53 protein-coding genes (2 of these 53 running past the window's edge) are annotated in these 56506 nt (G+C 59.3%); 33 read left to right on the top strand and 20 right to left on the bottom strand.

What is annotated here, in order from left to right; translation table 11 throughout:
* A protein-coding gene (gene cysN, locus FMN63_RS14130; RefSeq protein ID WP_162530042.1) for a sulfate adenylyltransferase subunit CysN crosses the window boundary here: on the top strand, positions 1-1752 show its 3' portion. 183 nt of this gene lie to the left of the window's left edge; the window shows 1752 of its 1935 coding nt (coding positions 184-1935); the start codon falls outside the window, past its left edge; it ends in the stop codon at positions 1750-1752.
* Positions 1753-2229: 477 nt separating this feature from the next.
* Positions 2230-3243 carry an NAD-dependent epimerase/dehydratase family protein gene (locus FMN63_RS14125; protein WP_148584596.1) on the top strand — a complete coding sequence of 338 codons (1014 nt, stop codon included), beginning with the start codon at positions 2230-2232 and terminating at the stop codon, positions 3241-3243.
* Positions 3244-3248: 5 nt separating this feature from the next.
* On the opposite strand, the gene FMN63_RS14120 is transcribed toward FMN63_RS14125, so the two are convergent.
* The 3 genes from FMN63_RS14120 to FMN63_RS14110 form a co-directional block, all read right to left on the bottom strand.
* The gene (locus FMN63_RS14120; protein ID WP_148584595.1) at positions 3249-4316 is read right to left on the bottom strand and encodes a Fic family protein; all 1068 of its coding nucleotides are present in this window, start codon (positions 4314-4316) and stop codon (positions 3249-3251) included.
* A 235-nt stretch (positions 4317-4551) separates the two neighbouring features.
* Positions 4552-5025, bottom strand: a complete 474-nt coding sequence (locus tag FMN63_RS14115) for a YbaK/EbsC family protein (protein WP_148584594.1) — start codon at positions 5023-5025, stop codon at positions 4552-4554.
* 567 nt (positions 5026-5592) lie between these two features.
* Complete coding sequence (locus FMN63_RS14110; protein ID WP_148584593.1) at positions 5593-6753, bottom strand: NAD(P)/FAD-dependent oxidoreductase; 1161 nt, start codon at positions 6751-6753, stop codon at positions 5593-5595.
* A 103-nt stretch (positions 6754-6856) separates the two neighbouring features.
* Here FMN63_RS14110 and mnmC2 point away from each other — a divergent pair, with 103 nt between their 5' ends.
* Complete coding sequence (mnmC2, locus tag FMN63_RS14105) at positions 6857-7585, top strand: tRNA (5-methylaminomethyl-2-thiouridine)(34)-methyltransferase MnmC2 (protein WP_148584592.1); 729 nt, start codon at positions 6857-6859, stop codon at positions 7583-7585.
* 19 nt (positions 7586-7604) lie between these two features.
* On the opposite strand, the gene FMN63_RS14100 is transcribed toward mnmC2, so the two are convergent.
* Positions 7605-8474 carry a LysR family transcriptional regulator gene (locus FMN63_RS14100; RefSeq protein WP_148584591.1) on the bottom strand — a complete coding sequence of 290 codons (870 nt, stop codon included), beginning with the start codon at positions 8472-8474 and terminating at the stop codon, positions 7605-7607.
* Positions 8475-8638: 164 nt separating this feature from the next.
* Here FMN63_RS14100 and bla point away from each other — a divergent pair, with 164 nt between their 5' ends.
* The 3 genes from bla to FMN63_RS14085 all read left to right on the top strand — a co-directional run bounded on the left by bla (position 8639) and on the right by FMN63_RS14085 (position 10632).
* Entirely contained in the window at positions 8639-9535 is an 897-nt protein-coding gene (gene bla / locus FMN63_RS14095) for a class A beta-lactamase (RefSeq protein WP_148584590.1), read from the top strand.
* Positions 9536-9619: 84 nt separating this feature from the next.
* Positions 9620-9973 carry a hypothetical protein gene (locus FMN63_RS14090; RefSeq protein ID WP_148584589.1) on the top strand — a complete coding sequence of 118 codons (354 nt, stop codon included), beginning with the start codon at positions 9620-9622 and terminating at the stop codon, positions 9971-9973.
* A 143-nt stretch (positions 9974-10116) separates the two neighbouring features.
* On the top strand, positions 10117-10632 hold the full coding sequence (locus FMN63_RS14085; RefSeq protein ID WP_148584588.1) for an Lcl C-terminal domain-containing protein: 516 nt from the start codon (positions 10117-10119) through the stop codon (positions 10630-10632).
* Positions 10633-10752: 120 nt separating this feature from the next.
* Here the strand turns inward: FMN63_RS14085 and FMN63_RS14080 are convergent, their stop codons facing one another.
* Together FMN63_RS14080 and FMN63_RS14075 are read right to left on the bottom strand one after the other, a co-directional pair.
* Positions 10753-12747, bottom strand: coding sequence for a methyl-accepting chemotaxis protein (locus FMN63_RS14080; RefSeq protein WP_148584587.1), 1995 nt, complete (start codon positions 12745-12747; stop codon positions 10753-10755).
* Positions 12748-13087: 340 nt separating this feature from the next.
* Positions 13088-14047, bottom strand: coding sequence for a 2-hydroxyacid dehydrogenase (locus FMN63_RS14075; RefSeq protein WP_148584586.1), 960 nt, complete (start codon positions 14045-14047; stop codon positions 13088-13090).
* Between the two features lie 650 nt (positions 14048-14697).
* On the opposite strand from FMN63_RS14075, the gene ettA reads away from it, so the two are divergent.
* The 5 genes from ettA (at position 14698) to FMN63_RS14050 (ending at position 21161) form a co-directional block, all read left to right on the top strand.
* Complete coding sequence (ettA, locus tag FMN63_RS14070) at positions 14698-16347, top strand: energy-dependent translational throttle protein EttA (RefSeq protein WP_148584585.1); 1650 nt, start codon at positions 14698-14700, stop codon at positions 16345-16347.
* 140 nt (positions 16348-16487) lie between these two features.
* The gene (locus FMN63_RS14065; protein ID WP_148584584.1) at positions 16488-17450 is read left to right on the top strand and encodes an endonuclease/exonuclease/phosphatase family protein; all 963 of its coding nucleotides are present in this window, start codon (positions 16488-16490) and stop codon (positions 17448-17450) included.
* Between the two features lie 91 nt (positions 17451-17541).
* Positions 17542-19662, top strand: a complete 2121-nt coding sequence (locus FMN63_RS14060) for an FUSC family protein (RefSeq protein ID WP_148584583.1) — start codon at positions 17542-17544, stop codon at positions 19660-19662.
* 132 nt (positions 19663-19794) lie between these two features.
* Positions 19795-20412: an MOSC domain-containing protein gene (locus FMN63_RS14055; protein WP_148584582.1), complete on the top strand. Its 618-nt coding sequence runs from the start codon at positions 19795-19797 to the stop codon at positions 20410-20412.
* A 356-nt stretch (positions 20413-20768) separates the two neighbouring features.
* Positions 20769-21161 carry a RidA family protein gene (locus tag FMN63_RS14050; RefSeq protein WP_148584581.1) on the top strand — a complete coding sequence of 131 codons (393 nt, stop codon included), beginning with the start codon at positions 20769-20771 and terminating at the stop codon, positions 21159-21161.
* 136 nt (positions 21162-21297) lie between these two features.
* Here the strand turns inward: FMN63_RS14050 and FMN63_RS14045 are convergent, their stop codons facing one another.
* A complete protein-coding gene (locus FMN63_RS14045; RefSeq protein WP_148584580.1) occupies positions 21298-21621 on the bottom strand; it encodes a DUF2293 domain-containing protein in 324 nt (107 codons plus the stop codon).
* 94 nt (positions 21622-21715) lie between these two features.
* On the bottom strand, positions 21716-23713 hold the full coding sequence (locus FMN63_RS14040) for a putative bifunctional diguanylate cyclase/phosphodiesterase (protein WP_209001116.1): 1998 nt from the start codon (positions 23711-23713) through the stop codon (positions 21716-21718).
* Positions 23714-24377: 664 nt separating this feature from the next.
* Between FMN63_RS14040 and FMN63_RS14035 the strand changes: the two genes are divergently transcribed.
* The 3 genes from FMN63_RS14035 (at position 24378) to FMN63_RS14025 (ending at position 27922) form a co-directional block, all read left to right on the top strand.
* Positions 24378-25004 carry a helix-turn-helix transcriptional regulator gene (locus tag FMN63_RS14035; RefSeq protein WP_148584578.1) on the top strand — a complete coding sequence of 209 codons (627 nt, stop codon included), beginning with the start codon at positions 24378-24380 and terminating at the stop codon, positions 25002-25004.
* Positions 25005-25037: 33 nt separating this feature from the next.
* Positions 25038-26921, top strand: a complete 1884-nt coding sequence (locus FMN63_RS14030) for an ABC transporter ATP-binding protein (protein WP_148584577.1) — start codon at positions 25038-25040, stop codon at positions 26919-26921.
* A gap of 152 nt (positions 26922-27073) precedes the next feature.
* Entirely contained in the window at positions 27074-27922 is an 849-nt protein-coding gene (locus FMN63_RS14025; protein WP_148584576.1) for a helix-turn-helix domain-containing protein, read from the top strand.
* 136 nt (positions 27923-28058) lie between these two features.
* Here FMN63_RS14025 and FMN63_RS14020 read toward each other — a convergent pair whose 3' ends face one another.
* Positions 28059-29693, bottom strand: a complete 1635-nt coding sequence (locus FMN63_RS14020; RefSeq protein ID WP_148584575.1) for an FMN-binding glutamate synthase family protein — start codon at positions 29691-29693, stop codon at positions 28059-28061.
* 98 nt (positions 29694-29791) lie between these two features.
* A complete protein-coding gene (locus FMN63_RS14015) occupies positions 29792-30163 on the bottom strand; it encodes a VOC family protein (protein WP_148584574.1) in 372 nt (123 codons plus the stop codon).
* A gap of 112 nt (positions 30164-30275) precedes the next feature.
* On the opposite strand from FMN63_RS14015, the gene FMN63_RS14010 reads away from it, so the two are divergent.
* On the top strand, positions 30276-31154 hold the full coding sequence (locus FMN63_RS14010) for a LysR family transcriptional regulator (RefSeq protein WP_148584573.1): 879 nt from the start codon (positions 30276-30278) through the stop codon (positions 31152-31154).
* A 38-nt stretch (positions 31155-31192) separates the two neighbouring features.
* On the opposite strand, the gene FMN63_RS14005 is transcribed toward FMN63_RS14010, so the two are convergent.
* Positions 31193-32506 carry a glycosyltransferase gene (locus FMN63_RS14005; protein ID WP_148584572.1) on the bottom strand — a complete coding sequence of 438 codons (1314 nt, stop codon included), beginning with the start codon at positions 32504-32506 and terminating at the stop codon, positions 31193-31195.
* A 134-nt stretch (positions 32507-32640) separates the two neighbouring features.
* Between FMN63_RS14005 and FMN63_RS14000 the strand changes: the two genes are divergently transcribed.
* Together FMN63_RS14000 and FMN63_RS13995 are read left to right on the top strand one after the other, a co-directional pair.
* On the top strand, positions 32641-33066 hold the full coding sequence (locus FMN63_RS14000) for a secondary thiamine-phosphate synthase enzyme YjbQ (RefSeq protein ID WP_148584571.1): 426 nt from the start codon (positions 32641-32643) through the stop codon (positions 33064-33066).
* Between the two features lie 161 nt (positions 33067-33227).
* Positions 33228-33590, top strand: a complete 363-nt coding sequence (locus tag FMN63_RS13995) for a hypothetical protein (protein ID WP_148584570.1) — start codon at positions 33228-33230, stop codon at positions 33588-33590.
* A 3-nt stretch (positions 33591-33593) separates the two neighbouring features.
* Here the strand turns inward: FMN63_RS13995 and FMN63_RS13990 are convergent, their stop codons facing one another.
* From FMN63_RS13990 to FMN63_RS13975, 4 genes are all read right to left on the bottom strand, one after another.
* Complete coding sequence (locus FMN63_RS13990; RefSeq protein WP_148584569.1) at positions 33594-34346, bottom strand: SDR family NAD(P)-dependent oxidoreductase; 753 nt, start codon at positions 34344-34346, stop codon at positions 33594-33596.
* A gap of 53 nt (positions 34347-34399) precedes the next feature.
* Positions 34400-34840 carry a hypothetical protein gene (locus FMN63_RS13985; protein ID WP_148584568.1) on the bottom strand — a complete coding sequence of 147 codons (441 nt, stop codon included), beginning with the start codon at positions 34838-34840 and terminating at the stop codon, positions 34400-34402.
* A gap of 245 nt (positions 34841-35085) precedes the next feature.
* Entirely contained in the window at positions 35086-36378 is a 1293-nt protein-coding gene (locus tag FMN63_RS13980; RefSeq protein ID WP_209001115.1) for an NADH:flavin oxidoreductase/NADH oxidase family protein, read from the bottom strand.
* On the bottom strand, positions 36309-36644 hold the full coding sequence (locus FMN63_RS13975; protein WP_286192638.1) for an ArsR/SmtB family transcription factor: 336 nt from the start codon (positions 36642-36644) through the stop codon (positions 36309-36311). Before FMN63_RS13975 ends, FMN63_RS13980 begins: the two co-directional genes overlap by 70 nt.
* Before the next feature lie 40 nt (positions 36645-36684).
* Between FMN63_RS13975 and FMN63_RS13970 the strand changes: the two genes are divergently transcribed.
* Entirely contained in the window at positions 36685-36888 is a 204-nt protein-coding gene (locus FMN63_RS13970) for a hypothetical protein (protein WP_148584567.1), read from the top strand.
* A gap of 88 nt (positions 36889-36976) precedes the next feature.
* Here FMN63_RS13970 and FMN63_RS13965 read toward each other — a convergent pair whose 3' ends face one another.
* The 4 genes from FMN63_RS13965 to FMN63_RS13950 all read right to left on the bottom strand — a co-directional run bounded on the left by FMN63_RS13965 (position 36977) and on the right by FMN63_RS13950 (position 40643).
* Complete coding sequence (locus FMN63_RS13965) at positions 36977-37312, bottom strand: MarR family winged helix-turn-helix transcriptional regulator (protein WP_148584566.1); 336 nt, start codon at positions 37310-37312, stop codon at positions 36977-36979.
* 80 nt (positions 37313-37392) lie between these two features.
* Complete coding sequence (locus FMN63_RS13960; protein ID WP_148584565.1) at positions 37393-37818, bottom strand: SRPBCC family protein; 426 nt, start codon at positions 37816-37818, stop codon at positions 37393-37395.
* A 752-nt stretch (positions 37819-38570) separates the two neighbouring features.
* Complete coding sequence (locus FMN63_RS13955; RefSeq protein ID WP_148584564.1) at positions 38571-38825, bottom strand: HP1242/YdcH family protein; 255 nt, start codon at positions 38823-38825, stop codon at positions 38571-38573.
* 180 nt (positions 38826-39005) lie between these two features.
* Positions 39006-40643 carry an EAL domain-containing protein gene (locus tag FMN63_RS13950; protein WP_148584563.1) on the bottom strand — a complete coding sequence of 546 codons (1638 nt, stop codon included), beginning with the start codon at positions 40641-40643 and terminating at the stop codon, positions 39006-39008.
* A gap of 535 nt (positions 40644-41178) precedes the next feature.
* Between FMN63_RS13950 and FMN63_RS13945 the strand changes: the two genes are divergently transcribed.
* Entirely contained in the window at positions 41179-41553 is a 375-nt protein-coding gene (locus FMN63_RS13945) for a VOC family protein (RefSeq protein WP_148584562.1), read from the top strand.
* Between the two features lie 42 nt (positions 41554-41595).
* Entirely contained in the window at positions 41596-42297 is a 702-nt protein-coding gene (locus FMN63_RS13940; RefSeq protein WP_148584561.1) for a helix-turn-helix transcriptional regulator, read from the top strand.
* Positions 42298-42384: 87 nt separating this feature from the next.
* On the opposite strand, the gene FMN63_RS13935 is transcribed toward FMN63_RS13940, so the two are convergent.
* On the bottom strand, positions 42385-43134 hold the full coding sequence (locus FMN63_RS13935; RefSeq protein ID WP_209001114.1) for a DUF1194 domain-containing protein: 750 nt from the start codon (positions 43132-43134) through the stop codon (positions 42385-42387).
* A 280-nt stretch (positions 43135-43414) separates the two neighbouring features.
* On the opposite strand from FMN63_RS13935, the gene FMN63_RS13930 reads away from it, so the two are divergent.
* From FMN63_RS13930 to FMN63_RS13870, 13 genes are all read left to right on the top strand, one after another.
* Entirely contained in the window at positions 43415-44953 is a 1539-nt protein-coding gene (locus FMN63_RS13930) for a glycoside hydrolase family protein (RefSeq protein ID WP_148584560.1), read from the top strand.
* On the top strand, positions 44950-45699 hold the full coding sequence (locus FMN63_RS13925) for an HAD-IIB family hydrolase (RefSeq protein ID WP_148584559.1): 750 nt from the start codon (positions 44950-44952) through the stop codon (positions 45697-45699). Before FMN63_RS13930 ends, FMN63_RS13925 begins: the two co-directional genes overlap by 4 nt.
* Before the next feature lie 113 nt (positions 45700-45812).
* Entirely contained in the window at positions 45813-47108 is a 1296-nt protein-coding gene (locus FMN63_RS13920) for a glycosyltransferase (RefSeq protein ID WP_148584558.1), read from the top strand.
* A gap of 129 nt (positions 47109-47237) precedes the next feature.
* Positions 47238-47492, top strand: coding sequence for a PepSY domain-containing protein (locus tag FMN63_RS13915; protein ID WP_209001113.1), 255 nt, complete (start codon positions 47238-47240; stop codon positions 47490-47492).
* A 79-nt stretch (positions 47493-47571) separates the two neighbouring features.
* The gene (locus FMN63_RS13910; RefSeq protein WP_148584557.1) at positions 47572-48240 is read left to right on the top strand and encodes a response regulator; all 669 of its coding nucleotides are present in this window, start codon (positions 47572-47574) and stop codon (positions 48238-48240) included.
* Positions 48230-49645 carry an ATP-binding protein gene (locus FMN63_RS13905; protein WP_286192637.1) on the top strand — a complete coding sequence of 472 codons (1416 nt, stop codon included), beginning with the start codon at positions 48230-48232 and terminating at the stop codon, positions 49643-49645. The genes FMN63_RS13910 and FMN63_RS13905 overlap by 11 nt, the downstream gene beginning before the upstream one ends.
* A gap of 248 nt (positions 49646-49893) precedes the next feature.
* Complete coding sequence (locus tag FMN63_RS13900; RefSeq protein WP_148584556.1) at positions 49894-50331, top strand: RT0821/Lpp0805 family surface protein; 438 nt, start codon at positions 49894-49896, stop codon at positions 50329-50331.
* Positions 50332-50570: 239 nt separating this feature from the next.
* Complete coding sequence (locus FMN63_RS13895) at positions 50571-51965, top strand: hypothetical protein (protein ID WP_209001112.1); 1395 nt, start codon at positions 50571-50573, stop codon at positions 51963-51965.
* A 156-nt stretch (positions 51966-52121) separates the two neighbouring features.
* On the top strand, positions 52122-53255 hold the full coding sequence (gene ccmI / locus FMN63_RS13890; RefSeq protein WP_148584554.1) for a c-type cytochrome biogenesis protein CcmI: 1134 nt from the start codon (positions 52122-52124) through the stop codon (positions 53253-53255).
* A 62-nt stretch (positions 53256-53317) separates the two neighbouring features.
* Positions 53318-53767, top strand: a complete 450-nt coding sequence (gene ccmE / locus FMN63_RS13885; protein WP_148584553.1) for a cytochrome c maturation protein CcmE — start codon at positions 53318-53320, stop codon at positions 53765-53767.
* A 34-nt stretch (positions 53768-53801) separates the two neighbouring features.
* A complete protein-coding gene (locus FMN63_RS13880; RefSeq protein ID WP_148584552.1) occupies positions 53802-55787 on the top strand; it encodes a heme lyase CcmF/NrfE family subunit in 1986 nt (661 codons plus the stop codon).
* Between the two features lie 4 nt (positions 55788-55791).
* Positions 55792-56277, top strand: a complete 486-nt coding sequence (locus tag FMN63_RS13875) for a cytochrome c-type biogenesis protein (RefSeq protein WP_148584551.1) — start codon at positions 55792-55794, stop codon at positions 56275-56277.
* Positions 56278-56411: 134 nt separating this feature from the next.
* Positions 56412-56506 carry the 5' end (the start) of a bifunctional alpha/beta hydrolase/OsmC family protein gene (locus tag FMN63_RS13870; protein ID WP_148584550.1) on the top strand. 1156 nt of this gene lie beyond the right edge of the window, so only the first 95 of its 1251 coding nucleotides appear in the window; the start codon lies at positions 56412-56414; its stop codon lies beyond the right edge, outside the window.

Below are 56506 nucleotides of genomic sequence, written 5' to 3'. Positions count from 1 at the left end.
GAGCGCGATTCCAGAAAGCACGGCACCGTGGGCGAGGACATCGACCTGGCGTTGCTGGTCGACGGCCTTGAGGCGGAGCGCGAGCAGGGCATCACCATTGATGTCGCCTACCGGTTCTTTGCGACCGAAAAGCGCAAGTTCATCGTTGCTGACACCCCGGGCCACGAGCAATACACCCGCAACATGGCCACCGGCGCTTCCACGGCCGATCTTGCCGTGCTGCTGGTTGATGCGCGCAACGGCCTGATGATCCAGACCCGCCGCCATGCCTTCATTGCGTCGCTGCTGGGCATCCGCCACGTTGTGCTGGCCATCAACAAGATCGACCTTGTCGGCTTTTCCCAGGAACGCTTTGAGGAAATCCGCAAGGAATTCGAAGTCTTTGCCAACGGCTTCGACTTCGAAACCCTGCAGGCCATTCCGATGTCGGCGCGCTATGGCGACAATGTCACCGGCCGCAGTGACAAGATGGAGTGGTACTCCGGCCCGACGCTTCTGGAACATCTGGAAACCGTGCAGGTGGGCGAACACGTGCTGGAAGCGCCGTTCCGCTTTCCGGTGCAGTGGGTCAACCGGCCCAACCTCGATTTCCGCGGCTATTCCGGCACTGTCGCCAGCGGCCAGGTTGCGATTGGCGACGAATTGGTGGTTGCCGGCCCCGCAAAGCAATCCAGGGTGAAGTCGATCATCGGTGCAACTGGCGAAGTCAGCTCGGCCCGGGCCGGCGAGGCAATCACCATTGCGCTGGAAGATGAAATCGACATCTCCCGCGGGGACCTTTTGACCTCCACCGCACATCGTCCGGAGGTGGCCGATCAGTTTGCCGCCCATGTCATCTGGATGTCCGACGAGCCGCTGCTGCCGGGGAGGTCCTATCTTCTGAAGATCGGTACCCGCACGGTGACTGCGACAGTCTCGGAGATCAAACACAAGATCAACGTCAACACCTTCGAGCATGTGGCCGGCAAGACGCTGACGCTGAACGAAATCGCGTTCTGCAATTTCTCGCTGTCCTCGGCGGTGCCGTTCGATCCCTATGAAGCCAACCACACGACCGGCTCCTTCATCCTGATCGACCGGATGAGCAACTCGACGGTTGGTGCAGGCATGGTCTGGTTCGCACTGCGCCGGGCAAGCAACATTCATTGGCAGGCGCTCGATGTCGACAAGGCGGCCCGTTCCGAAAAGCTCGGTCAGAAGCCGGCAATTCTGTGGTTCACGGGTCTGTCCGGCTCCGGCAAATCCACCATCGCCTCGATCGTGGAAAAGAAGCTGCACATTGACGGGCGGCACACCTACACGCTCGACGGTGACAACGTGCGGCACGGGCTGAACAAGGACCTGGGCTTCACCGATGCCGACCGGGTGGAAAACATCCGCCGTGTGGGCGAAGTCGCCAAGCTCTTTGCCGATGCGGGCCTGATCACGCTGGTGTCGTTCATCTCGCCGTTCCGCTCGGAACGTAAGATGGCGCGTGATCTTCTGGAAGACGGCGAGTTCATCGAGGTCTTTGTCGACACGCCCATCGAGGAATGCCGCAAGCGCGATCCGAAGGGCCTTTATGCCAAGGCAGACCGAGGCGAGATCAAGAACTTCACTGGCATCGACAGCCCCTACGAAGCGCCGGAAAACCCGGAACTTCATATCCGCAATGTCGGCCGGGACCCGGAGGAGGTCGCCGAAGAGATCATCGAATATCTGCGTGAGCACGGCTACCTGAACAGCTTTGGCTCCGACGGCGAGGGGATCTGACAAGGCTCCGGATCGGAGCGCGGCAGGGTGAAATGCCGCAGAGGACTGAAAAGAACCACCCGCGCGACAACGGCGCGGGTGGTTTTTCTTTTCCAGACGCTGATTGCGGATACCCGGCAAGGTGAGCGTGGATCTCGCTGATAAGCCCGCACACCCTCAGGCCGGCTGGGCATGTGTCACGCAGCCGCAATGCCTTTGCGATAAGGAAGACGCAGCTGGTGCGTGCCGCTGTGCCCGGTCTCCGAGGCGGTTCCGGCAGACTTCACCATTGCCGGTTCTCACGAAGCCTTTTAATACCTTGGGTGACGAGGGTGTGGACCCGTAAATGAAGATGCTATGGTTTGAGGAGGACCGATCCGGTCAAATCCGAAGGACATGAGAATGGATTCACCACATGTCGTCTTCATTTATGGGGGCACACCCCGACTGTCACGTTCTTGCAAAATGAATTTTTGATCGAAAGGCTTTGGCTAAATCATGAAAACCGTTCTGGTGACCGGCTCTGCCGGGTTTATCGGCTATTTCCTGTGCACCCGACTTCTCAAGGATGGCTTTCGGGTGATCGGCCTCGATGCCATGACGGATTATTACGATGTCCGCCTGAAGGAACGCCGGCAGCAGATGCTGATGCAGAACGAGCATTTCAAGCCGATAAACGACCGGGTTGAGGCGCCGGACCTGTTGATGTCCCTGTTCCGCACCGAGCGGCCGGATTTTGTCATTCATCTGGCAGCGCAGGCAGGCGTCCGCTACTCCATCGAGGCGCCGCGTTCCTACCTGGAAAGCAACATTTGCGGCACCTTCGAACTGCTAGAGGCGGCAAGAGCCTTTCCGCCTGAACACATGCTGCTGGCGTCCACATCGTCCGCCTACGGGGCCAACACCGAAATGCCCTATACGGAGACCGACAAGGCCGACCACCAGATGTCGTTCTATGCGGCGACCAAGAAGGCAACAGAATCGATGGCGCATTCCTATGCCCATCTCTATCACCTGCCAGTGACCATGTTCCGTTTCTTCACCGTCTACGGTCCTTGGGGCCGGCCGGACATGGCTCTGTTCAAGTTCACCAAGGCCATCCTCGAAGGCAAGCCCATCGACGTCTATAACTACGGCGACATGAGAAGGGACTTCACCTATGTGGAAGATCTTGTCGAAGGCATCCGGCTGTTGATGGATGCCGTTCCGGTTCGCCCATCCGAGGGAGAAACTGTACCGGAGGGCGACAGCCTGTCGCCTGTCGCCCCCTGGCGTGTGGTCAATATCGGCAATTCCACCTGCGTCCAGTTGACCGAGTTCATCGAAGCCATTGAAGCGGCCACCGGTAGAACCGCCGAACGCAACCTCATGCCGATCCAGGCCGGTGACGTACCAGCCACCTGGGCCAATGCGGATCTGCTGCAAAGCCTGACAGGCTACCGTCCGAAGACGACGGTGCAGGATGGCGTTGCCAGGTTCGTGACGTGGTATCGTGAGTATTACAGGATCTGAGACCTTCAGGAGCGCATCAAAGACGCTTCGAAGTTATCCAGAAAATCAAAGTGATCGGTGGGGTGGAAATCTGCGGCGTCCAGCGTCGACCGAAGGCCGTGAAGGCGTTGTTCAAAGGCGAATGCCGGCGCCACGAAGGGGTGCCCATGGGCAAGCAGGGTCCCTGCGTAGAGCACGCGCGCGGTTCGGCCATTGCCATCCTTGAACGGATGGGTGGCGATGAAGGCACCCAAAACGAAACACGCCAGATTCAATACCGACGGACCACGCTGCCCGGGAGCGCGTGCCGCGGGTACCTGGGAAAGCAGGGTCTGTGCCTGCGGGAAAACGAAATTGTAGAGAAAATACTGACCCGAAATCGTCCCGGGAAAGGCATGCTCCGGTTCGGCCCAACGAACGGCGGAATTCGGGAAGGTTACGTATGCCTCCGTTCTCAGAACCATGTTGTCTAAGTCTGCCGGAGTGAATCTTGGTGAACCCCGACGGAGGCGCGCCCGAAGGTGTTTCAGCTTTGCCGCCGCCCGGGACGCCATGGAAGGACTCGGTCCGTAATAGGTTTTCTTGCGGATGTAAGTCAAAGTTGCGGCCGTGAACATCTGACGATTGGCCGCGATGTGCCTGATGGCCGTTTCAATGTCCTGCTCGGTGATTGGGCAATGTTGAAGGTCCATGGATCCAGAGACATGTGCCACCCATTTGGCTGCCTTCACTGCATCTGCCATGTTGGCGCTGGCGTGATAGCTTGCCGGCGGCATCTGGTTGTGTGGCTGGGCCAGCTCCCGTTCCAGACAGCGGTTCATCGCCCTGCCAAAGATAGCCATTGTCTGGCGGCGGGCTCGGCTCAGCTTGACTTGTTCCGTCGCTATTCGGGTAGACGTATGCTGGACGATCTTCCGGAGTCGTTTCTGCTTTTCCTCGGCGCTCGCGTAAGTCGATGGCAGAATACCCTCGGCTTTCCAGGCCTCACTCGCGAGATGGTTCGCGTATTTTCCTGTCTTACTAGCGTAGATTGCAAAAGATCGATCTGCATTCAATGCGGCTTTAAATTCACTTTCGGTGATCCTGTGGATCATGCGGTTACTACCTCGTGAGGGCTCTCGAGCCAATGGTCAGGGTGAGACGCGACACCATGAAGGCGTCGGTCGGCGCCGGATCTAGGCGAAGAGCAACTCCTTTCCCTGTGACCGCAAACACAGGGAGCGACCTTTTGTACAACTGATGGTTCTTGGTGGGTTGTGGGGCCGATATCTTTCGCAGGATCGATGAAAACCGGGCTGACCGCCGGTCATTCGGCCATTGTCGGAGGGATCAGGTGGTTGCCGGCGGCTGGCACACGTCCACCCATTCGGCACCGGTGATTTCGGCCATCTGGTCCGGTGCGATCCGCACGGCGGCGTTGGTAGCGCCGGCCGCCGGAATGACCACATCGTATTCCTTCAGCGAGATATCGCAGTAGACGGGCAGCGGCTGGGCGAGGCCGAACGGGCAGACGCCGCCGACCGGGTGTCCAGTAAGGGTTTCCACCTCGTCGAGGCCGAGCATCTTCACTTTGCCGCCAAAGGCCGCCTTTGCCTTCTTGTTGTCCAGCCGGGCATCACCGCGGGCAACCACAAGAAAGATCCTGTCCTTGAGCTGAAACGACAACGTCTTGGCAATCTGACCGGGCTCGACTCCATGCGCCTTGGCGGCAAGGTCGACCGTGGCACTGCTGTCTTCCGTAACGATGACTTCAAGTTCAGGGGCGGCACTGGCAAGGTGATTGCGGACGCTTTCAAGGCTCATGCTACGGAAATTCCTCCTGTCGGATCAAACCGGACCGGCAAGGCGGGAGCGCACGATCTGCGCTGGGCCGGACCACAATTCGTGCATATCAATAATTTCATTGTGCTGTAAATTAATAAAACATTCATGGTATTCTTAAACGGATTTTAACCAATGACGACTTAAGCAGTGCAGTGTGTGGCTACGGTAAGAGGTTTCCCGTTAGCCATTGTTTTTGTTGTTCAAGGATTGCCGAAATGGCGAGAGCCGCCGCAGCCGTTACTGAAGTTGAGTCCTCTGGTATGAAGAGGCGGAAACAGGCTGATATTGCAGCTCGTCGGGACAGGTCTGTGAGTTTGCCATTTCTGGTGGCAAAAAATCTCCTCTTCTGGGGGACGATTCTGCTTAGCCTCTATGGCCTATATGCGGTGGTTGCCGCCATATAGGTTGCCGACGTCAGCTGCTCCTGAAAGAGCGAGGCCGCTACAAGATTGCGGTCATGTCATGTCTGACCCGGCCTGTATTTCATCTCATTTCTGCAATGGACTTGCTTCTGCCGCAGCCGGGACCATGCGTGCGTGCGCTGCTTCAGCTGTCGGCGTCCAGCCTGCCGCTGCCAAAGTGGTGCGCGGGGCGGAATGTGTCCGGCAAGGGCACTGCTGGTTCACGGCCGGTCATGTCGGCCACCAGAGCGTCCGCGATGAGATGAGCAATGCCGAAAGATATCTTGAAGCCCCCGGTTGCCGCGAAGGCGGTTTCGAAACCGGGCAGCTTTCCTGCAAGCGGGTCGCGCCTGTGGTTGCGCGGCCGGATGCCGGCCCAATCCGACAGCACCTGACGTCCCTGCAGTTGCGGGCAGAAGGCGGTGGCACGTTGCAACAGCTCGGCTGACCGCGTCGGTGACGGCTTTGCGTCTTCAAATTCCCGGTCGGATGTGCTGCCGATCGCCACGGTGCCGTCATCGTGCGGTACGACATAAAGCCCGTCACAGTAAATTGCAGGCCGGTCCTCCAGTCCCTTGCCCTCCAGAAGCAGGGCCTGGCCTTTCTCTCCCCGCCCGATCCGCTCTCCGGTCAGCGTCTCGATCAGGTCGAAGGCCGCAAATCCACCCGAAACAACGAATTGCCGAGTCTGAATGGAGGTCTGCCCGTCGGCGAGCACAACGGTTTGCGTTGCATCGTCATAACCGGTGACTTCAACACCTTCCCGCAAGATGCCGTTCTGACGGACAAGGCTGGCAAGGCTGGCGAGGTAGGCCCGGGGCGAGATTCGCGCGGCAAGGGTTTCATAAACGATGCCGAAAGGGGCTGAACTGGCATCAAGCCAGTCTGACCGGCTTCCGGCAGGTTCAACCTCATACGAAAATCCGGTTTCCTGCGGCCGCCAGCGCAGACGGCTTTCTTCCGCACGTTCCAGATGATGCTCCAGCTTGTCGGTTGTCGTCAGCGGCAAAATGCGGCCGAAGCGGCGATAGCCGCAGGAGAGGCCGGTCTGGTTTTCCAGCGTTCGAATTCGCTCTTCCAGACAGAGCAGTGCCTGGAACTGGAATTCCTTCTTGGGGTTCCAGCGTGCCGGCATATGCGGCATCAAGGCGCCCAGCACACCTCCGCTGGACCCGGCGCCAACATGGCTTTTCTCCAGAACCACCACCTTCAAGCCGGCCTCGATGGCCGCCCGGGCAATTGCCAGTCCGAAAATGCCGGCACCGGCGATGGCAACATCGAAAGGTTCGGCGTCGGTCGCTGCCATGGGCGGGGTCCTTTGAGATTGATTGATCCGTTTGGCTCTCTTATGAGAACGCGTTGTAAATGGCAAAGGCTGATGAGGTCGCCTGGAAGGAAAGCTCAAGATCATGTCCATCAAGGCACCGGATCTGGAATGGCTGCAGGGCGACGTGCCCCGGGCCGAAGGCTTCAACGACACGTATTTCTCCAAGGCAGGGGGGCTTGCCGAAACCCGTCATGTCTTCTTGCGTGGCAACGGCCTGCCGGAGCGGTTCGACGTTTGCGAGCGGTTCACCATTGCCGAGTTCGGTTTCGGCACCGGCCTCAATTTCCTCACCACCCTTGCGGCGTGGCAAGAAAGGCCCGACCGGCCGGAACTGACCTTCGTCACGTTCGAGCTATTCCCGATGACTGGCGAGCAACTGGCCCGCGCTCTATCGGCCTTTCCGGAGCTGCAGCCGCTGGCTGACGACCTGCTGAAGGCATGGTCTCCGGAACCAGGCTGGAACGGTCTGAAAATAGCCGGAGCCACCTTGCGGATCGGTATCGGCGATGCGCGGAAGTTGATCGATGAACTGCGCTGCGAAACGACGGGCAAACCGGCAGCAGGTGCGGAGCCGATGATACCGCCCGTCGATGCCTGGTATCTCGATGGTTTCAGCCCTGCACGCAATCCGGAGCTTTGGGAGGCCGATCTTCTGAAAGCCGCAGCGGATCTGACGACCTCCGGCGGAACGCTGGCAACCTACACGGCTGCCGGCTGGGTTCGCCGCAATCTTCAGGCTGCAGGCTTTGAAATCGAGAAGGCAGAAGGGTTCGCCGGCAAACGCGAAATGGTGAAAGGGCGAAAGCCGTAACGACGGCGTCAGGCCTCCGTCACCCGGCAACCGTCTCCTGCATCCACGCGCGGAACTTGCGCATGGCGCTTGTCTCTTCGCGCGACTTCAGCCAAGTCAACCAGTAGCTTCCCGTCAGCACACTCGTTTCGAACGGCTGCACAATGGCGCCGGACAAAAGTTGGCGGCTGAACATCGAAGTTGGCACCAGGGCGGCACCGGCTCCCTGCGCAACGGCTTCGACCATGGCCAGCGAACTGTCGAACATCCAGCCGCGTGCCCGAGGCGGGGGAAGCTGTGCCGCCTGAAACCACATGGCCCATTCGTCGATCCGATACGATCTCAGCAGGGGCTCGTTCACAAGGTCTTCCGGTTCCCGCAACCGCATCGCCGCTTCAGGGGAGCAGATCGGAGAAAGCGGGGCGTCCATCAGCTTTTCCGCATTGGTGGCATGCCAGGCGCCGTCGCCGAAGCGCAGGAAACAGTCGAGGCCGTCCGCCAGAATGTCCGCACGGTTGTTGTTGGTCTTCAGCCGCAGATCAATCTGCGGGTGGGCCTTGGCAAAGCCGGCTAGACGCGGCAACAGCCAGCCGGTTGCGAAGGTCGCAACCGCACCGACGGTCAGCACCTCCCGGTAGTTGCCGTCCTCGAACCGGCTGAGCGCTTCGCTCATCCGCCGGAAAGCATCGGTCAGCACAGGCAAAAGGGCCAGGCCCTCGTCGGTCAGGGCAACACCGCGCGGCAGGCGCTCGAACAGGGACACCTGCAGCACATCTTCCAGGGTCTTTACCTGATGACTGACGGCGGTTTGCGACACCCGCAATTCCAGTCCAGCCCGTGTGAAGCTGCACAGCCGGGCAGAGGCTTCAAAGGCCCTCAGGGCATTAAGCGGCAGTTTGGAGACGTCCATCCGGATTCCAGTATGGCCAAGTTTTATTCATGTCTAACCCCAGTATTCATCATTTGCGTTATATCTGAGGCAGCGGCACTGTTGCGGTGTCCCGAAGACGAATGGTGCGGGGGGCAACACGCCACACCGGATCGGGCCATTTGTATTCATCATTGGAGTTGAAGATGAACCCCTGGATACGCCGCAACGCGTTGACGCTTTCTCTTGCCCTTTTCGCCGGGGTTCCGGCCATAGCCGGATCTGCGCAGGCCGCCGGGTTCGATCCCGCACCCCTTGATAAAACCGTCGCGGATGCGGAAAACCGTCTGTCGGCCCGGATCGGGGTTGCCGTTCTGGACACGGAAACCGGCAAGACCTGGACCCACCGGGCAGACGAGCGATTTCCGCTCAACAGCACCTTCAAGGCCTTTCTGTGCGCCGCGCTTCTGGAAAAGGGCGAGCAGGGGGATCTTCAGCCGGAACACCGCGTGAAGATCCGCAAGGAAGACCTGGTCACCTATTCGCCGGTTACCGAGAAAAAGATCGGCTCCGGCGGCATGACCTATCTGGAACTGTGCGACGCGGCCATTACGATCAGCGACAACGCAGCCGCCAATCTGGTTCTTGAAGCCGTCGGCGGTCCGCAAGGTTTGACGGAGTATCTGCGCAGCATTGGCGACACCATTACCCGGTTGGACCGGGCGGAACCGACCCTCAATGAGGGCCAACCGGGCGATGACCGTGACACCACCACCCCGGCCGCTGCTGTCGCAACCTTGCAAAAACTGGTGCTGGGCGATGCCCTGTCACCCACGGCCAGAACTCGATTGACGGATTGGCTGCTGGACAACCAGGTTGGCAAGGCGACCCTGCGCGCCGGCCTGCCGGAGGAATGGCCGGTGGCGGACAAGACCGGGGCAGGGGGGAACGGCTCTCGCAACAACATCGGTGTCATCTGGCCCGATGACAGGAAGCCCGTGGTGATCGCGGTCTATATCACCCAGACCGCTGCCTCCTTCGATGACCGCAACAGGGCGATAGCCGATATCGCCGCTGCGCTCGCCGACAGTCTCCACGATTGAGTGTGCTCGTTCGGGTGGACGTCGAAATCCACCCGGACACCCTCGCTTCTGGAAACGTCCAGCCCGTTACCGGCGGAGGCTACCTTGTCCATTCCAGGACCCCTGTCTTACCGGCTGCTCGCCTTCGTCGCAGTCGCGGTCATGTCTTCGCTGGCCTTTGCAGCGGAGACGCACGAACAAAAGCGTGCCAGACGATGCGCCTACTACCAGGAGGTCGTTCGGGTGGCGTTCGAAAATGTCAGCCGTTCGCAGATGCGGCCAGGCTTTGTTGCCGAGCACGATGCCTTCATCGCCGGTGGCTGTTTCGCCGGGAAAGCCGTTTGCCCGAAAACACCCGCCGAGTTCGCCTTTGCCGACATCCTGACGATGATGACCGTCAGCGCAAACATGGGCAGCACCTTCACGCCGTTCAGGTGTCCGGCCGGCGGATCAGATTGAGACGGTGAAGTCTGGCCCGGATGCTTCCCGCACCTGAATGAAGACCACAACAGGGCTTTTGCCGATATCGCGAAGGAACGTGCCGCGAGCCTTCCCATTGCCTACCGGCTTCCAATCACATCAAGTCAGTCATAGAGAACCGCATGAAATTCAGCACAATATTCACCCTCATATTTTCGCTTTTCCTGCCCATCACGGCCCGTGCCACCTGTATTGAAACCACCGGTTCCGGTTTCATCCTCAAGGGTCCTGAGGCGACGGACGGGGCACGTGGTCTGACCTGGAAAAGATGTGCGATCGGCATGAGCTGGGACGCGGAAGCGAATACGTGTAGCGGAGAACCGCGCGGGCTCACGCTAGACGAGGCGCTTGCCTACGCCGAGCGGGAAGGGGGCGGCTGGCGCGTACCGACAGGGCCGGAACTGGAAACGCTTTACGCCGAGACCTGCGAAGGTCCGAAGATCGACACCGTCGCCTTTCCCAATATCACCGCGTCCGACTTCGGCGAAGGCGCGACCTTCTGGACTTCAACGGAAGCCATGCCCGGGATGTTCTATTTCTTTGATGTGACGAATGGCTATTTCGACATGCACAGCAAGGGCTACCATCTGTCGGTTTTGCTTGTGAAAGGCAGGCTTCTCGGTCCCGCTGCGAATTGACTGGTCCAGAACATGGCACGGCCGAACATGGTCATTGGAAGGCAGTTCCGAAAAGCAACTGCCCCGGTCCGAACGTTCGGACCGGGGCAGGCATTTTTCATATGAACAAACGCGCAGTTATCAGGCGGCGTTGACCTCGTTGAGGAAGTGTTCGACCACCTGACGCATGGTCGTGGACTGTCCCATGAGAAGCTCGGCAGCCTCGACAACGCTTCCTGCGGCGGCATCCGTTTCGCTGGCACCCTTGGACACGACGACGATGCTGCGGCTCACCTCGTTGGTGCCTTGCGCTGCCTGATCGACGCTGAGGGAGATTTCCGAAGTCGCTGTCGATTGTTCCTCCACTGCGGATGCGATGGAGGAGGCAACGGAGTTCAGTTCAGCGATGATTTTCGCAATGCCCTGAATGCCGCTGACGGCTTCACGCGTCTCGCTTTGGATTGCCGAGATCTTGGCGGAAATTTCCTCGGTCGCCTTGCCGGTCTGGCTTGCAAGCTCTTTCACTTCGGCCGCAACCACCGCAAAACCCTTGCCGGCTTCACCGGCCCGGGCAGCCTCTATGGTGGCGTTCAGGGCGAGAAGGTTGGTCTGCTCGGCAATCGTTGAAATCAAGGCAATGACTTCGCCAATATCTTCCGCGACGGTTGCCAGACCGGCAATCTGCTGATTGGTCTTTTGGGCCTGGGCTTCCGCCTCGCTAGCGATGTTGGCAGAATGGACAACCTGTCCGCTGACCTCACCAATGGTGGCTGAAAGCTCTTCCGTTGCAGCGGCAACTGTCTGAACGTTCACACTGGCTTGTTCCGATGCGCTCGCCACAGTGTTTGCCTGATACGCGGTGTCCTGTGCGGTTGCGGTCATCTGGTTGGCGGTCACCTGCAGGTTCCCCGAGGCCTCCGAAATGGAATTCAGCATGCCGGAGACTTCCTTGTCGAAAGTTTCGACAGCCGTGGCCACCCTGGCAGTCCGCAGCTCGCGCGCTTCCTGTTCCGTCTTCTGCTCCGCCTCCAGGCGTTGACGGTCCAGAACGCCGTCAAGGAAGCCGGCGATGGATTGGGCCACTTTCCCGATTTCATCCGAACGTTTCGCTTCTTCAAACGCAATGTCCGTGTTTCCGGCAGCCAGTTCCCTTGCGTCCGCGACGAGGCGCAGCAGCGGCTTGACGATGGCTCTGGAAATGAGTGTCGCAAACGCGATTGCGAGCAACAGGGCAACGGCGGCGACAATGGCGACGTGAACAACCGCCGAATCAGCGCTGTCAATTGTCGCCAGACCAAGAGCCGTGGCGTCGGCGCTGGCGCTATCCTTCATCAGGCGCGCATTTTCCGAGGCGTTCGCACCGGCAGTCAGCAGGACATCGTTTCGCAACTGGTTTCGTTCCAGAATGATGTCGCGAACACGCAGCGCATAGGTCTGATACTCGTTCATCAAGGGAGTCGTCTCTGCCAGAAGCTGCATCCGGGCAGGGCTTTCGATGCTGCGTTCCAGAGACAGAAGCTCGCCGGAGACGGATTCGAACTCATTTTGCAGGCGGTCAATTTCGACAACAGCATTGGTGTCGAGGAACTTGAGCATATCGATCCGGGCACGCAGAAAACTTTCCTGAACCCTGGCTGCAAGAAACGCCGTCTGGTAGTTGCCATCCGCTGCTGCCGATGCCCCCAGCTTTTCAAGGTTTTTGATCGCTTGTGGACCAATGACGCTCAGCTTGTCTTTTACAAGCTCATCTCGTTCGCCATAGAGAACGGCAACTTTTTCGAGAACAGATTTGAAGGTTGCTGTATTCGCTTCAATTTGCTTCAGAAACTCGACGCGAGCCGGATTGTGGATCTCAGCTTCTGCATTGCGGAGGCCAGTCTCTGTTTTTTCAAGATAGCGAGTGACCTGTTCGAGAGCCTCGGGCTTTCGCGTGCGCAGGTAGTCTCCGGTCCCGGCGAGGATCGTCGCAACATCAGCATTCAATTCAGCTGCGATCAAGGCATCGCCATTCATGTCATCCAGACCGGCAACAGCGACGCTGACATTCTTCAGGCTGAAGATGGACCAGGCGCCCAACCCGAGGAGGACAATGGCGACGGCGCCAAATCCTAACGATATTCTAAGTAGTACAGACATTTCAAAAGTAGCCCCGATTGTTTCCTCCCTCCCGGGGACGGTGCTCTGACGTTGGTTAAAACAGTTTTAATTAAAGCGATTTAATTCCTTAAAAGTCATTGTTTCATATGACTTTTTCTGCCTTTCGAGTTTGACGCTAAGGCAGTTTTGGTCAGGTAGGTGCGGCGGATTGCGGCTCACTGCAGGTTGCAGCGTTCTTTCAGGCTGACAATCGAAGAACTGCCTGCCCGTTAAGACCTTGGGCACAAAAAAGGCCGCGTACTTTGAAAGCCGCGGCGTTTAGGTCTGGTTGGCGTCTTGGCCCGAGTGGAGCCTTTCGCAAAGTTGCCGCAGCGTTCGCTCAGGCTGAACGCATTTCCGGCACCGGCGAGACGGCCTTGCCCGTTTCGAACCAGCTTTTCAGGTTGTCGACCACACGCCGGCCCATGGCATTGCGGGTTGCCTGCGAGGCGGAGCCGACATGCGGCAGCACCGTGACCCTTGGCAGTTTCAGAAGGGCATCCGGCACATGCGGCTCCTTCTCGAATACGTCGAGACCGGCGCCGTAGATTGTGCCGTTTTCAAGGGCTGCGATCAGCGCCTCCTCGTCGATGACCGTTCCCCGGCCGATATTGATGACGATGCCATCGGGCCCGAGTGCTTCCAGCACCTCCGCACTGACGGCATGTTTGGTTTCCTCGCCGCCCGGAGCCACCACCATCAGCGTGTCGCAGGCAGCCGCCAGTTCTGTCGGTGTCGCGTGGTAGGGGTAGGAGATGTCGTCTTGCTTGTGGCGGCCGTGGTAATGGATTGTCATGCCGAAGGCTTCGGCACGCTTGGCGATCGCCTTGCCGATGCGTCCGAGGCCGAAGATGCCGAGTGTGCGTCCCTGCATCGTTGCCCCCGTCAGCTTGTAGGGGCCCTTGCTTTCCCAATTGCCCTGCCGCAGCCATTGCTCGGCCTGGCCGAATTCGCGGATCGTCATGATCATCAGCCCAAGCGCCGTATCGGCAACCTCTTCGGTCAGGACGTCAGGCGTATGGGTGACCATCACATTCGCCGCCAGGCAGTCGTCCGTGTTGATGTGGTCGTAGCCGACGCCGAAGCTGGAAACGATTTCCGCATTCGGAACTTTCGCAAGAAACTCCGCATTCACCGGCCCGAACGCCATCGCAACTCCGCGAATCTTCTCGCCGATTTCCGCCAGCATCGCCTCCGGATCATCAGCCTCGTAAAGCCGGTGAACCGTAAAGGCGGCATCCAGCTGCTCCTGAACAATCGGCAGCATCGGGCGGGGCATCAGAATATCGATGGAGGTCATGGCGGGTCCGGTGGGATGAAGAAGAAAGGTGCGGTGACCTTAAGGACTTCGGCAGAGCGAGAAAAGATCCAATTGGGCGGAGTTGGTACGCAAGTTCGGTTACACTTGAGGCGTGTATGGTCCAACCTGCCTGAGAAACGGTGCCTTCCACTGTCATTCCGGACAAGCGAGACAATGTCGAGCGCAGATCCGGAAACCAGAAATATTTCGCGCTAAGCGCGGCAAATTTGAGCAGGATCGCGAGTTCGCTTTGCTCACGCTGATGCGCTGGGTTCCGGATCGGCGTGCAGCGTCGCTGCACTTGTCCGGAATGACCGTGCGGGCAGCGCCCAGGACTTGCACGTAGTTCCGGAATTTGCCGCCAGAGCCTGATGCAATGGGCGTAGTTTGCTTCCTGGAGACTTTAGGTATCGCCAGCGGTTTGTAACTTGCCCAAAGAAAAGGTGCCTTATCCGCAGGTGAAGGCGGGCGGAAGTTGGCGCAGGAGGAGGAGTAATCGGGATTGCGCAGTCAATGACAGAGGGCGATACAAGCTCATGGACCGCTCCCGGTTTAATCCCCCCATTGCCCCCGGGCGTCATTTCCCCTAAAAGACGCCGCAGAATTCCTGAGAATCCCATCAGATTTTGAAAGCGGAGAAGCGGAGCCCCATGGCGCGCCAGTTCATTTATCACATGCATGGCCTGTCCAAGGCCTACAACGACAAAAAGGTCCTCGACAACATCCATCTCTCGTTCTACCCGGACGCCAAGATCGGTATCCTGGGCCCGAACGGTGCCGGTAAGTCGACCCTGCTCAAGATCATGGCCGGTATCGACAAGGAGTATACCGGTGAGGCCTGGGCGGCCGAGGGAGCGAAGGTCGGTTATCTGCCGCAGGAACCGCAGCTCGACAGCTCCAAGACCGTGATGGAAAACGTCATGGAAGGCGTTGCCCACAAGCAGGCCAAGCTCGACCGCTACAACGAGCTGATGATGGACTACTCGGACGAAACCGCCGAGGAAGCCGCACAGCTTCAGGACGAGATTGATGCACAGGATCTGTGGAACCTGGAAAGCCAGGTGGAAATGGCAATGGAAGCTCTGCGCTGCCCGCCGTCAGATGCAGACGTCGAAAACCTCTCCGGTGGTGAGCGCCGCCGCGTCGCTCTCTGCAAGCTGCTGCTGTCCGAGCCGGACCTGCTACTGCTGGATGAGCCGACCAACCACCTGGACGCCGAAACGGTTCACTGGCTGGAACGGCACCTGCGCGAGTTCAAGGGCTCCGTCCTGATCATCACCCACGATCGCTACTTCCTCGACAATGTCACGGGCTGGATTCTCGAGCTCGACCGTGGTCAGGGCATCCCTTACGAAGGCAACTACTCGGTCTATCTGGAAAAGAAGACCAAGCGTATGGAGCAGGAAGGCCGCGAGAACATGGCCCGCTCCAAGGCGATTTCGCGCGAGCGCGAGTGGATGGGCATGAGCCCGAAAGGCCGTCAGACCAAGTCGAAAGCCCGTATCCGGGCCTTTGAAGACCTCTTGACCGCCCAGGAAGAGCGTCAGCCGTCCATCGAGCAGATCCTCATTCCGGTTGGCGAGCGTCTCGGCGCCAACGTCATCGAGGTGGACAATGTTTCCAAGGGCTTTGAAGACCGTCTGTTGATCGACAACCTGTCGTTCAAACTGCCGCGCGGCGGCATTGTCGGCGTCATCGGCCCGAACGGCGCCGGTAAGACGACGCTGTTCAAGATGCTGACCGGCCAGGAAACGCCGGACAAGGGCAAGGTCGTCGTCGGCGACAGCGTGCAACTTGGTTATGTCGACCAGTCCCGCGATGCGCTCAACCCGAACAACACGGTCTGGGAAGAGATTTCCGGCGGCGCCGAAGTCATCTATCTCGATGACAAGGAAATCAACTCCCGCGCCTATTGCTCGTCCTTCAACTTCAAGGGGGCTGCCCAGCAGGCCAAGGTCGGCGATCTTTCCGGCGGTCAGCGTAACCGCGTGCATCTGGCGAAGGTCCTGAAGAAGGGCGCCAACGTGCTGCTGCTCGATGAGCCGACCAACGACCTCGATACCGAGACGCTGGCTGCTCTGGAAGACGCGCTGGAAAACTACGCCGGCTGCGCCGTTATCATCAGCCACGATCGTATGTTCCTCGACCGTCTGGCCACGCACATGCTCGCCTTTGAAGGCGACAGCCATGTGGAATGGTTCGAAGGCAACTTCGAAGACTACGAAAAGGACAAGGTCCGCCGTCTTGGTGCACATGCCGCCGACCCGCGCCGGATCAAGTACAAGCCGCTCACACGCTGAGCGAGCGGCCAGAAAGCTGAAACAGGGGGCTTGCCCCCTGTTTTCCGAATGTGCCGGTCCCGGCAACGGGCCGGCATCTTTTTTGCCCGGTGCTATAAACCAGTCTCCGGGCGATTGATGTCCAGCGGGCGGCACAAGGCATGGTCCACAGAACGATCGTCTTTCTGTTTACGGCTTTCGCCATCGCCGTTCTTGCCTCGTTTCTGGCAGCGGCCGGCTGGCCGCTTGATCTGCTGGCTCATTTTCAGGCCCAATACGTTCTTGCCGGCCTTTTGTTTGCCGCCGGGTTTGCGATTTTCCGGAACTGGAACAGGGCGGCGTTGGCCGTCTGTCTGTCGCTGGTCGCTCTCCTGCGCATGGATATCTTCGACGACGGGCGCTTTGCTGCATCGTCCGAAGCGGCGAAACCGGTCATCAGCGTCGCCACCGCAAATCTCTTCGGCAGCGCCGCAGCGCTCGACAATCTCGTTGAGGAGAACAAGGCCCGCAGCTTTGATCTCATGATCCTCACGGAGCTGCCGGTGCCCGCCGATGACAGGCTGCTTGATCGGTTTCAGGGCATGGTTCATGTAGCAGGCACGCCCGGTCAGGCTGTTTTCGGACGTCCCGCCGCAGTTATCCTTTCGCGCAAGGCTCCGCGTGACGTCGAACTGATCCCCGTGGAAGAGAACCCATACGCGATCACGAAGGCAGTCTACTGCATTGCGCAGGCAGAGCCCTGCCTGAGCGTCTTTGCGGTTCATACGCTGCCACCGCTCATCCCGCGGTTCTATCGCGCCCAGGCGGACATTCTTCGAAAGCTCGCAACCGAAGTATCGCGCACAACTGGACCGGTTCTGGTCGCCGGCGACATGAATGCAACCTCCTGGGCGCCGCTGTTGAGGCAGTTTCAGGGAACCGCTGGGGTGCGCAAGGCGGTCTGCGGCAACCGTTGGACCCCGACATGGCTTGCCCCTGTTCCGGGCCTCGGTCTTGAACTCGACCACTTCTTCGTCAGGAACGGGATCAAAGTGAAGACCTGCGAACCTGGGCACTTCAACGGCTCCGATCACTGGCCGGTCTTTGCCGAATTCGTGCTTGAAGAAGACAAGCCGTCCGACTGACCGCCGTCGGTAGGTCTGACCCCGGCGGTCAAAGCGCCATGGACACGGGCCACTGCAATCCGCATAAGAGACGTGTATTCAGAATGTCAGGGTGTCTGCCCTGAAGAGCCGGGTTCAACTCAAACCAATGCTTCAAGCCGCTTCGGACATAAAGACAAGTCTCCTGCGCACCGATCCGGGCGGCCTGCGGCTGATGCGCGGCGTTCACCTCATGCTGACCGTCCTCGGGGCGGTCTTTCTGGCAAATGCCGTGGCAAGCTTCGTGCCGGGCCAGTCAGCCTTCAAGCTGGCCGTTCTGGCAGCTGCTGCCGGCGGGCATTGCCTGCTGTTCACCCCGGTTTCCACCCGAAGGGCCGAGGTCCTCGGTATCGCGAAGCTTGGGGGGCTGCTGACGCTCCTGTTTACACTCGGGGCTGTTGCCGCTGAGATATCGGGAAAAAGCGGCTCGACCGTTCTGCAGGTTCTCTGGATTGCCGTGATCATGCTGGGCTTTGCGCTGCAGGGGCTCAGCCCCTTCTGGCAGCGCGTCGGACGAAGCATGGCGATCAGCTGGCTGTTTGTGGTCCTCGGCAACCTTGGAGGATCGCCGGGCCTCTGGCTGCCGGCCATGGCAGTGCTTGGAACGGTGACGGCGCTCGTGATCCGCACAGGGCCCTGGCGGCCCTCGACCTATCGAACCTACCTGAGGGTGGAAGCTGCCAACCGTCAGGCGATGGCGACCTACCTCAGGCAACTGTCGGGCAGGTCTGCCGGACCTGCAGGTGGCACGGCCATCCGAATAAGGGATCTGGCTAAGCTGCGTGTGGAACTTCAGGCATGCGCCGATCTGCTCACGCCGGAAGGCGAGATGCCGGGCATGTCGCCGGAAGCGGCAATCATGGTGGAACTTGCCCTGGAGGTCGTGGCGGATGCGCGCGCCCAGCTATCAAAGGACGCACGCAACCAACTTGCGCAAGATGCCGGCTTTCGCCGCACTGTCGACCGACTGGTCCATCGCCTTGAAACCGGTGAGGCGGGTGTTGGGGAAGAAGACAACGGGGAGGGCATACCTGCCGAGAACTGGCTGCAGGCCGCTTCGGGTGCGGCCACACAGGACCGGTTTCAGGAATTGCGCATCGCCCAGGCTTTCAAGCGTTTGTGGCTCCTGGCGGCAAGGGACAAGCCAGTTCGCCTGAGCCCTGGTGGAGATAAGAAGGGGCACACGGACGGCTGGTGGCAGAAGCTTTCCTGGCGCCTGTCGCTTCAGGCGGGTGCCGCGGCCGGAATAGGTTTTTCCCTGGGGCTCGCGTTCAATCTCAATCACGCCTATTGGGTCACGCTTACCATCATCATCGTGCTTTCGAACAGCCTCGGGGCGACGCTGCTTCGAACCGCACAGCGGATCGGCGGGACGGCGGGCGGCGTTGTTCTGGCCATGCTGGTCGATCCGGCCCTGTCGGAGTTTCCGTCCGTCCGGCTCGCGCTTGTTGTTCTTGCCATACCCGTTGTCATCGTTTTCCTCGACCGCAATTACGCAATTGCATCCGGCATCATCAGTTTTCTGGTGGTCATGGGGCTGCAGACTCTGGAACATCTGCCCATCGTTGAACTCTGGTCACGTCTCTACGACACGATGATCGGCGCAGGTGTCGGTCTTGCTGCGGCATGGTTGCTGTTTCCCAACCGCACCGGTGCAAGTTTTGCAGGGCTTGCGTCCGATTACCTCAACGCCTGTCGGAGTTGCCTGAGGGCAGAAGGCGGCCGGGCCGAGACGGACCTTCAGGACCTTGCCCGGCTTCGAACGGCGGCCAGCACGCTGATCGCCACCGCCAAATCCTATCGGATCGAGCAGGCGCCGTGGTCGTCGTTTACGCGCTCTGCCAGCGACCTTAACGTGCTGGTGATCGTGCTGGCCCAATATGTGGTGCTTTACCGCGAAGCCCGCTCGGACGTCATGCGGGAAAAGGGAGAAAGTCCGGGCCAGTCCGGAATAGATGCACTTGTCGCCCGGATGGACAAACGCCTGGAAGACGAGTTTTCTGCCGTCCTTGACGGACGTCCAAGGCAGTCCGTTCCGGGTCTGGAGGACGACTGGATGGCAGCGATACCCGAAGGCGCAACTGGCAATCTCGCGCTTGAAACCGGCTGGGTCGCGATGCTCTATCATGCCCGGAAGGTCGTGAGGTGCCTCGACGGATTGCGCAAGGAGACGTTCTTCTCCGGCCCTGCCTGAAATGATGTGCCCAGCTCAAATTCCCGGCGTTGCGGATCCATCCGCCGCGTTTATGTAAACATCAAGGAGTTTCGTTGGTCAGGAAGGTGTCCACGCCCTAGCATTGGCCCTCGACAGCTACAGGAGACCTTCATGACAGACCAGCTCGAGCTTCTTGCCGATGACTTTCGGATCACGCCGGCATTCAGGACCGACGGCAAGGTGGAGAGTGTCTTGCAGACAACCACTGCAGAAGACTTCAGAACGTCGGCGACAGACGCGCTGGAGCTGACGTTTGAAGGCATTTCGGGAGATCGGCACAGTGGATACACCCGCAAGTCCGGTGGCCGCGAACCCTATTATCCGCGCGGCACCGAGATGTGCAACGAACGCCAGATTTCGATCCTGTCCACCGAGGAACTTTCCTTGATTGCCACCCGCATGGGCCTGCCGGAAATGAAGGGCGAATGGATCGGCGGCAACATCATCTTGTCCGGCATTCCAAACCTTACAATGGTGCCGCCGCGCACCCGGCTGGTCTTCGAGGGCGGCGCGGTTATTCGTGTGGACGGTGAAAACAGACCCTGTCGTTTCGCGGGCGCCGCGATAGCCGAAGCCAATCCGGGCGGAGAAGGGCTGGATCTGTTATTTCCGCAAAAGGCGAAGCGCCAGCGAGGCCTTGTTGGCTATGTCGAAATTCCGGGGCAGGTTACGGCTGGTGAGACGGTCACCGCTCATGTTCCCGAACAGTGGATTTACGAGCGCATCTGATTTTCGAAGCAAGACGCAAGCTAAACCTGTTTCCCGGATGGTGCTAATTTCTCTAGGGTATGGACTCACAAATGAAGACGAAATGGCATTAGACATGGTGAGCCGCGTCAGGAAGCGTGTGTGGAGCGGGCTTTTGGCCCGGCCAAGCAGGCTGACGACACGCGGTGAAGCCGTTTTCATGTCCTTCTGATTTGGCCGGACCGGTACTCCTCAGCGTTGCGAAAGCTTGAAAATGAGCCACATTTCCTGCGCTTGTGCGCCTTGACGAAGACCTGTCCGCCTCAAACCATTTCACCTTCATTTATGTGTTCACACCTTGGGTGACGCTCTGTCATATTCTTCCAACAGGAGCCTCCATGCTTCCGATCCATCACATGATTGACCAGGCACCGCAGCCGGTTGCCCCTTTTTCCCATGCCGTTGAAATTGACGGCTGGGTGTTTGTAACGGGCCAGATGCCAACCCTGCCGGACGACCCGGACGCCCCGCTGCCGGAGGGCATCGAGGCGCAGACCGTGCGGGTGATGGAAAACCTGAAGCTCGTCTTGAGCGGCCTCGGGCTAGGTCTTGAAAATACGACCTTTATTCGTGTCTATCTGACCGAATTCAAGCGCGACTATCAGGCGATGAACGACACTTACCGGTCGTTTTTCGAACCCGGCAAATTGCCTGGCCGGACCTGTGTCGGTGTGTCGGGCCTTGCCGTCGATGCGCTGGTCGAGATCGACCTGATCGCTCGGCGGCCGTGATCTCCTGAGCCCGGTATCCGTAGTCCTGCCGGCTTCCTGAAAAGCGGCAGGCGCAGTGGGGCGGGCCGTGGGCTAATGGCACTCGGGACGTGTGTGACGCGTAGACCTGTACTAGGTGCGCCGTGCTCCGGCGGTGTCAGTCCTCGGACAAGGACGGATCGTCAGCATCAAGCCGTTTCGCACAGCCCCAGGAACTGAGCACATCGTTCATGTCGTCCAGAACGAAGAACCGGGCAGCGTCGCGATCATAGCCCTCGTCCAGCAGCATCTCGTAGTCGGTCAGCGCGTGGCGGACATGGCTGGTGGTGGCCTGCCACAGGGCAATGGAAGGTGGCAGGTGACGCAGATGGCCGGCCAGCGCTCCTTCTAGGATGGCTTCCGCATCCGAAAAGGGAATACGCGGCAAGAGAACCCGCAGTGCCTTGCGCATGTCTTTCTGACGTTTGGTGCCGCCAGTCATGAAGGGTTTCCTTGAATCGGGTGGGAGGACCGGGAAGGCGTAGCCAAAGTCTTGAAACAGTCTGTTGCGCCGCAAGTCTGTTGCGGGGTGCCCGTCAGGCGCGGAAAAACTGAATGCTGTTGGCGGAAGTTGTTCCGGACAAGGGAAGGCCCGCAACCGTTCCATTTTCCCTGGTGCTTGTCAGAATGTCTTCGAACGGCAGGGGCGCGCTGAAGTGAAATCCTTGAACCAGCCTGCAACGCATGGCCTCCAGCAACTCCAGTTGATGGCTCTCCTCAACGCCTTCCACCACGCAGGACATCTTCATCGATCGGCACAGATTGACGATTGATGTGATGACGCCGCTTGCGATCGGGTCCTTGATGCCGGAAACGAAGCTGCGGTCGATCTTGACGCAGTCGATGGGCAGCCGGTGAAGGTAGCCAAGGCTGGAATAGCCTGTGCCGAAATCATCCAGCGCCAGTTTGACGCCGGCCTTTCGAAGAAGCTGCAGACAGGTCTCGGCCGCTTCGTAGCTGCCGATCACGGATGTCTCGGTAATTTCAAACGTGATTTGCCGGGGACTTACACCCGCGCGGCGTATGATCTCGAGAAGCGCAGCCACGGTTTCCGACGACGTGACATCGTGTGCGGAAAGGTTGAACGACAGGGAGAGTGCACCGGGCAGGCTCTTGATCTGGTCGACCGCCTTTTCGAACAGCGACAGGGTCAGCCGATGGATCAGGCCGGCGCGCTCGGCAATAGGGATGAACTTGTCCGGGGCAATCCTGCCCAATTGCGGGCTGTCCCACCGCGCAAGCGCCTCAAAGCCGACAACGAAGCGGTCCGGCAATTGGATCACAGGCTGGAAATAGACCTGGAATTCGTTGGCAAGATCGGCGCTCTGCAGGGCAGCTTCAATCGCCCGTTCCGAGCGAATACGGGCTTCGTGTTCCGCCGAGTAGACGGTGGTTCGGCCACGCACGCTGGTCTTTGAATTGTAAAGGGCGTAGTCGGACCGGTCGAACAACACATGGGCGGACGTTCCGGCATCCGGATAAAATGCGATGCCGCAGGACGCTCCAACGGACACCTGCAGTTCGCCGATCCGGTAGGGGCGGCTGATCCGCTCGCAGATGGATTGTCCCGTGCGTGCCGCCTCATTGAGGTCACCGAGATAGAGAAAACCGAATTCATCACCGCCAAGGCGGCAGACCTCGAGGCCCGGTATTCCAAGGTTTTTCAGACGCAGGCCGACTTCCATCAGCAACTGATCGCCCAACTGGTGGCCATAGGTGTCGTTGATGGGCTTGAACCGGTCGAGGTCGACAACACCAACGGCAAACTTCCTGTCCGTGCCGTTCACCTCATCGATCAGGCTTTCAAGCCTGGTGAAGAAGTGGCGACGGTTGGGAAGGTCGGTAAGGGCGTCGGTCTGGGCGAGTTTGGAGTTCTCCGCATTGAGAAGCTCGGTTTCTCTTTGCTTGGCGGCCAGCTCCGACTGCGAAACGATCAGCTTGCAAAACCCCCTGTATCCGTTCAGGAGGACCTGCAGAACAACGAGGCAGACCAGGAAGATGTTGAGCCCTATGGCGGTGTAAACATCCTCTTTCTGACCAAGATAATACACCAGATACGGGACGGTCACGATGACCATGACCATTAGGGCCGCCTGCGGCAGATGCATCAGGCAGAAGATGCAGCCGATGACAGTGATGGCGATAAAAAGCGCAACATGTCCGCGCTCCATGGGCCCGCCGTAGCCGTCCAGGCTGAGCGACCATGAAATATAGATGACTGACAACACACTGCCGAGAATGACAGTTTGCCGGATCTTGCGGATGGCCTCTTGCGGAGCGAGCTCAATGTTTCGGGCGCGTAGCCATGTCGCCAGGCGCAGCGTGGTGATGAGCAGGATCAGCGCAAGAATTCCGACTGTCAGATAGGTCGGCGCAACGTCGTAGTGGGTATAGGCAACCGCAACCGCATTGACCATGAGGAGAGCATAGAGCGATGGAATCTGGGTCTTGAGCTCATTGTACTGAGCCTGCGCTATTTCCGGATGGCTTGGATCGATCATCATCCATCTTAGAAAAGTCCGGATTTTTTCCATCATTTTCTCCATTGATATTCTTCTAATCGAAATGGGATAAAGAATAGTTATTTCATCAGCTTTCGTGACTTTAGGTCTTTTTTGACTGCTAAAGCGTTTGATAATTCGACAGGTAACCTGCGGTTTTGTAGTGCTAATATTCAAAGATCAAAGTCAGATCGAAAATGTTTTTGTTCATCGCTCTGATGTTGACCGTAGTCGTCTTGTGTTTCGCTGATGGTGCCAGGGTCAAAAAGATTTTTAATTTATCAAAGTGTTCCCGCTGGATCATGTATCCAATTTTTTCGGAAATCAATGTGACTTTCCGACAGCTCTATGTATTCGCACTCAGATACATGGAGTTTATTACCGAACGGTTCCTGTTGAGCCGTTTGTCATCGTCTGCAGCGAAAAATTTCACATGGCTAAAATTGCCGAGAAAAGGACCCCGGATGAATGGTGGGTGCCTAACGGAATTTGTGGGGGCGGGAGCCAGGGAAACAAACGAATCCGACGAGGAGGCGCCAAGGCCTGCTGGTCCGGAGATGCCATTTCAGGGCGATCGCAACAACCGTGTGTCAAGGCCGGCGGACGTCAGCTATTACTCGACGCATCGCGCGACGGGCTTCGGGAATAAGATAAGCAGACTATTTTTTTATCTCGAAACTACGCTATATAGTCATCCATGGCAGATCGTACTCGAACCCGGCTCTTGAACGCGTTGAAATCCTCCGGCCCGCAGACTGCGGCAGACCTTGCCAGGGGATTGAAAGTGACGTCCGTGGCTGCCCGCCAGCATCTGGATGGTTTGCTGCAGGATGGACTGGTGGACTTTGAGGACCTGAAAGGCTCTGTTGGTCGGCCCAAGCGGGTCTGGGACCTGACACCGGACGGGCACAAGCAGTTTCCGGACAATCATTCCAATCTGGTGCTCGGACTGATCAACGGCCTCAACGATATCTTCGGCGCCGAAGGTGTCGACAAACTGATCGCCCACCGCGAAGCGCAAAGCTGGAAAACCTATTCGGAAGCGGTCGGCAAGGCGCCGGATCTGCGCGGCAAGCTGGAAGTGCTTGCCGATCTGCGCAACCGCGAAGGATACATGGCCGACCTGGTGCCGGAGGGGGCGGGGTATCTGCTCATCGAAAATCATTGTTCGATTTGCGCCGCGGCAACGGCCTGTCAGGGCTTTTGCCGGTCGGAGCTCAATCTTTTCAAGGATGTACTTGGACCCGGTGTGTCGGTCGAGAGAACGGAACATCAGCTCTCCGGTAGCCGACGATGTGTTTACAGGATCGAGCCCGCGGCCTGATCCGGCTCCGGTCCTGCTCAAGGAGTAAAGTGCGTGTCAATCGCCCAGCCGCTGCTCGCGCGGCTCATCGATCGGTATTTTCATCCGTTCGAAACCCACATCAAACCGCTGGAACTGCCCGTCACGCCGCTACCGGACGACGGACCGCTGACGCTTGTCTGGCATTTCGCCAAGATGTTCCGTTCGCAGCTGGTGATCGTCTGCTGTCTGGCAATGATTTCCTCCGGTCTCGGCCTTGCCGGCATTTGGGCAATCGCCTTTGTTGTCGACGGGGTGACGGAGGCCGGTGCGCAGGCCTTTCTGAAGGACAATGTGACGATCCTGGCCGGTTTCTTCCTGCTCTTCGTGATCATTGATCCGCTTGCCTTTCTTCTGCGGCAGACTTTCGCCTTGCAGACCGTGCGCATTCTTCTGCCGGCAGCGATGCGCTGGCAGGCGCACAAGGCTGTGGAAGCCCAGGACCTGGCTTTTTTCGAAGACACGTTCGCCGGTCAGGTCGCCTCCCGCATTGCCCAGGTCACCATGTCGGTTCACCGGCAGATGATGCTGGCCATCGAAACGATTCCGTTCCTGGTCATCCAGTTCGGCGGCTCGTTTCTGCTGCTGCTGGCGATGGCCTGGCCGCTGGCCATTCCGGTGCTTTTCTGGATCTGCGCGAATATCCTCGTCGCCTGGCTGGCAATCCCGGCGTATCTACAGCGCTCTGCCAAGGTGGCGGCGGCAAACTCCAGGGCCACCGGGGCGATGACCGACGTTTATTCGAATATCGCCATGGTCAAGCTGTTCGCTGCGGAGGATTCTGAAGCCGGCGCCATCCGCAAGGTCATTGGCGAGACAATCGATACCAGGCACAGCGAGAACCGGTCCTATATCCTGACCGACAGCGGCGTCTACTTTCTCAACGTGCTTTTGATCCTGGCCGTGGTGGTCATCGGTTTCTGGGGCATGGTGGGTGGATGGGTCTCGATTGGCGACTTTGTCGCCGCGCTCACCGTCACGCGCTCGCTGTCTCATGCCTCAAGCAGTTTTATTGGCATCGGCCAGTCGATTACGAGCACGCTCGGCACGATCCGCGACGCCATGCCGATCATGACGAGCCGGCCGGCCATCGTCGACCGTCCGGATGCCCGTGATCTCAACGTCAACGCCGGGGAGATCCGCTTCGACAACGTGTCCTTCGCCTACCAGAGCGACCGGAAGCCCGTTCTCGACAGATTTAATCTGACCATCAAACCGGGAGAGCGCGTCGGTCTTGTCGGTCTGTCAGGGGCAGGCAAGTCGACGGCGGTGTCCTTGCTGATGCGATTGCGGGACGTCACCGAAGGGGCGATCCTGATTGACGGTCAGGATGTGCGCGATGTCTCGCAGGCGTCTCTTCGCAGCCGGATCGGCGTCGTTACACAGGATATTTCCCTCCTGAATCGGTCGATCCGCGACAACATCCGCTATGGCCGCCCCGAAGCCCCCGACGAGGAGGTCCGGGCAATTGCCCGGGCTGCCGAAGCGCTCGATTTCATCGAGGAACAAAAGGACAGCAAGGGCCGAACGGGGCTTGATGCCCATGTGGGAGATCGGGGGGTCAAGCTCTCCGGCGGGCAGCGTCAACGCATCACCATCGCCAGGGTGCTGCTGAAGAACGCGCCGATTCTGATCCTCGACGAGGCAACCTCCGCTCTCGACAGCGAAGCCGAACTTGCCATTCAGCAGAACCTTACCCGCATGATGGAAGGGCGTACGACACTAGCCGTGGCTCACCGTCTGTCGACGATCGCCGCCATGGACCGGCTGGTCGTGATGCACGAGGGCCGGGTTGCCGAAGAAGGCACGCACCGGGAACTGCTCGCATCCGGAGGGCTCTATGCCGCGCTGTGGGAACGGCAATCAGGCGGGTTCCTTACCTTGAGCGCTGCGGAATAGAGCAAACGAACGGTTTTCCCTGAGTGTTTCTCACTTGTTTGTCGGGTCGGACGTCCGGGGGCAGGCGCTGCCTGCCAGAACCAAAGCGCCCGCTTTGAGAAATTGTCCGCCCTTTGTTGATTTTCCGAAACCTGGCTGACAATACTCCTCTCATGGACAAGAGAGACCGCGCCGAACTTTTTCGTGAACGCCTGTCGGATGCACTCCGCAGCCGGGATATGAACCGGTCGGACCTGGCACGCGGGGCGGGCCTCGACCGGTCAACGGTATCCCAGCTGCTGTCGGAAGATGCGCCGCGCCTGCCCAACGGACAGGCGCTGGCAGCCATTGCGACCGCGCTCAGCGTTTCCTCTGACTGGCTGCTTGGCCTGTCCACCCACCGCGGGGCTGCGGCCGAAATCCTGGATCAGGCAGTGCAGGTGGCCGAGACCGACCGGCATCCTGTTGATGAACACCTGCTTGCCTGGTACCGCGACGCGGTCGGGGCGAAAATCCGGCATGTGCCGGCAAATCTGCCGGATGTGCTGAAGACCGAAGCGGTTCTTGCCTTTGAATACTCGGGTGAGACACTGCGCACCGCCGATCAGGCCATTACCGGCACCCGGGACCAGAGAGCGCTTCTCAGCCGGGCTGAGTCGGACATGGAGATCGCTCTGTCAAAAGAGGCCTTGGAGGGCTTCGCGCGTGGGGAGGGGATGTGGCAGGGCTTGCCGGTCGATCAGCGCCGCGAGCAACTGGAGGTCATGGGCCGCACCTTGAGTGAGCTTTATCCCTCGCTGCGTCTGCATCTCTTCGGCGCCACGGACCGCTTCTCTGCACCTTTTACCGTCTTCGGTCAGAAGTGGGCGGCGCTCTATCTGGGGCAGCGCTACCTTGCCTTTTCCAACACACGGCATGTCCAGCTTTTTGCCAGCCATTTTGACGACCTCGTCCGCCATGCGGTTATTCGCTCCCATGAAGCGGGGGACTTCGTGGGTGGGCTGGCAGGTCAACTCGCCTGACGTTCCGCCCTAGACATAGGGGAAGGTTCGGCCTTCGAAATCATGCGAGTGGCCCGCATGCGCCCGTCTTTCGTCCGTGCCACCGCCATGTCCGGAACCTTTCCTTGAGCAGAAGGCGGACGGATGTCCTGCGCCGTCAGGCGTGGTGGCCGGACTTTGCGGCTTCAACCGACTTGACCGCACTAAAACTTTCCGCTTCCGCCATTTCCCAATAGGTCGAAAAGCCCGGAATGTTGTGCGATTGCTCCAGAAGTGCGCCCTTCTTCAGCCAGTTGAGGGCGACGCTGGCCGGCATGATTTCGCGAAGACCCTCGTGCAGGTAGACATGCTCCGGCTTGAATTCGTTCGGATGGCTGAGCCCTGCAGCGGCGGAGAAATCCCGGAGCGACTTGAGGGTGTTGTTATGGAAGTTCGTGACACGCTGAGCCTTGTCGGGAACCACCAGGGCTTTCTGGCGCTTGGGGTCCTGTGTGGCGACACCGGTCGGGCAACGGTTGGTATGGCAGTTCTGGGACTGGATGCAGCCGACGGCGAACATGAAGCCACGAGCGGAGTTGACCCAGTCGGCTCCAAGTGACAGGGCGGCGGCAATGTCAAATGCGCTGATCAATTTGCCGCTGGCCCCAATGCGGATATCCTCGCGCAGGCCCGTGCCGACCAGACAGTTGTGAACAAACGTGAGCCCTTGGCGCAGCGGAGTACCCAGATGATTGGCAAACTCCAACGGCGCTGCGCCTGTGCCGCCTTCGGCGCCGTCAACCACGATGAAGTCGGGTTTGATGCCGGTTTTCAGCATGGCCTTGACGATGGCCATAAACTCCCACCGGTGGCCGATGCACAGCTTGAAGCCCACCGGTTTGCCGTCGGAAAGGTCCCGCAACTTGGCAATGAAGTGAAGCAGTTCGATCGGAGTTGAAAAGGCGGAATGGGCGGCGGGCGAAACACAGTCCGTACCGACCGGAACTCCCCGCGCTTCGGCGATTTCTTCCGTCACTTTCGGCCCCGGCAAAAGGCCGCCATGACCCGGCTTGGCGCCCTGGCTCATCTTGATTTCGATCATCTTGATCTGCGGATCTGCGGCCTGCTTGGCGAATTTGTCGGCATCGAAGTTGCCATCATCCGTGCGGCAACCGAAATAGCCGCTGCCAAGCTCCCACACCAGATCGCCGCCGCCCTGCCGGTGATAGCGCGAAACGCTGCCTTCACCGGTGTCGTGATAGAAGTTGCCCGCCTTGGCCCCCTTGTTCAGTGCAAGGATGGCATTGCCGGAAAGCGAGCCGAAACTCATGGCCGAAATGTTGTAGAGGGAAGCGGAATAGGGATGCTTGCAGTCCGGTCCGCCGATGGTCACCCGCATGTCTTCTCGGTTGTGCGGCTTGGGACAGATCGAATGGTTCACCCAGGCATGGGACGTGTCGTAAACGTTGAGTTCCGTCCCGAACGGCAGAACATCCTCGATGTCTTTCGCCCGGTCGTAGACCATGGAGCGCCGCTCGCGTGAGAAGGGGCGGCCATCCTGGTTGCTTTCAAAGAAATACTGGCGCAGTTCGGGGCGGATCGACTCGAACAGAAAGCGGAAATGACCGGCCACCGGGTAGTTGCGCAAGATCGCATGACGCGTCTGTCGAACGTCGTAATAACCGATTGCCGACAGGACGGCAAAGATCAGAAAGGGCCAGACGAAGTAGCCGCTCAGGGCTAACGTTAGGACAAGTCCAACGAGCGCGAGGGCGATGCAGAGAATGAAAACGGTATAACGGGCGGGAAACACGGACCGGTGACTCCTTTTCGACGGGCTGACTAGTTGTGTCAGGCTGCAGCCAAAAAGGAAAGAGCGATCAACGCCGTTGACCGCTCCAGGGGGCGAAATCAGACCATGTGGTGAACGTTCAGTTTGTTGCCGTCCGGATCCCGAAAATAGGCGGCATAAAAGCCGTTGTCGGCGCGTTGGCCGGGTTTGCCTTCATCTGCTGCGCCCAGCTCGATGGCCTTGCGGTAGACCGCGTCAACCTGCGCGCGGCTGCTGGCCGACAGCGCGATCATGACACCATTGCCGACGGTCGCCAGTTTGCCGTCATAGGGAATGTGCACGGAAAAGGCGGCACCAGCCGGCTGACCGGACCAGACGATGAAGTCATCAAACTCCATCAGCCGTTGCCCGCCCAGTTCGGCGAACAGAGCGTCATAGAACGCTGCTGACCGCTTCAGGTCATTTGTTCCCAAGGATGTGTATCCGATCATGTCTTGCTCCTGAAAAGTGATGTGCGGTGCCGGCACGATCGATTTAGATGTTTGCAAAAATGATTGGAATAGGCAGAAATGAGCCATGAATTTTCAAATTTGAAAGATCTTGATGGACTGGAACTACCTTCGAACGTTTCATGCGGTTTCCGAGACCGGCAGCCTCGCAAAGGCTGCGGCAAAGCTCGCTATCAGCCACGCAACGGCGTTCCGGCACATCCGCGCGCTGGAAGACCAGCTAGGGTCCAGATTGTTCGAAAAGGTGAAGGGCCGTTACGGCCCCACCGAGGCGGGAACTGAAATTCTGGATCTGGCGCAGTCCGTCGTCGTCGCGATGGAAGACATCGACCGGCGGATTTCGGGCGCGGACCTGGCATTGAAAGGGCGCATTCGGCTGACGGCCCCGGCGAGTTTCGCGCTCCACTTTCTGCCTGGATATCTTCTGGACTTCAAAGCCCGGTTTCCCGACATCACGGTTGAGCTACTAACCTCGAACGAGGAGATGAACATGTCCAGCAGGGCAGCCGAGATCGCCCTGCGTGTCACAACATCTCCGCCCGAACACCTGATCGGACGCAAGGTCGCCGATATCCCCTGGGCCTACTTCGCCAGTCAAACCTATCTGGATCGCAAGAGCAGTCCGGCAAGTGCCGCCGACCTTTCCTCCCATGATCTGATTGGCGCAAGCGGATTGCTGTCGCAGCGGCCCGGCTTTCTGCAGATGGACAGATCGCTGCGCGACAGGGTCGTTGTTCGCAGTGATGATCTGATGACCATGGCCGCCCTGGCGCGCAAGGGGCTGGGGCTCTGCCTGCTTCCAATGGATGTGGCGCGAGACGGTTTGAGGAAACTTGCCATTGCCACCGAGGTACCGGCAAACGAGCTCTGGGTTTTGACCCATCCCGATCTTCGGTCGGTCGAGCGGGTCGCCTGCATGGCGCGGTTTCTTGCAACGGCCTTCCGGTCCGAAAAGGCATTGTCAAACGAGTAAAGCGGTGATGGACGCAACGGTGAGATCAGGCCGCGGTGTCAGGCGTTTTCGGCGCCGATCATCGTCAGCAGCCGCTTGGCCGTGCCCTGTGCTCCCGGCTCGCCTGCCATCATGTCGGCCGCCCGTTTCGCACCGACACGGTAGACAGGGTCTTCAAGCTGCATCAGGGCCCGGGCAAGTTTCGAGGGTATGAGCGATTTCTGCCGGATTGGGGCAGGCCCGGCTCCGGCCCTGTGAACCCGGTTGCCCCAGAAAGGCTGGTCGCCGAAAACTGGACAGACAAGCGAAGGTTTGCCCCAGCGCAGGGCTTCGTGAGTGGTGCCGGCACCACCGTGGTGAACGACTGCCGCACAGCGTGGGAAAAGCCAGCTATGGGGCGCTTTCTCCAGCAGGAAGATGCGCTTTGACACTGCTGGCGGCAGATCCTTCCCGGACAATCCTCCCCAGCCGGTGGCCAGAATGGCGCGGTGGCCGGTTTGTTCCAGCGCGGCGAGCACGGTTTCAGTCAGTTTTCCGGGGTTCCTGCTGGGCATGGAGCCGAACCCCAGATAAATCGGCGCAGGGCCGCTTTCCAGAAATGCGGCCAGGTCTTCCGGCGGCACATACCCCGGATCGGGTTCGGTCAGCCAATAGCCGCAGGCCCAGGTGTTTGCCGGCCAGTCCGGGGGCGTTGGCACAAGGGCACGGGAAAAAGCCTGGAGGGAAAGAGGCGCCCCGCCACCGGGCATATGACCATCCATCAGATCGCCGCCCAACAGATCGCTGTTTGGGGCTTGCGCGGCTTCTAGTCCTGCGTGGCCTTCAACAGCCTTCGCAAGCGGCGCGATGCCGAGCCGCATCAGGAGACGCCCCACACTATAGCTTTGACGGTTGAGGAAAGGCCCAAGATCGGGCAGCCCGAAAAGGGGCAGGGGGAAGGCGCCTGTTGCGGCGGAAACAGGCTGAAGCACCGTCGGCAGGGCAGGCACGTTCAGATGTCGCGCCACCAGGGTGAGGACCGTTGCCTTCAGGTTGAAGAGAATGAGATCGGGCCGCTCGTGCGTTCCAATATCCCAGAGGCAGCGCGCAGCCTCCTTTTGCAGATCCATGCTCTGGCGCGCTGCGCGGATTTTCCCCTTCAAGGTGAAAAGCGCAGCCTGTGTGTCTTCCCCTCGCAAAAGGGTCTGATAGTTCAGCGGGACGGGCCGTGACCGCGCACCGACGGCCGTGATCATGTCATCGAAGCCTTCTCCCGTCGTCACTACGACGTCAGCCCCGAGCCTTGTCAGCTCTTTGGCAAGGGCAACATACGGCTGAACGTCACCTCGCGTGCCGAGGGAGGCAATCAGGATCTTCTTTCGGGGACTTGGCATCAGGGCCTCGGAGGGGATAGTCAGGCAGGATGTCGGCAGGCCTCCCTGAAATGGCTGTCTTGGCCCACAATTGCAACCTTAACGTGGATCGCCTCAGCCAGAGCAAGGGCGCAGCACGGTCGTTGGAGTACACAATGCAAACCAGATTCGCACTCGGAACGCGCGGGCAGGGGCTTTACGAATTCACTCCTTCAGTGGCGGACTGGCTTGCGGAAACAGGGGCAGACGATGGTTTGCTCACCCTGTTCGTTCGCCACACGTCCTGTTCGCTGCTGATCCAGGAAAATGCCGATCCGGATGTGCAGAAGGACCTGAAGGCGTTTTTCGAGCGGCTCATTCCGCCCGCCGATCACCCTTCCATGAAGTATCTCGTGCACACGCTGGAAGGGCCGGACGATATGCCCGCCCACATCAAGGCCGCGATCATGCCGGTTTCGCTTTCCATTCCTGTCTCCGCAGGGCGGATGGCGCTTGGAACATGGCAGGGGATTTATCTGTTCGAACATCGCGCCCGGCCACACCAGCGCCAGGTCGCTGCGCATTTTCTGCCCGACCGCTGAAAAATGGGTTTCGGGCGCCGGCCGACGCCCAGTCTTGAGAAAAAAGCCCTTTTCGAAAAAAATGTGACGACTATCACATCCTGAAATTTCGGACCGTCTAGAGTGGTGCATGAACCGGAAGTCCGTCTCCGAAAGTCGGTTGAGATTTAGGAGTTTACAAGATGCGCTTCATCATTGTCTTTGCCTCGCTGTTTCTCGCAAGTCCTGCTCTTGCGGACAACGACCCGAACCGCCTAACTGACCGGATTGCAGCGGACCTCGGGATCGAGGAAGCGGTCTTCATCGAGTGTTTCAAACCGGTCAATCCGGAACCGGGCAAACATCCCAGCGGTGCCCGGCAACGCGCGAACAAGTCTATTCTGCTGCCCTGCCTGCAAAGGGCCAATGCCGCTATCACCAACGACAGTCTGGATGCCGTCATGGACAAGTACCGGCCCGAAGGGGCGGTCCGGAAAAAGGATTGCACCCACAAGGCCGCAAACCGCCCAGTGGTGCGGCGCTGTGTCTTTCTGAAAATCGACTGAGGCTTACTTACGAAGCGCCGGCAGGCCAACCCCCGTGCTTACAAAACCGCCATCGGAGGCGATCACCTGACCGGTGACATAACTGGCCTGCTCCGAACACAGGAACGCAATAACCTCGCCGATCTCGGTCTCCGACCCATAGCGGTTGAGTGGAATGGCATCGTGATAGGCGTCGATGATCTCCTGGCTGTGCACCGCCATAGCGAGCTTGGTGCGCACCGGGCCGGGGCAGACGCAATTGGCGCGAATGCCGTATTCGCCAAGTTCCGCCGCCTGTTGCTTCGTCAGTTGGATGACTGCAGCTTTGGATGTGCCGTAGGCGACCCGCAGCGTGGAGGCACGAAGGCCGGAGATCGAGGCAATGTTCACGATTGCGCCACGGGTTCCCTTCAGAGCGGGTATGACTGCCTGGGAGACCAGAAACACGCCATCCAGATTGGTTTCCATCACCCGGCGCCACATGGCAAAATTGGTCTCTTCTATGGGGCCGAATTCCGCAACACCAGCATTGTTCACCACCGCGTCCAGCCGGCCGAACTGTTGCAGGAGATTGGGAATCGTCGCCTCGACCTGATCGGTGATGGAGACATCGCAAACCAACGGAACGGCCCCCTCCAGCCCCTTGGAGGCAATCGCGAGTTCGTCCGCATCCCGGTCCAGCATGGCAACCTGCCAGCCGCGTGCGAGCATCAGCTTTGCCGTCGCAAGGCCAATGCCGCGGGCCGCACCGGTGATGAGAATGGTTTTCTGGGTCATGAGAGCGGGGTCCGTTCGGGGCAGGGATGGGAAAACGCTTGGGTATGCGCGGTTCAGCGCATGGAAATGCACACGCGGATCGCGCCGGCATTGTCCGGCAAGGCAATGTCCTTGTCGTTGATGCGGAAGGCATAGACCCCGGACGGGTCGCGCGTGTTGACGGCAAGCGCGGCAAATTCCGCGAAGGGCACGATGCGGCCAGCCTGGTCACGCACCAGCATTTCGCCGAAAGCGTAGGCCTGGTCGAATTTATAGCCGTAAAGGGGGCCGAGCTTGCGGGCGTCTTCACCGGAGTAACCGCGTGGCCCTACCGCCCTGTACGTGCTGGCAATAACGCTCCAGCCGCCGGAATAGCGCACACCTGTGATCTGGCCGACAGGCAGCGACAATTGCTGCCAGCCGCGTTTGGCCTGAACATCAATGCAATGATCGGCGGCGAATGCCGCGGACGAGAAGAAAACGGGCAGAAGCAGGCAGAGGCGAACAAGGGTCATGGTCTGATCCTAAGTGAACTCGCTCCACAAAAGAACAGCCCCGCGTGCGGGTCAAGCGATGTCGGGTGCGGGCAAGCCGGCACCCGTGATCATACGCAGGTATCGAGCACCCACACCCAAAGCGAAAGCCGGGATCCATCGGCCGGTAAATCAAGGCCCAGCGAGTGGATAAACCTGCCTTTCATCGACTCTGATGGAATGACCGCTATCGGTTGAACTTCAGAGAGCCTTCGTTGAGACGGAAATCAATTGCGTCTTGCTTCGAGCAGCCGGTCGGTGGCCAGTTTGATTTGGTTCAAGTAGCTCTCGTGCCCGGCCACAAGTGGCATGTCGAGGTCCGGTGCCCCTGTCTTTCCGGCAAGCGCGATCTGTGTGCAAAACCAATTGAGAACCGCACCGCGCGGCAGTGTGTCAGCGGGCGGGAAATCCTGTTCAACTGCGGGTGCTTTCTCAATCTCACCGTTGAGCAATTTGGCAGCGAACCCCGGATCGGCAATAAAGGGACGCCCTATCCCGATCAGGTCGGTCTTGCCGCTGGAAATGGCGTCGTTCATGACACTGGAGGATCGAAAGCCGCCGGTGACCATCAGGGGAATAGTCAAGGCTGCTTTGATCGCAGCGGCATAGTCCAGAAAATAGGCCTCGCGGATCTGGGTCGATCCGCTTTTCGAAGCATGCTGGTATGCCGTCGGCTCTTCAAAATTGCCGCCCGAGATCTCGATGAAATCTACCCCCTCTGCTTCCAGCATGACCGCGACTTGAACAGCCTCGGCGTGGTCGAAACCACCTTTCTGGAAATCGGATGAGTTCAGTTTGACGGCGACAATGAAGCCCGGCTCAACCGCTTGTCGAACCGCCTTGACGACCTCGATTGCCAACCGTGCCCTGTTTTCCAATGGACCGCCCCAACGGTCGGTACGGGTGTTTATCCGAGGCGACAGCGCAGAACTCAGAAGGTATCCGTGTGCAGCATGGATCTCGATACCATCAAATCCCGCCTCCTGTGCAATCCCGGCAGACCGCACGAATTTTGCGATGATCTCGTCAAATTCGGCCTCGCTCGCCGGGGTCGGCCTGCCATAGCCGGGTAAATCCAGCTGGACGTCCGATATGGATGTCGGCTGGGCATTTATTGCCTCGGGTGTTTGCCGTCCGGCATGAGCAAGCTGAGCAAGGATTTTGGCACCACCGCTCTTGCCCGCTGCGGCAAGGGCTGAAACGCGCTCCATGTCTGAACCGGGGTCCAGCACGAAATTACCTGCATGTTCGAGGTGCATCCGATCAACAGGTGTGTTCCCGGTGATCAACAGTGCGGCACCACCTGCGCTCCATTGGGCAAAGAGGTCAATCTGGGCTTGCGTCGGATTGTTGTATTCGTCCGCAAGGGCTTCCGACATCGCGGATTTCACGATGCGATTTTTCAGTGTGACACCATTTGGCAGGACCAGAGGTTCGCTGACGTTCATCTCTATAACTCCTTTGCCAAAACACTCAGCACCGCCGCGATTGCGTCTTCGTCCCGGCTGTAAAAGGTCCATTGCCCATGCCGTTCTGACGTGACCAGGCCAGCATCTTTGAGCAGACGCATGTAGGTTGAAACGGTCGATTGCGAGAGGTTCGCCCTCTCTTGAATGTAACCAACACAGACACCGCTTAGATCAGCGTGTTCCGGCAGGGCTGGCGGGAAGTTGGACCGATCCTTGAGCCAGGCAAGTATCTGCCGACGAACTGGGTTGTTGAGGGCTGACAGCGCTTTATCAATATCCATATATCGCAATATCGCGATATACAGTTTTAAAGTCAAGTTATCTGTCTCAACTTCAGAAAAGCAGACGTTCGCGGCGTTGCAGAGTCTTGATAGCTTTGGTCGCGAAGCGGACTTGCCGCAGAAACGGCACATCGATCCTGACCTTGGCTGGTGCCTGGTCGACGCAAACGGCCCTGAGCGGTCGTTCGATCAGTCAGAGGCGAAGGTCAGGATCGAGCCTAGAATCACCGATGCTGCGGGGCGAATGAACGACAGTTTCTGGTATTTCACATGGACCTAGGTCCGACATCTGTTTCGCTCCAAAGCGCAGGAGCGACCTTTTTGGAACGCCCTACCCGTTTAATGAAAGCGCTGCGTTGGGGTGCAACCTACTTGACCTCCTTCGCCGCAAAGAACTCTTGGTCGTAGGCTTCGACAACCGGCACCGCGCCGGTCAGACGCTCGCGCCCCAATGGCGTGATCTCGACGAGCTTCGACCGCTGATCGGCCTTCGACGCGGGCCGCTCGATCAGCTTGTCCCTCTCCAGCCGCATAGCGATCTGCGAGACGTGCATCCGGTCCATGCCGAGGAAGTCAACGACTGCTCGTTGTGTTACGTATTGGCCGTCGCGCGCCATCCAGCCACAGACGGCCAAGATGGCGAACTGCGGCTGCGTCAGTCCGAACGGCTTCAGACGTGCGTTCAAGCCGCGCTGCCAGAGCATGAACTCATGCCAAAGCGTGAACCCCGGGCTGGCCTGCGGCCCTGGAAGGGACGAAGGTTCCCACCTAGTGCCTTGGCCGCTCACTCGCTTTTCGCCGTACTCTCGCCGGCCCGCTTCAGGCCGAGCAGGGTCGCTGGAAGGGTGGCGTCGATCTCCTTGCCAATCAACCGGCGGAATAGGAAGCTAAGAGGGCCGGAGAAGCGCACCAAGTGGGTCGCGGTGGTCTGTGCGTCGTCACCCACCAGATCGTGCCCAAAGAGCATCCGGCACAGCGGCAATTGGCCCTCCATCGTGAAGGAGCGTCCCGGCACGACCTCAGTGACGCGCACGCGCGCCTTCGGCCCTTTCCGGGGTATTAGCCAGCCCGTCGATCCTTCCCGTAACCCGTCAGGCAGAAAGACCTCTTGGGTCTCGCAATCCCATTCAGGCCATGATGCCACGTCCTCGTAGAGTGCGAACACCTCCCCACGGGGAGCGGAGATGGCAATGCTGTGAATGATCGTCATAAAATTCCTCGGATTATAAATGTAAATGTATTTACATTATGCACGGCGCAGCTTGGAACACAATCCATTCCGTTGCCGAGTGAGACGTTCATCCAAGTATAGCCCAACGAGACATGCCGACATTCGAAACTTGAAGTCGAATGGCAGCTCCGTCCGCGCTGCCGCCGTTGGGTTTACGTGCAGCAAATGCCCGCACCCCGCCCTTGTCGGTCATTCGTTCCGACCGCAGCCAAAATCCGCTCTCCACCCAGAATTTCAATTCAAGGGCATCGCGTCGAACGTCTTGGATGCGCTCTTTCGAGACTTCTGCCGCACAATGCGCCAATGGCCGCATTGCCCTTTAGCACACGCGAAGATGTCGATTGTCTTCGAGTAGCCTGTCGGGTCATTACGCTGCTTATGGATGATGTCTTGGGTGAAAGGCAGCATGTCGGGGAACGCTGGTTCCGGATCACGCAAGCGTCACAAAGGCCTGCCTTGCAACTGTTTACGTGAAGGCCCACATCGGGGGTGAACGATGAGGGTCGTTCCACCCCAGACTGGCGCCGGGCTTTGATGAAAAGCTGCGGCGCCTTCTTTTTTCAATTCTTTGAAGTTATGCTGCGCTTTCCGGCGGCAGGATTGCCGCGACAAAAATACACTCCACTGGGCTCCTGGAGGGCAAGGACTTTGTTCCGGAGAGCTTTAGGTGGTGGCCCGCGCCGTCGGACGGGGACGGCGCGGGCTTTAACACCGGCCTGAAAAGGAGGGGCTCAGGACACGGTGTTAGAGGCTGCAGCCAGGATGGCAGCAATCTGGTCTTTCAGATTAAGTCTCTTCTTTTTCAGGTCTTCCAGCACTTCGTCCGAAGTGGGCTCAACATCCGTCTCGATGCGATGCACTTCACGATTGACCGCGTGATATTCGTCCGCCAGCCGGGCAAAATGGGCATCGTTGGTCTTCAACGCATGCAGCTTTTCCGCGGCTTCCGGAAATTCTTCATGTAGTTCGTGTGGCACGTGGCTCATTCTTTCCTCCTTGTAAGATGCACAAGGTGCCGCCAACCCGTTCCAATCACCTTGAGACAGATCAATCCGGCTTCAAATTGAAAGAGCGTGCGGGGGACGGCGCCGTTTTTCGAACGGGCAAGCGGCTGTAAGCCTGTGGAACGGGCCTCCTGGGGCTTCATTCCGGGTGTGGAAACAGGCTCAGCCCGTGACTGGTTTGATGGTTGCCCGGTGGCCAGTTGACGCCGTCGTTTCTTTCAACGTCTGTTCAAGAAGATAAAGGGAGAAGTCGCGAATGGGCATCGGTTTGGCAAAGAAGTACCCTTGCGCATAATCCACATTGCGGTTTCGGAGGGAGGCTAGCTGTTCGAAGGTCTCGACACCTTCCGCACAGACCTTCATGCCATGTGCCGTCGAGATACTCAGAATCGCCTGAACGAAAGCGCCTCGCGCGCAGTCGGTGGTGCTGCCGAGATCGTCGACAAACATCTTGTCTATCTTCAGAAGGTCCGGGTTGAGTGCCTTGATCTGTGCGAGGTTTGAGTAGCCCGTACCGAAATCGTCGATTGCGATCAGGCAGCCGATACTGCGCAGATACTCAAGCGACTTGACGCTGCTTGTCCCGGACCTGATCCCGGTCTCCAGAATCTCGCAGCACAGAGAAAGGCCGGCTTCGGCTGCCATGGCGAAAACGGGTGACCGAAGAACGGTCTGGATCTGGTCGTCTTCGAGATCCGACTGGAAAAAATTGACAGAAACCTTGAAGCCAGGCCGCCCGGCAAGCAGCGGTTTCAGGTCGCGCAGCGCCTTCGTTATGATGATCTCCGTAAACTCCCAGGTCAGGTTCTGCTGCTGGATGATGTTTACGAACTCGTCGGGGAAAAGTTTGCCCTGCGCATCCTCGAACCGTGCCAGAACCTCACAACCGTCGCACTTCATCGTGCCGAGGTTGAGGATCGGCTGGTAGTGCGGTTCGAAACCCTTGCCGCCGTTGAGAACTGCATGGCGGATCCGTCCGGCCGGGCTGTGCCGGTCGCTCACGATCCGTTTCACCTTCAGAAAAACGAGGACACTGGTCATAATGCCGAAAGCGGCAAATATCACGATCAGTGCGATGTTTTGCTGGACGATGCGGCTGGGGGGAATCATGGTCAGGTAACACAGCCTGACATCCCCTTCACCGCAGGCCTGAGCATAGATCCGCCCGAACACCGGGCCATAGGTGTGCCGGTATCGCTCTAAAAGGCCAGCGTTTCCTGTGGCGTGAAACAGAATGGTGTAGGGATCCTGCTTGGCGGACACGTAGAACAGATCGTCTGCCGCCGTTGCCAGATTGCCGGTCTGATAGAAGGAAACCCCGTAGCGGCCCTTCTTGATCACCGTAATCTCGCCAACATCCCGGGCCCTTTCGAAGGGCACCCGATACCAGGTTTGGCGGCCATCACGAAAAAGCTGCGCCTTTTTGGGCGGGCCAAAATCGTGAGCGGGCTCAAACCGTCCGAAACTGGAGGAACAGGCAGCCTTTGTATCCCCATCGGGAAAGAACCAGATGTTGGTGATCTGATTGTCCTTGAAGACGAGCGTGTTCAGCGCCTTCAGGTGCGCATCGCTGCAATCGGCTTCAGGAAGCTTTTCCAGTGTCGCATAGAGCTTGTTACCCTGGTCAATATTGGACAGCCAGATGGCCAAAAGATCGGCTGTCTGTTTTTCCAGATCCCGCTGGCCGTCATAGGCGACACCGGCCCAGGCAATTAACGACATGGCGGCAAGGGTCACGAGGCCTGCAAGACTGCCTGATAATACTGCGCGGATGGTGGGGGAGGTCCTGTGACGTGCCATTTCATTGCCGGTTATTATTCCGCTCAAAATGCACGGGCGGGATTAAGAACGAGTCAATTGTTAGAATTAACGGTGCTTAACCATAGGGTTATCCCGCTTCTCATCGCTCTTAGGGATGCCTATTTGCCCCAACCAACCGTTGGGCTTTCGCTCCATGTGCCGGAGCAGGTTGAAAGAACCGGGTCGGGCAAACATCCGACACCCCATCTGGCAGACAGGATGGCAACCCCGGTCAACGTGTCAGTATGCCAGGTGATCAGAAGGGCATTGGCCTTGGCACCAACCGAAAGATGCGCCGGGACAAAGGGGAGGGGCGCGGGGGAGGCGTCTGCATTCCGGCCCGCCCGGTCAATCTGCGCTCTCGTCTTGCCGGAAAATTGTCATCAGGCCTTGTTTGAGGATCTCGTCTGCAGACAAAATTTGCGGGTGTTTAGCTGTATTTGCGTGAGATATGCTTGGTGATCTCTCCTGACAGAATGCTGTCAGGAGCGGTTTGATAAGGTGATCCTCATCACAGCGCTTGAGGAGAGCTTCCATGACTTTTGCACCCGATCACTTCACCGTCTGGATGGAGATTCCCGTCTCCGATCTGGACAAGGCAGTCAGCTTTTACAATGACGTTTTCAAAACGGAGCTTAGACGTGTCGCTGACATGGGACCCAATGAGATTGCAATCTTTCCAACGAAAGAGCAGGGCGGGATTGCGGGGCACCTTTATCCGGGAAAACCCGCGCAGAGCGGAACCGGCCCAACCATTCATCTCGCTTGCCCCGACACTCTGGAAGAAACGATGGAGCGGTTTGCCGCCAATGGTGGACAGATCATCTCCGATCCGGCGGCGATCCCGGCAGGTCGGTTTGCCTATGGCATCGACCCGGACGGCAATTCCATTGGCTTGTTCGCACACTGACGCACCCCAAACAGGATGCTGGCTGCCAGGGCAGCCAGCATCATGAGGCGCGCCGACCGTCTGTTCCAGATCGTGCAATATCTGCGCGGTGGCCGGCTCGTGCGGGCGCGTCAATTGTCCGAATGGCTGGAAGTATCCGAACGCACCATCTATCGCGATGTAGCTGACCTTCAAGCCTCCGGCGTTCCGATCGAAGGGGCTGCCGGTGTCGGCTACATCATGCGCGATGGCTATGAATTGCCACCCCTGATGTTCACGCGGGACGAAATTGTCGCTCTGTTGGCCGGTGCGCGTCTGATCCGCGCCTGGGGCGGCGCGGCCATGGCGCGGGCGGCCGAAGAGGCAATGATCAAGATCGATGCCGTTCTGCCCGACAAGATGCGGGTGCGCCAGAATGAGCTCGAGATCCACGCCTTCGCACCGGAAATGACACCGCAAATCCGCGCGCACATCGATTTTCTGGAAGCCGCTGCCGATGGCCGCAAGCGACTGTCCATTGCCTATAGCGACAGCGAGGGCAAACCGACCAACCGGGCGATACGCCCCCTCGGACTGTGGTTCTGGGGCAAGGTCTGGACACTTGTTGCCTGGTGCGAATTGCGACAGGACTTCCGCATGTTCCGGCTGGACCGGATTTCAGAAATGCGTGAGATGGGAGACCGGTTCAAGCCGGAGCCCGGCAAGACGCTGAAGGATTTCTACCGGGGCATGGAACAAGACCGCCAAGGTAAATCCTCAGGGTAACGACGGCGCGGAAGGCCCGTTTTCTCAACCGGAAATCGGTGAAGCTCTTTGAGGGCTGACGCGAGCGCCGCGCGGGCAGCGCAGCGGTCAACGCAGGGAAGCGTAGCCGCTGCCGAAGATTTCCCGCAGCAGCTTGCGCTTCATCGCCTGCGCGTAGTCGTCGTAACTGGCGGCCACCTCGACAAAAGCGCCAGGCCCCTTGATGACCTGGGTTCGGTAGTAGCGCACCGGTGTTTCGTCTGCGCCCGAAATCACAAGGCCGTTGACGGTGATTTCCTTGAAGTCGAAGGCTCTGTAGGCGCTGCCGGGGCCGAAACCCTCATTGTTGATGCCATCACCGGCAACATCGACCACCTTTCGCCCGCAAGAGACAGGTGCTTTCCGCATCAAGGTGGAGGCATGGCCGAGTGCGTAACCGAGCGCTGTCGGAAACTCCGTGTAGCCTCTCGGCGCGTGGCGAAGGATCTCTGCCGCATTCTCGGCGCTTTGCGCATCGGATAGATAGCTCCACCCGAGCTGGAGCTGTTGCTGGTACCGGCCGCTCCATTCGAAACTGGCGACCCAGATACCGCCGACAGCCTCTATTGCCTGCACCACATCGGGATCGCTCAAGGCATCCGCCAGGCCGTTAAGCTGCAACGCGTGTTCTCGGGCGTCGACACTGGCCGATCCGTCCATGGCCAGAACAAGCGACAGGGAGCAGGCCGCTGCCGGGGCAGGGGTCAGGATCAAAGGCGCGAGGCAAACCACACTGCAAGTCCGCCGCAAGACATTGCGCAACGCGCTCATTCCGAGGCGGCGATGATCAATCTGCAAGTGCGAAGGGCGGCCAGTCATGAGGGCATTTTACTGGATCCTGGCTCGAATGGAACGCAAATAAATTGGCCGTGCATCCGCGCGGCGTTCAATTTCCCGGCACGGCAGCGGTCACGTCAGATCAGCCGAAAGGCCGCTATCCTGCTGGTTCCGCCAGAACAATTCAGAGTGTCTTGCGGAAGACGGCCGCGACACGACAAGCCTGCATGATCGGGCGTCTTGTCGTGATGTTCTATGTTGCAGTGCAAGTTTTTTGGCTTAGTCTCTTGAAATTGCTGAAATATCTGGGCAGGGTTAGGGCATGTATGCATCCCATGGGTTTTTGCGGTCGGACATTGGCGACGTCGATGTCGTTTATCACGACGGCGTCTATCATCTGTTCCATCTGGTGCTGCCCAATCACGACTTCATCGCACACGCTGTCAGCACGGATGGCATGACATGGCGGCGCGTCAAGAACGCGCTTTTCGTCGGTGAGCCGGGGGAATGGGACGATGACATGCTTTGGACAATGCATGTGACGCCCGATCCGGACCGAAAGGGCGAATGGCGCATGTTCTATACGGGCCTTGCCCGCGCGGAATATGGCCGGGTGCAGCGGGTCGGGCTGGCACGGTCCAAGGATCTGTTCAACTGGGAGCGCTGCAACCACGGCAACTACCCGCTGGAGGTTCCAGGCCCGCTATATGAAAGCTCCGTTGACGAAGGTCGGCAGTGGGTCAGCTTTCGCGATCCCTTTTTCTATATGGACGAAGAAACGGGCGAGCGCTTGTTGCTGGCCTCTGCCAGAGTGAAAGAGGGACCCGTCATCCGGCGCGGCTGCGTCGGACTTGCGCGGGAGACGAAGGCAGACAAATTCTCCTTCGAGGCGCCGCTCTATAGGCCCGGACTATATGACGACGTCGAGGTGCCGAACCTTTTCCAGCTCGACGGTCGCTATTATCTGATGGGCTCGATCCGCGAAGATACCAAGATCCATTACTGGTATGCCGAGACGATCGATGGTCCCTATCAGAACTTTTTCGACAACGTGATCCTGCCGACAGGCAACTATGCGGGCCGGATCTGCCGCACGCCTGACCGTTTGTTGCTGTTCAATTTCTTTTCCAAGACGGAATACGTCTACGGGCGCGAGCTCGTGAAGAAGTTGCTGCCGCCACCCAAGGAACTGGTGACCGACAGTGCCGGCCGGCTGAAGCTGAAATCGAATTCCGACTTCAACAATCTGGTGACGCAGTGTCAGGTCGTGACGGCGTCCTATCAGTGCAAGGTCCTCTATTCCAATCCGCACGCGTCGGCCGTTGATCGGCCGGACGGGCTGCATCTGTCCTGCGCAAGCGGCTATGAGGCGTTCATTCTGCCCGGCAAGCACGAAGACTTCCGCCTGAAGGCGCAGCTGATGCTGGAGGGCCTGGGCAAGACCGGGCTTGTGCTGCGGATGAACGACGAGGGCGACGGCTATTATCTTTCGCTGGATCTCGTCAACGGCATCGCCCAGATGCGGGCGTGGGGCGCAAATCCGACACCGGAATTCGAACACGCTTTCCGCTATGAACCGCTTCAGGAAGCGCATTTCCGCGGCAGCGATCATGGCCCTTGGCAGATCGAGGTCGTGGCGCACGGCCTCTACTTCGAGTTTTCCATCGACGGTCATGTGGTGCTGTCCCTTGTCGACGACAGTTTCATAGAAGGCGGCATCGGTTTTTACACGGAAAGCGCGGCGGTCTGTTTGAAGGACCTTGTTGTCGAAACACTGAGCCGCCCGGTGTCGGAGCACACGATCGAACCCGTTTATTCCGTCACGCATAGAGCGCCCGACCAGGAAGGGGAGATCCGGTGACCGCTGAGACGGGCACGACCGATACCTGGCTTCTGGTGAGTGACATTGACGACACGCTGACCGGCAACCATGCGGATCTGAAACGGCTTTGGCATCAGCTTCAGCAGGCCGGGCCACATCTGAAGCTGGCTCTCAACTCCAGCCGCCCGGCAGACAGCGTCGACCGGACCCTTTCCGAATATTTTCCAGAGAGCTTCGAACCGGATGCAATCATCACCGGTTTGGGAACTGAAATTCGTCTTGGCCGTTTGTTTCTGGAAAGTTGGCAAAACCGTTTTGCTGACTGGCCTGATGGAGAGGTTCGCGCAATCGTGCGGAAATTGGGGTATGCTGCACACGACGACGCGTTCCAGACGGACGGCAAGGCGAGCTTTGCCGTCGCGGGAAAGGACGGCGTGGACGCAATTCTTGCCGAACTTCGGAAAGAGGGTATCCCCTTCAGGCATATTTATTCAGGAACCAGTGACCTGGATATTCTCGCCCCCGGCGCGGGCAAGGACGCTGCCATGCGACATCTCGCAAGCTATCTCGGCATTCCAATGAAACGTACGATCGCCGCTGGCGATTCCGGCAATGATCTTGCGCTGTTCGAAGCAGCAGGCAAGGCCATCGCAGTCGGCAATGCCCGGGAAGAGCTGCTTGCGGCCCTGCCGCGTGACAAGACCTATATCGCATCCGGCCACCACGCTGCCGGTGTGCTGGAAGGGTTGACGGAGATGGGTCTGCTGCCACAGCGGTCAGTCTGACCCGGTCTTCAAAAGGCCGTTGCCTGATGTGACGCGGGCGGGCCGATGAGCAAAAAGAGCAAAAGAACGCTTGGGACGCTGGAGAGCAAAGCACACGAACAAGGTAACAACACATGAACAAGCACAATATCGGTTCCCTTCTGATGATCTCGCTGCACGGTTACGTCGCCGGATCACCGGAACTGGGCAAACCGGATACCGGCGGCCAGGTGGTCTTCGTACTGGAATTGGCAAAGCGTTTCGCGCGGCTCGGCTACCGGGTCGACGTGATGACGCGCCAGTTCGAAGACCAGCCGGCCGAGGATATCATCAACGATAACCTGCGTGTCGTGCGCGTTCCTTTCGGAGGATCCGACTTCATCCGCAAGGAAGACATGCACGACTGGTACGGTGACTTCGTCACCAATGCGCTGGCGATGATCCGCCATCGCAAACTGAATTACGACGTAATCAACTCCCATTACTGGGACGCAGGCGTGTCGGGCCAGAAGATTGCCGAGGAACTGCAGATCCCGCACATTCACACGCCGCATTCGCTCGGTTGGTGGAAACAGCACGACATGGTCGGCGCTGGCGAGGAAGAGATGACCGGGTACCGGTTCAAGGAGCGGATCCAGAAGGAATTCGTTCTGTACCGCAACTGCGATCACATCATTGCCACCACCGAACAGCAGACCGATCTGATCGTGGAGCAATACCAGCTGCCGCGTGAGCACATCACCATGATCCCACCGGGCATCGATGAAGGCCGCTTCACGCCAGCGACGCCGGATGTGGTCGCGGAGGCGCGCCGAAAACACGATTTCAAGGAAACGGACATCTACGTTGTCGGCCGCGCCGCCGAGAACAAGGGCTATGACCTGATCATCGAAGCCTTGCCGAGCCTTCTGAAGCTGCAGCCCGACGCGCGGCTGGTGTTGGCTGCCGGTGCGAATTCCGACAGCGACAAGGCACTGCTCGCACAATGGAAGGAGATTGCCGCTTCCCTTGGAGTTGCCGATGCCATCAGCTGGCGCGGCTATGTCGAGGATGAAGATCTGGCCGACTTCTACCGTGGTCCAGGCATTTTTGCTCTGCCGTCCCGTTACGAGCCCTTTGGCATGACTGCCGTGGAGGCGATGGCTTGCGGCACACCAACGGTCGTAACCATTCATGGCGGCCTGTTCGAGCAGATCGAATTCGGCCGGCATGCCCTGGTTGCCGATCCCAAACGACCGGAAGAATTCGCGGCAATGCTGAACATGCCGATGCAATACAGCTGGATGCGGGAAACCCTGTGTGTCGAAGGCGCCCGCTTCGCCCGCCGTGTGTTCGGCTGGACCGGTATCGCACGGCGGACACTGCAGGTGTTCGAACAGTTCAAGGGCCGGTACGACGACCTGCAGTCCGACGATATTGCGGTGGGCTGACAGGTTGCCGGAAAGATGTCTGCATGAACAAGGAATGCTGAAGATCTCCAAACGACCGGTTCAGCTTGCGTTCAGGTTAAATTGATTACACCTTGCGCATGAATTCCTGAGCAGACCGGAATCGGAACCGTGAAACAGATATTTGCCTTTTTGATAGTGACCTTCGCCGTCATCGCGCCGGTGCAGGCGGCCTGTCTGTCCCAGTCGCAGGCCCGCGATGCCGTGGCCAGCGGCAAGGCCGCCCCGCTTGGGGCGGTTGCAGGGCAGGCGGGTGGTGAGATCGTCAAGGCGCAGCTCTGCCAGCAGGGCGGAGGATACGTTTACCGGTTGTCGGTCCTGAAGGGCGGCAAAGTGACAACAGTCACAGTCAATGCCAGCAGGTGATTGGTAGAAGCGACATCATTCTGCCGACTTTGGACCGGCTGATCTGGTTACGGCTCCATCATTCGTAAAGTTGAATTTCATGCGCATTCTTGTTGTCGAAGACGATACCGATTTGAACCGCCAGCTTGTGACTGCCCTGGAAGAGGCCGGTTACGTGGTCGACAGTGCGACGGATGGCGAGGACGGTCATTTTCTCGGCGATACGGAGCCTTATGATGCCGTTGTCCTTGACCTCGGTCTGCCGTCCCTCGATGGCCTGTCCGTTCTGGAAAACTGGCGCCGCGACGGGCGGACCATGCCGGTTCTTATTCTGACCGCGCGCGACCGCTGGTCGGACAAGGTGGCCGGCATCGACGCCGGCGCGGATGACTACGTCGCAAAGCCCTTCCACATGGAAGAAGTGCTTGCCCGCGTTCGTGCGCTTGTGCGCCGGGCCGCCGGGCATGCCTCCAACGAACTGACCTGCGGCGCGGTCCGGCTGGATCTGAGGTCCGGCCGTGTCACGGTGGACGGCAGTGCGGTCAAGCTGACCTCGCATGAATTCCGGCTGCTGTCGTATCTGTTGCACCACCAGGGCAAGGTCATTTCCCGGACCGAACTGACGGAACATCTCTACGATCAGGATTTCGACCGCGATTCCAATACGGTGGAAGTCTTCGTCGGCCGGTTGCGCAAGAAAATCGGCTCGGACATGATCGAAACCATCCGTGGGCTCGGATACCGCCTGGGAGCGGCGAGTGACTCCTGAGACCGCGGCCAGCGGGAACGGCCAGCCATTGAACAAGCCACAACGATCGCTTGCTGCCCGCCTCGTCTTTGTGGCTGCTGTCTGGTCCACCATCGCACTTGCCATTGCCGGTGTGTTTCTGGTGAGCCTGTACGAAAGAGCGAGCGAGCGTGCGTTCGATGCGCAGCTCGAGGTTCACATCAAGGCGTTGATTGCCGAAATGCTGGCAACCAATGCCGACCAGGACACCACGACCCTGGCCGCGCCGGCCTATCATGGCGATCCGCGGTTCTCCCTGCCATTGTCCGGGTGGTACTGGACCGTCCGCCGTGCAGACAGCCCGTCAATCCTCTATGCATCGGAGTCGCTCGTCGGCGATCCCTTGAATACGCCGCCTATCGGCCAGGACGAAGCCAACGCAGGCTTCATCATTGGTCCCACAGGTGATGAAATCCGTGTCTTGCAGCGAAGGATTTCGGTTGGCGACACGAGCTACGTGATTGCCGTCGCCGCTGCAACTGCCGGGTTCTGGGCGGATATCTACGAATTCGCCCGGCTTGTCGCCATCACCCTGTGCATTGTCTGGCTCGGGCTCATTCTTGCGATCTTCCTTCAGGTGAAATTTGGCTTGCGGCCGCTAGCGCGCTTGCGCGCGTCGCTTTCGGCCGTGCGGCAGGGCGAGGCCGACCGCATTGATGAGGCCTTGCCGCGCGAAATCGCACCTCTGGCTGTGGAACTCAACGCGCTCATCGTGTCGAACAAGGAAATCGTCGAGCGGGCCCGCACGCACGTGGGTAACCTTGCCCACGGGCTGAAGACGCCGCTGTCTGTCATTTCCAACGAGGCGAGGGCGGCCGGAGGCCCCTTGGCACAAAAGGTGTCGGAACAGGCATCAGTCATGTCCACGCAGATCCAGCATCACCTGGAACGGGCACGCATGGCGGCCCAGCGGCGGGTCATCGGGGTTTCCTGCGAGACCGAGCCGGTTCTTGCCCGTCTGATCCGGGCCATGGGCAAGATCTATCAGGAAAAGGGTGTCGAGGTCGGTTTCACGCAGACAGAGGCACTCCGTTTTCGCGGTGAAAGCCAGGACCTGGAAGAGATGAGTGGCAACCTGATCGACAATGCCTGCAAATGGGCTGGTTCCAGGGTGCAGGTGCAGGTGGCACCGTTGAACGACCCTGCCACCAACCGGGACATGTTCACGATAACGGTTGAGGATGATGGTCCCGGATTGACGCCGGAACAGCGGGCCGAAGCTGTCAAACGCGGACGGCGACTGGATGAGACGGTGCCCGGAACGGGGCTGGGACTTTCGATCGTGGCCGACCTTGCCGCCCTTTACGGCGGCTCCTTCACCCTTGACAGTTCCTCGCTCGGAGGGTTGAAGGCACGCCTTGTTCTGCCTGCACTCAGCAAGGAATAGGGGATTTGTCGAAGGATCGGTGGCGCTGCCCTTGCGGGACTGTGATAGGATGTGATGCAAATCTCGGCAATAAAGACATGTTTGTGGCCAAGTTCGGCCACAAATTGAAAATATCACTGATTCATCCGCCGGTTCCAGCCGGTTTCACGCCTTCTAGCGCATTCGGTTTGCGCTAGCCTATGAAAATGGTCAGCACTCGGATTTCAGCTGCTCCCGGTTGAAATCCTCGGAACTTGGAGCTTTCAAGTATGCGTCTGCGCGGTGCCTCGTGTCTTGGTCTTGCCTTGGTTCTGGCGGGTTGCTCCATGACATCCGGATCGAAAGACAGCAACGCTTGGGGAACCTTTTTCGGTGACCCGAACGCGAATGTGGCAGGCTCTGAGGCGAATACGGCCATATCCGTGCTCGTGAACAACGAGTTCGGCGACGCGCTTGAGCCGTCGGACCGCAGGGCGGCGGAAGATGCCCAGAACCGGGCACTGCGCGCTCGCGGGCTCGGTGTTTCGGTTGCCTGGCAGAATGATCGCACCGGTCGTAGCGGACAGGTCCGCCCCGGACCGGTCTATTTCGTCAACGAGACGAGCTGCCGGGAATTCACCCACGAAATGGTCCTTCAGGGCCGGACATTGCAGGCGCGCGGTACGGCTTGTGAAACCGATCAAGGCAACTGGCAGGTGATCGGCTGATCCTGCCGGCTCATGAAACAGGTTTGAATGAGGCTGCGCCGTGCTGGCGCGCAAGCCCGGGGCCTTGAAATTTCCTGCAGTTTTTCTAAACACTTGCTTAAGTCTCTGTCGTTAAACTCGCCGTGAAACAGATTGCGATGTTGACGCTGTGAATGGCTTATTCAGACCAGCTTGAAAGCAAAATCAAAACCTACCTGAGCAGTCTGAGCCCTAAGGCGGTTGAGGCTTTGGTCCGGAATTTGGAACGTGCCAAGGGTCAGAAACAACCCGACCCGCACATCCAGCTTGTTCTTGCCGCAGCCGTTGCCCTGATCCGTAAACCGCAGTCGACGGCGCCGGGAATGCCCGGCGGTGCGCAGCGGCGCGGCCAGATACAGCGCATGTTCTTCATGCCGCTCGACGATTTTCTGATCAACGAGATGCTGCCGGCCCGGCAAGAGGGCCGCATTCAGCGCGGCATTCTGGACCGTGTCTGGAACTGGCTCAGCCGCGACGTGATGGCTGCCGATATCCGCCTCGTTCTGGAACAGGCCGGCAATGCCTCTGTCAGCGGCGAGCGGGTGGACGCTCTCGTTCAGGCGCTGCGTTCACGTGCCGTGGATGCCATCGGAGACATGCTCCATCGTGCGGAGATATCAGACAAAGACAAGCGCCGCATGGCCGTCGAGCTGGGCGGTGATCGCGGCATTGCGGAACTTCGCGACATCCAGAAGATTTTCGCGGCGGAGCGCTGGCTCGTTCCTTTCCTCCAGAACATACCGGATCGCATCAACGAACACAGGCTGAAGCAGGACACCGATGTTCTGCGTCTGGTCGACAAGTGCTCCGCGCGGTTTCCCGACCACGTCTCCGTGATCGCCGCCGCCCTTGTGGATCGCTCCGATATGCCGTCGGCCCTTTGCGCTTTTGCGGGGCGTCTTGCGGGCGACACCGATCCCAAGGCAATTTCCCAGTCACAGTTCGCGCCTTTCGTGGATGTGGTCATGAGCGAGGCCGAACGTCTGCAGATCCTGGCGCTGGAACATCGCAACAACAATCCGGATCCCGTTGCCTTCTCTCAGGCCCTGTCGGAGTACCACACGCTGGTGCGCGGTGTTGAGCGCGACATGGATCTGACGGTCACCGGCAGGTGGCACAAGCGTCTGGCGGAAACCAAACGCAGCATTTCCAGTGTCGTCACCCGCGAATTGAACAGCGCTCATGGCAATGTGCGCCGGGCTCTGCAGGTGCCTAAAATCGACAAGGACGGCAAGCTGCAGATCGATCAGGCCGCGATTGATGATGCCGTGCGCACGCTGCGTGTCGTTGAAATGGTGCGCAACGCGTCCGAGACCTTTGCGGTCAACGAGATTGGCAAACGCACCCGCCAGGCGGTCGAGCAGACGCTTGAAATCCTGACCCGGTCGTTGATCACCGATCTTGGCAAGGCCAAGGGGCCGGCACTGGAGGCACAGGCGGCCGCGGCCGACGTCGCCATCATGCTGTCGGAGATCTATTTTGGCGACGATTATGCCTCTCAGCTGCGCCGCAGCCGGCAGTCTGCCTACGCAAAGGCCAGCGTGAATGCGGCCAGCGCGAATACCGGTCCCAGTCCGGAGCGCAAATTGGTTGCCAGCGCTCTCGGGCGCCACTGACGGTTTCCTTCAAGCCCGTTCTTCCTCGCGCCGGAATGACATTTTCGGCCAAGTTTGTTGGAACCTGGTTTTACCCACGAAAACGTGGGCACCGCGACCGCCGGTCACAGTTCAGCCACCTTGCTTTTGCCCCCATTGAATTGTCTATAGTGCGCCATGGTGTTCTGGATCCTGATTGCCCTGTTGACCGGGGCTGCGACATTGTCCGTACTCGTTCCCCTGTCGCGCTCTCGGCGAGGCCAGGAGGCCGCGCCCGCGCGTGCGGATGAGGCTGTTTACCGTGAGCAACTGGCCGCGATCGATAAGGAACTCGAACGGGGTCTGATCGATACCGAAGCAGCCGAGGCCGCGCGAACGGAAATTGCGCGCCGGTTGCTGGCCGCGCATGACAGGGGCGATGCAACGAAACAAGGCGGTCCACGGACTGGCCGGCTGAAGCTGGCCCAAGGTCTGGCCTTGCTGGCTCTGCCGGTCCTGGCTTTCGGACTTTATATCCTTCTTGGCTCTCCCGGTCTTCCTGACCAGCCGTTGCTCAGCCGTCTCAATGCGCCGGCTGAAGAACAATCCGTGGACCTGCTGGTCGCCCGCGTGGAGCGCCATTTGACGGAAAATCCGGAAGACGGACAAGGATGGGCCGTGATTGCTCCGGTCTATATGTCCCTTGGCCAGCCCAAGGCTTCCGCGAAGGCCTATTCCAATGCGATTCGCATTCTCGGGCCGCGGCAGACCTGGCTGACCGACATGGGCGAAGCCCAGACGATTGCAAATCAGGGGCTTGTGACCGCCGAAGCCCGCGCCGCTTTCGAGCAGGCTGTCGCGCTTGAACCCTCAGCGGTCAAGCCTCGTTTCTTCCTCGCACTTGCGCTGGGCCAGGAAGGCCGAAAGGAAGAGGCCATTGCCGCCTGGCAGGCTCTTCTTCAGGGGGCTGACGAAAATGCGGCCTGGGTCGGCGCCGCCCGCCAGGAAATGGCGAGGCTCACCGGTGAGGTGCCGGGAAGCGACACCTTGCGCGGCCCCTCGCAGGAAGAAGTCGCCGCGGCCAGTGAAATGGCGGCGGAAGACCGTCAGGCCATGATCTCGAACATGGTTGCCGGCCTTGCCGAACGCCTTTCGACGGAAGGTGGATCGGCAGAGGAGTGGAACCGGCTGATTCGTGCCTATATGGTCCTGGGAAAGAAACAGGATGCGGAACAGGCCCTCACGGCGGCGTTGTCGGCCTATGCTGACAAGCCTGAGGACTTGTCCATGATCAAGGACGCTGCAAGCAAGCTTGGTCTATCTGACGGTTGAGTGGCGAATCTGCTGCGGCCGGTGCAGTTGTGCCGGGAAAATGAAAATCGGACGCTTGGCTGATGACACGCAAACAAAGACGATTGACCCTTATCGGATCGGCAGGCGCGGTGCTGGCTGTCGCGCTGACGCTGATATTGATCGCGCTCAGAAGCGAGATCGTATTTTTCCAGAGCCCGACTGAAATCACCCAGAACGGTGTGGCGCCCGGTCAGCGCATCAGGCTCGGTGGTCTGGTCGAGGAGGGGTCGGTGGTGCGCTCCGACAATGCACATGTGCGCTTTCGCGTGACCGATACGGCCAACACGGTTGCCGTCACCTACAAGGGCATCCTGCCGGACCTGTTCCGGGAAGGGCAGGGCGTCGTAACCGAGGGTGTGGTCGGGTCGGATGGTGTCTTTGTTGCGGACAGCGTGCTGGCCAAGCATGACGAGAACTACATTCCCAAGGAAGTGGCCGAAGCGCTGAAGGCGCAGGGGCACTGGCAAGGTGAAGAAGGCAGCACGAACTGATTGTTCGCACGGCCGGTGAGGAAGAGGAACGGACATGATCGTCGAATTCGGACATTACGCACTTGTGTTGGCCTTCGCTCTGACACTTGTTCAGTCCGTTCTGCCGATTTGGGGCGCGCTCCAGAAGGATGACCGCCTGATGGCGGTGGCGCCGCCCGTATCGGTGATGCTCTTCGTTCTGGTGTTGCTGTCCTTCATGGTGCTGACGGGGGCCTATCTCAGTTCCGACTTTTCGGTGCTGAACGTCGTCGAAAACAGCCATTCAGCGAAGCCGCTGCTCTACAAGTTCACCGGCGTGTGGGGCAACCATGAAGGCTCCATGCTTCTGTGGGTGCTGATACTGGTTTTCTTCGGCGCGCTGGTTGGTATTTTCGGGGGCAACCTGCCTGCCGATCTGAGGGCGGTAACGCTTTCCGTGCAGGCTTGGGTTTCCGCCGGTTTCATCCTGTTCCTGCTGGCAACGTCCAATCCGTTCACGCGGATTTTGAACCCGCCGCTGGAAGGGGCTGACCTCAACCCGATCCTTCAGGACATCGGTCTCGCCATTCATCCACCTCTGCTGTACGTCGGTTATGTCGGTTTCTCGATCACCTTCTCCTTTGCCGTTGCGGCGCTGATCCTTGGGCGGATCGATGCCGCCTGGGCACGATGGGTGCGGCCGTGGACGCTGCTTGCCTGGTGCTTCCTCACGCTTGGCATCGCCATGGGGTCTTACTGGGCCTACTACGAACTCGGCTGGGGGGGCTGGTGGTTTTGGGATCCGGTCGAAAACGCCAGCTTCATGCCGTGGCTGGCGGGTACCGCGCTGCTGCACTCGGCAATCGTCATGGAAAAGCGCGAGGCTCTCAAGGTCTGGACAGTCCTGCTGGCGATCTTCACCTTCTCGCTGTCGCTCCTCGGCACCTTCCTTGTGCGTTCCGGTGTTCTGACTTCGGTTCATGCCTTTGCCACCGATCCGGCCCGCGGTGTCTTCATTCTCGCGCTTCTGTGCGTCTTCATCGGCGGATCGCTGAGCCTCTTCGCCTGGCGTGCGTCGATGCTGAAGCAGGGCGGCCTGTTTGCGCCCATCAGCCGCGAAGGCGGGCTGGTGTTGAACAACCTGTTCCTCACGGCTGCCTGTGCGGCTGTCTTTGTGGGCACGCTTTATCCGCTGGTGCTGGATGCCGTCACCGGCGAGAAGATCTCGGTCGGCGCGCCCTTCTTCAACCTGACTTTCGGTCCCTTGATGGTGCCGTTGCTTATGGCCATTCCCTTCGGCCCGGTCCTGTCGTGGAAACGGGCGGATCTCGGCGCGGCCTGCCAGCGGCTTTACGCGGCCTTCGGCCTGGCGCTTTTGCTGACGCTCGTCACTTACTGGGCCTGGGGCATGGAAAAGGTGCTGGCGCCGCTTGGCGTGGGACTGGCGGTCTGGGTCATGGCCGGTGCGATGTCCGAAATCGTGACGCGCGTCAAATTCTTCGAAATCGGCTTCAAGCGCGGTTTTTCACGTCTCGTCGGTCTACCGGGATCTGCCTGGGGCACGGCCATCGCCCATTTCGGCATCGGCCTGACCGTTCTTGGCATTGTAACCGCCTCCGCTTTTCAGGATGAGCGGGTTCTCACCATGCGCCCGGGCGACACGGTGGAACTTGCCGGATATCAGATGACATTCGAAGGTGCCGCGCCGCGCCGTGGACCAAACTACACCGAAGAAGTCGGTCACTTCTCCATCCGCCGGGGCGGAGCCGTGGTGGCTGAACTTGACCCGTCGAAGCGCATCTACACCGCCCGGCAAATGCCGACGACGGAAGCCGGCATCTATACGACAGGCTTTTCGCAGGTCTATCTGTCGCTGGGCGAAGGGCGCGGCGATGGTGCCGTCGACGTACGCGTCTATTACAAGCCGCTGATCACCCTGATCTGGATCGGCTGTGTGATCATGTCGCTCGGTGCGGTCTTCTCCATCGCCGACCGGCGGCTGCGCGTGGGGGCACCCAAACCGGCCCGCAAGCGTCAGCAGAGCATGGCGGCGGCGGAGTAAACGGATGATACAGCGCCTTCTCCTTGCCATGCTGCTTGGCTTCAGTCTTCTTGCCGGGCCGGCTTTCGCCGTTGCTCCGGACGAAGTGCTGGACGATCCGGTTCTGGAACACCGGGCCCGGGCCTTGTCAGCGGAACTGCGCTGCATGGTTTGCCAGAACCAGTCCATTGACGACAGCGACGCGCCTCTGGCCAAGGATCTGCGCATTCTGGTGCGCGAGCGGCTGGTCGCCGGTGACAGCGACGAGCAGGTGGTTGACTATCTCGTCTCCCGCTATGGCGAATTCGTGCTGCTGAAACCCCGCTTTGCCTGGCACACCATCGTGCTTTGGGCAGCCGGTCCCGTTGCCTTGATCGCAGGCCTGATCGCGATTGGCGCAGCCCTGCGCAAGCGCGCACGTAACCGGTCCGCAGCAACCGATCCTACAGCGCCGAGGCTCACCGCCGAAGAAGAACGGCGCCTGCAGGCCTTGCTGGACAATACTGACTGACGTTTCTGCCCTGTCCTGATTGTCGTCGTGCAGCCCGTTTACGGAACGCGGTCACTGGGTTCACACAAAGGCGTGTCTTGTATCGCGGCAAGGTGTGACTACCTGAGGTCGAGCGACCGCATGGAGGCAGGACAATGGGACAGCGCCCGCTGAAACTGGAATTCGACGGAGCCCACGAGGCAAGTCTGGCCGCCCGGCTGGACCTGCCGGCAGGCAACATCAGGGCGTT

This window comes from Stappia sp. BW2 (assembly GCF_008107695.1).
Lineage (GTDB): Bacteria > Pseudomonadota > Alphaproteobacteria > Rhizobiales > Stappiaceae > Roseibium.
Note: the sequence above shows the minus strand (reverse complement) of the source record. Positions and strands in the feature narration are given on the sequence as shown.

What these genes read in the sequence shown, in the direction of transcription:
- FMN63_RS14125 (WP_148584596.1), top strand. Translation starts at nt 2,230, where the DNA reads ATGAAAACCGTTCTGGTGACCGGCTCTGCCGGGTTTATCGGCTATTTC.
- FMN63_RS14120 (WP_148584595.1), bottom strand. Translation starts at nt 4,316, where the DNA reads ATGATCCACAGGATCACCGAAAGTGAATTTAAAGCCGCATTGAATGCA.
- FMN63_RS14115 (WP_148584594.1), bottom strand. Translation starts at nt 5,025, where the DNA reads ATGAGCCTTGAAAGCGTCCGCAATCACCTTGCCAGTGCCGCCCCTGAA.
- FMN63_RS14110 (WP_148584593.1), bottom strand. Translation starts at nt 6,753, where the DNA reads ATGGCAGCGACCGACGCCGAACCTTTCGATGTTGCCATCGCCGGTGCC.
- mnmC2 (WP_148584592.1), top strand. Translation starts at nt 6,857, where the DNA reads ATGTCCATCAAGGCACCGGATCTGGAATGGCTGCAGGGCGACGTGCCC.
- FMN63_RS14100 (WP_148584591.1), bottom strand. Translation starts at nt 8,474, where the DNA reads ATGGACGTCTCCAAACTGCCGCTTAATGCCCTGAGGGCCTTTGAAGCC.
- bla (WP_148584590.1), top strand. Translation starts at nt 8,639, where the DNA reads ATGAACCCCTGGATACGCCGCAACGCGTTGACGCTTTCTCTTGCCCTT.
- FMN63_RS14085 (WP_148584588.1), top strand. Translation starts at nt 10,117, where the DNA reads ATGAAATTCAGCACAATATTCACCCTCATATTTTCGCTTTTCCTGCCC.
- FMN63_RS14080 (WP_148584587.1), bottom strand. Translation starts at nt 12,747, where the DNA reads ATGTCTGTACTACTTAGAATATCGTTAGGATTTGGCGCCGTCGCCATT.
- FMN63_RS14075 (WP_148584586.1), bottom strand. Translation starts at nt 14,047, where the DNA reads ATGACCTCCATCGATATTCTGATGCCCCGCCCGATGCTGCCGATTGTT.
- ettA (WP_148584585.1), top strand. Translation starts at nt 14,698, where the DNA reads ATGGCGCGCCAGTTCATTTATCACATGCATGGCCTGTCCAAGGCCTAC.
- FMN63_RS14065 (WP_148584584.1), top strand. Translation starts at nt 16,488, where the DNA reads ATGGTCCACAGAACGATCGTCTTTCTGTTTACGGCTTTCGCCATCGCC.
- FMN63_RS14055 (WP_148584582.1), top strand. Translation starts at nt 19,795, where the DNA reads ATGACAGACCAGCTCGAGCTTCTTGCCGATGACTTTCGGATCACGCCG.
- FMN63_RS14050 (WP_148584581.1), top strand. Translation starts at nt 20,769, where the DNA reads ATGCTTCCGATCCATCACATGATTGACCAGGCACCGCAGCCGGTTGCC.
- FMN63_RS14045 (WP_148584580.1), bottom strand. Translation starts at nt 21,621, where the DNA reads ATGACTGGCGGCACCAAACGTCAGAAAGACATGCGCAAGGCACTGCGG.
- FMN63_RS14040 (WP_209001116.1), bottom strand. Translation starts at nt 23,713, where the DNA reads ATGGAAAAAATCCGGACTTTTCTAAGATGGATGATGATCGATCCAAGC.
- FMN63_RS14035 (WP_148584578.1), top strand. Translation starts at nt 24,378, where the DNA reads ATGGCAGATCGTACTCGAACCCGGCTCTTGAACGCGTTGAAATCCTCC.
- FMN63_RS14025 (WP_148584576.1), top strand. Translation starts at nt 27,074, where the DNA reads ATGGACAAGAGAGACCGCGCCGAACTTTTTCGTGAACGCCTGTCGGAT.
- FMN63_RS14015 (WP_148584574.1), bottom strand. Translation starts at nt 30,163, where the DNA reads ATGATCGGATACACATCCTTGGGAACAAATGACCTGAAGCGGTCAGCA.
- FMN63_RS14010 (WP_148584573.1), top strand. Translation starts at nt 30,276, where the DNA reads ATGGACTGGAACTACCTTCGAACGTTTCATGCGGTTTCCGAGACCGGC.
- FMN63_RS14005 (WP_148584572.1), bottom strand. Translation starts at nt 32,506, where the DNA reads ATGCCAAGTCCCCGAAAGAAGATCCTGATTGCCTCCCTCGGCACGCGA.
- FMN63_RS14000 (WP_148584571.1), top strand. Translation starts at nt 32,641, where the DNA reads ATGCAAACCAGATTCGCACTCGGAACGCGCGGGCAGGGGCTTTACGAA.
- FMN63_RS13995 (WP_148584570.1), top strand. Translation starts at nt 33,228, where the DNA reads ATGCGCTTCATCATTGTCTTTGCCTCGCTGTTTCTCGCAAGTCCTGCT.
- FMN63_RS13990 (WP_148584569.1), bottom strand. Translation starts at nt 34,346, where the DNA reads ATGACCCAGAAAACCATTCTCATCACCGGTGCGGCCCGCGGCATTGGC.
- FMN63_RS13985 (WP_148584568.1), bottom strand. Translation starts at nt 34,840, where the DNA reads ATGACCCTTGTTCGCCTCTGCCTGCTTCTGCCCGTTTTCTTCTCGTCC.
- FMN63_RS13980 (WP_209001115.1), bottom strand. Translation starts at nt 36,378, where the DNA reads ATGGACCTTTTACAGCCGGGACGAAGACGCAATCGCGGCGGTGCTGAG.
- FMN63_RS13965 (WP_148584566.1), bottom strand. Translation starts at nt 37,312, where the DNA reads ATGCTCTGGCAGCGCGGCTTGAACGCACGTCTGAAGCCGTTCGGACTG.
- FMN63_RS13960 (WP_148584565.1), bottom strand. Translation starts at nt 37,818, where the DNA reads ATGACGATCATTCACAGCATTGCCATCTCCGCTCCCCGTGGGGAGGTG.
- FMN63_RS13955 (WP_148584564.1), bottom strand. Translation starts at nt 38,825, where the DNA reads ATGAGCCACGTGCCACACGAACTACATGAAGAATTTCCGGAAGCCGCG.
- FMN63_RS13950 (WP_148584563.1), bottom strand. Translation starts at nt 40,643, where the DNA reads ATGGCACGTCACAGGACCTCCCCCACCATCCGCGCAGTATTATCAGGC.
- FMN63_RS13945 (WP_148584562.1), top strand. Translation starts at nt 41,179, where the DNA reads ATGACTTTTGCACCCGATCACTTCACCGTCTGGATGGAGATTCCCGTC.
- FMN63_RS13940 (WP_148584561.1), top strand. Translation starts at nt 41,596, where the DNA reads ATGAGGCGCGCCGACCGTCTGTTCCAGATCGTGCAATATCTGCGCGGT.
- FMN63_RS13935 (WP_209001114.1), bottom strand. Translation starts at nt 43,134, where the DNA reads ATGACTGGCCGCCCTTCGCACTTGCAGATTGATCATCGCCGCCTCGGA.
- FMN63_RS13930 (WP_148584560.1), top strand. Translation starts at nt 43,415, where the DNA reads ATGTATGCATCCCATGGGTTTTTGCGGTCGGACATTGGCGACGTCGAT.
- FMN63_RS13920 (WP_148584558.1), top strand. Translation starts at nt 45,813, where the DNA reads ATGAACAAGCACAATATCGGTTCCCTTCTGATGATCTCGCTGCACGGT.
- FMN63_RS13910 (WP_148584557.1), top strand. Translation starts at nt 47,572, where the DNA reads ATGCGCATTCTTGTTGTCGAAGACGATACCGATTTGAACCGCCAGCTT.
- FMN63_RS13900 (WP_148584556.1), top strand. Translation starts at nt 49,894, where the DNA reads ATGCGTCTGCGCGGTGCCTCGTGTCTTGGTCTTGCCTTGGTTCTGGCG.
- ccmI (WP_148584554.1), top strand. Translation starts at nt 52,122, where the DNA reads ATGGTGTTCTGGATCCTGATTGCCCTGTTGACCGGGGCTGCGACATTG.
- ccmE (WP_148584553.1), top strand. Translation starts at nt 53,318, where the DNA reads ATGACACGCAAACAAAGACGATTGACCCTTATCGGATCGGCAGGCGCG.
- FMN63_RS13880 (WP_148584552.1), top strand. Translation starts at nt 53,802, where the DNA reads ATGATCGTCGAATTCGGACATTACGCACTTGTGTTGGCCTTCGCTCTG.
- FMN63_RS13875 (WP_148584551.1), top strand. Translation starts at nt 55,792, where the DNA reads ATGATACAGCGCCTTCTCCTTGCCATGCTGCTTGGCTTCAGTCTTCTT.